General features: G+C 62.2%; 39 protein-coding genes and 1 tRNA gene (1 of these 40 only partly in view). 10 read left to right on the forward strand and 30 right to left on the reverse strand.

From position 1 onward, the window contains the following. The 14 genes from mutM to murA form a co-directional block, all read right to left on the reverse strand. On the reverse strand, positions 1 to 1,001 hold the 5' portion of the coding sequence (mutM, locus tag HMPREF2765_RS08770; RefSeq protein ID WP_049344151.1) for a bifunctional DNA-formamidopyrimidine glycosylase/DNA-(apurinic or apyrimidinic site) lyase. It extends 58 nt beyond the left edge of the window; the window shows 1,001 of its 1,059 coding nt (coding positions 1-1,001); its start codon is at positions 999 to 1,001; its stop codon lies beyond the left edge, outside the window. A gap of 90 nt (positions 1,002 to 1,091) precedes the next feature. Next, positions 1,092 to 1,781 (reverse strand): ribonuclease III, encoded by a 690-nt coding sequence (gene rnc / locus HMPREF2765_RS08775; RefSeq protein ID WP_049344149.1) that lies wholly within the window; start codon positions 1,779 to 1,781, stop codon positions 1,092 to 1,094. 16 nt (positions 1,782 to 1,797) lie between these two features. Further along, positions 1,798 to 2,001: a 50S ribosomal protein L32 gene (gene rpmF, locus HMPREF2765_RS08780; RefSeq protein ID WP_005505656.1), complete on the reverse strand. Its 204-nt coding sequence runs from the start codon at positions 1,999 to 2,001 to the stop codon at positions 1,798 to 1,800. Positions 2,002 to 2,031: 30 nt separating this feature from the next. Beyond that, positions 2,032 to 2,622, reverse strand: coding sequence for a YceD family protein (locus HMPREF2765_RS08785; RefSeq protein ID WP_080975237.1), 591 nt, complete (start codon positions 2,620 to 2,622; stop codon positions 2,032 to 2,034). Between the two features lie 204 nt (positions 2,623 to 2,826). After that, positions 2,827 to 3,303 carry a pantetheine-phosphate adenylyltransferase gene (gene coaD / locus HMPREF2765_RS08790; protein ID WP_070605415.1) on the reverse strand — a complete coding sequence of 159 codons (477 nt, stop codon included), beginning with the start codon at positions 3,301 to 3,303 and terminating at the stop codon, positions 2,827 to 2,829. A 110-nt stretch (positions 3,304 to 3,413) separates the two neighbouring features. After that, positions 3,414 to 4,061, reverse strand: coding sequence for a 16S rRNA (guanine(966)-N(2))-methyltransferase RsmD (gene rsmD / locus HMPREF2765_RS08795; protein WP_070605418.1), 648 nt, complete (start codon positions 4,059 to 4,061; stop codon positions 3,414 to 3,416). Between the two features lie 109 nt (positions 4,062 to 4,170). Further along, complete coding sequence (locus HMPREF2765_RS08800; RefSeq protein ID WP_083303641.1) at positions 4,171 to 7,644, reverse strand: ATP-dependent DNA helicase RecG; 3,474 nt, start codon at positions 7,642 to 7,644, stop codon at positions 4,171 to 4,173. Then, positions 7,641 to 8,918, reverse strand: a complete 1,278-nt coding sequence (locus HMPREF2765_RS08805; RefSeq protein WP_070605421.1) for a DAK2 domain-containing protein — start codon at positions 8,916 to 8,918, stop codon at positions 7,641 to 7,643. The genes HMPREF2765_RS08800 and HMPREF2765_RS08805 overlap by 4 nt, the downstream gene beginning before the upstream one ends. Before the next feature lie 254 nt (positions 8,919 to 9,172). Beyond that, a complete protein-coding gene (locus HMPREF2765_RS08810; RefSeq protein ID WP_070605424.1) occupies positions 9,173 to 10,513 on the reverse strand; it encodes a thiamine-phosphate kinase in 1,341 nt (446 codons plus the stop codon). 78 nt (positions 10,514 to 10,591) lie between these two features. Continuing rightward, positions 10,592 to 12,217, reverse strand: a complete 1,626-nt coding sequence (locus HMPREF2765_RS08815; protein WP_246824952.1) for a hypothetical protein — start codon at positions 12,215 to 12,217, stop codon at positions 10,592 to 10,594. Positions 12,218 to 12,822: 605 nt separating this feature from the next. After that, entirely contained in the window at positions 12,823 to 13,941 is a 1,119-nt protein-coding gene (locus tag HMPREF2765_RS08820; protein ID WP_049363013.1) for a D-alanine--D-alanine ligase family protein, read from the reverse strand. Positions 13,942 to 14,167: 226 nt separating this feature from the next. Beyond that, positions 14,168 to 15,286: an NAD(P)H-dependent glycerol-3-phosphate dehydrogenase gene (locus HMPREF2765_RS08825; RefSeq protein ID WP_049363011.1), complete on the reverse strand. Its 1,119-nt coding sequence runs from the start codon at positions 15,284 to 15,286 to the stop codon at positions 14,168 to 14,170. Between the two features lie 102 nt (positions 15,287 to 15,388). Continuing rightward, on the reverse strand, positions 15,389 to 16,246 hold the full coding sequence (locus HMPREF2765_RS08830) for a lysophospholipid acyltransferase family protein (protein WP_070605430.1): 858 nt from the start codon (positions 16,244 to 16,246) through the stop codon (positions 15,389 to 15,391). Then, entirely contained in the window at positions 16,246 to 17,679 is a 1,434-nt protein-coding gene (gene murA / locus HMPREF2765_RS08835; protein WP_049349036.1) for a UDP-N-acetylglucosamine 1-carboxyvinyltransferase, read from the reverse strand. The genes HMPREF2765_RS08830 and murA overlap by 1 nt, the downstream gene beginning before the upstream one ends. Before the next feature lie 691 nt (positions 17,680 to 18,370). On the opposite strand from murA, the gene HMPREF2765_RS08840 reads away from it, so the two are divergent. Further along, positions 18,371 to 19,819 (forward strand): hypothetical protein, encoded by a 1,449-nt coding sequence (locus HMPREF2765_RS08840; protein WP_049349034.1) that lies wholly within the window; start codon positions 18,371 to 18,373, stop codon positions 19,817 to 19,819. A 154-nt stretch (positions 19,820 to 19,973) separates the two neighbouring features. On the opposite strand, the gene leuD is transcribed toward HMPREF2765_RS08840, so the two are convergent. Continuing rightward, positions 19,974 to 20,567, reverse strand: coding sequence for a 3-isopropylmalate dehydratase small subunit (gene leuD / locus HMPREF2765_RS08845; protein WP_005505627.1), 594 nt, complete (start codon positions 20,565 to 20,567; stop codon positions 19,974 to 19,976). Positions 20,568 to 20,593: 26 nt separating this feature from the next. Continuing rightward, the gene (leuC, locus tag HMPREF2765_RS08850; RefSeq protein WP_049349033.1) at positions 20,594 to 22,036 is read right to left on the reverse strand and encodes a 3-isopropylmalate dehydratase large subunit; all 1,443 of its coding nucleotides are present in this window, start codon (positions 22,034 to 22,036) and stop codon (positions 20,594 to 20,596) included. Positions 22,037 to 22,447: 411 nt separating this feature from the next. Here leuC and HMPREF2765_RS08855 point away from each other — a divergent pair, with 411 nt between their 5' ends. Continuing rightward, positions 22,448 to 23,344, forward strand: a complete 897-nt coding sequence (locus HMPREF2765_RS08855) for an IclR family transcriptional regulator (protein WP_371325931.1) — start codon at positions 22,448 to 22,450, stop codon at positions 23,342 to 23,344. Positions 23,345 to 23,456: 112 nt separating this feature from the next. On the opposite strand, the gene HMPREF2765_RS08860 is transcribed toward HMPREF2765_RS08855, so the two are convergent. Further along, on the reverse strand, positions 23,457 to 25,325 hold the full coding sequence (locus HMPREF2765_RS08860; protein WP_070605433.1) for a GTPase: 1,869 nt from the start codon (positions 25,323 to 25,325) through the stop codon (positions 23,457 to 23,459). Between the two features lie 47 nt (positions 25,326 to 25,372). Next, entirely contained in the window at positions 25,373 to 27,307 is a 1,935-nt protein-coding gene (locus tag HMPREF2765_RS08865; protein WP_070605435.1) for a dynamin family protein, read from the reverse strand. 646 nt (positions 27,308 to 27,953) lie between these two features. Here HMPREF2765_RS08865 and HMPREF2765_RS08870 point away from each other — a divergent pair. From HMPREF2765_RS08870 to epsC, 7 genes are all read left to right on the forward strand, one after another. Further along, the gene (locus HMPREF2765_RS08870) at positions 27,954 to 28,775 is read left to right on the forward strand and encodes a DUF6318 family protein (RefSeq protein ID WP_239664211.1); all 822 of its coding nucleotides are present in this window, start codon (positions 27,954 to 27,956) and stop codon (positions 28,773 to 28,775) included. Between the two features lie 269 nt (positions 28,776 to 29,044). Continuing rightward, on the forward strand, positions 29,045 to 30,241 hold the full coding sequence (locus tag HMPREF2765_RS08875) for a DUF6318 family protein (protein ID WP_070605438.1): 1,197 nt from the start codon (positions 29,045 to 29,047) through the stop codon (positions 30,239 to 30,241). A gap of 271 nt (positions 30,242 to 30,512) precedes the next feature. Then, a complete protein-coding gene (locus tag HMPREF2765_RS08880) occupies positions 30,513 to 31,370 on the forward strand; it encodes a DUF6318 family protein (protein ID WP_070605441.1) in 858 nt (285 codons plus the stop codon). Positions 31,371 to 31,470: 100 nt separating this feature from the next. After that, complete coding sequence (locus HMPREF2765_RS08885) at positions 31,471 to 32,430, forward strand: DUF6318 family protein (RefSeq protein ID WP_070605444.1); 960 nt, start codon at positions 31,471 to 31,473, stop codon at positions 32,428 to 32,430. A 117-nt stretch (positions 32,431 to 32,547) separates the two neighbouring features. Continuing rightward, entirely contained in the window at positions 32,548 to 33,324 is a 777-nt protein-coding gene (locus HMPREF2765_RS08890) for a DUF6318 family protein (protein WP_049342122.1), read from the forward strand. Between the two features lie 400 nt (positions 33,325 to 33,724). Next, the gene (gene cysK / locus HMPREF2765_RS08895) at positions 33,725 to 34,660 is read left to right on the forward strand and encodes a cysteine synthase A (protein WP_005505601.1); all 936 of its coding nucleotides are present in this window, start codon (positions 33,725 to 33,727) and stop codon (positions 34,658 to 34,660) included. Positions 34,661 to 34,958: 298 nt separating this feature from the next. Beyond that, the gene (epsC, locus tag HMPREF2765_RS08900) at positions 34,959 to 35,543 is read left to right on the forward strand and encodes a serine O-acetyltransferase EpsC (protein WP_005505599.1); all 585 of its coding nucleotides are present in this window, start codon (positions 34,959 to 34,961) and stop codon (positions 35,541 to 35,543) included. A 234-nt stretch (positions 35,544 to 35,777) separates the two neighbouring features. Here the strand turns inward: epsC and gndA are convergent, their stop codons facing one another. After that, entirely contained in the window at positions 35,778 to 37,250 is a 1,473-nt protein-coding gene (gndA, locus tag HMPREF2765_RS08905; RefSeq protein ID WP_049356642.1) for an NADP-dependent phosphogluconate dehydrogenase, read from the reverse strand. A gap of 196 nt (positions 37,251 to 37,446) precedes the next feature. Beyond that, positions 37,447 to 37,519 (reverse strand) — tRNA-Val (locus tag HMPREF2765_RS08910). A 479-nt stretch (positions 37,520 to 37,998) separates the two neighbouring features. On the opposite strand from HMPREF2765_RS08910, the gene aceE reads away from it, so the two are divergent. Continuing rightward, on the forward strand, positions 37,999 to 40,731 hold the full coding sequence (gene aceE, locus HMPREF2765_RS08915; protein WP_070605447.1) for a pyruvate dehydrogenase (acetyl-transferring), homodimeric type: 2,733 nt from the start codon (positions 37,999 to 38,001) through the stop codon (positions 40,729 to 40,731). A 200-nt stretch (positions 40,732 to 40,931) separates the two neighbouring features. On the opposite strand, the gene HMPREF2765_RS08920 is transcribed toward aceE, so the two are convergent. The 10 genes from HMPREF2765_RS08920 to HMPREF2765_RS08965 form a co-directional block, all read right to left on the reverse strand. Continuing rightward, complete coding sequence (locus HMPREF2765_RS08920) at positions 40,932 to 45,254, reverse strand: non-ribosomal peptide synthetase (RefSeq protein WP_210390901.1); 4,323 nt, start codon at positions 45,252 to 45,254, stop codon at positions 40,932 to 40,934. A 242-nt stretch (positions 45,255 to 45,496) separates the two neighbouring features. Beyond that, a complete protein-coding gene (locus HMPREF2765_RS08925; protein WP_005507422.1) occupies positions 45,497 to 45,724 on the reverse strand; it encodes a phosphopantetheine-binding protein in 228 nt (75 codons plus the stop codon). A 66-nt stretch (positions 45,725 to 45,790) separates the two neighbouring features. After that, positions 45,791 to 47,491, reverse strand: coding sequence for a (2,3-dihydroxybenzoyl)adenylate synthase (locus HMPREF2765_RS08930; RefSeq protein ID WP_070605450.1), 1,701 nt, complete (start codon positions 47,489 to 47,491; stop codon positions 45,791 to 45,793). Positions 47,492 to 47,740: 249 nt separating this feature from the next. Further along, positions 47,741 to 49,159: an enterochelin esterase domain-containing protein gene (locus HMPREF2765_RS08935; protein ID WP_070605453.1), complete on the reverse strand. Its 1,419-nt coding sequence runs from the start codon at positions 49,157 to 49,159 to the stop codon at positions 47,741 to 47,743. A 523-nt stretch (positions 49,160 to 49,682) separates the two neighbouring features. Then, positions 49,683 to 50,525 carry an ABC transporter ATP-binding protein gene (locus HMPREF2765_RS08940; protein WP_049347404.1) on the reverse strand — a complete coding sequence of 281 codons (843 nt, stop codon included), beginning with the start codon at positions 50,523 to 50,525 and terminating at the stop codon, positions 49,683 to 49,685. Continuing rightward, the gene (locus tag HMPREF2765_RS08945; protein WP_070605456.1) at positions 50,525 to 51,631 is read right to left on the reverse strand and encodes a FecCD family ABC transporter permease; all 1,107 of its coding nucleotides are present in this window, start codon (positions 51,629 to 51,631) and stop codon (positions 50,525 to 50,527) included. The genes HMPREF2765_RS08940 and HMPREF2765_RS08945 overlap by 1 nt, the downstream gene beginning before the upstream one ends. Next, positions 51,631 to 52,698 carry a FecCD family ABC transporter permease gene (locus HMPREF2765_RS08950; protein WP_005505569.1) on the reverse strand — a complete coding sequence of 356 codons (1,068 nt, stop codon included), beginning with the start codon at positions 52,696 to 52,698 and terminating at the stop codon, positions 51,631 to 51,633. The genes HMPREF2765_RS08945 and HMPREF2765_RS08950 overlap by 1 nt, the downstream gene beginning before the upstream one ends. A 145-nt stretch (positions 52,699 to 52,843) precedes the next feature. Beyond that, positions 52,844 to 53,890 carry a plasmid partitioning protein gene (locus HMPREF2765_RS08955; protein WP_070605459.1) on the reverse strand — a complete coding sequence of 349 codons (1,047 nt, stop codon included), beginning with the start codon at positions 53,888 to 53,890 and terminating at the stop codon, positions 52,844 to 52,846. A 196-nt stretch (positions 53,891 to 54,086) separates the two neighbouring features. Further along, positions 54,087 to 56,129, reverse strand: coding sequence for a peptidase (locus tag HMPREF2765_RS08960; RefSeq protein WP_070605463.1), 2,043 nt, complete (start codon positions 56,127 to 56,129; stop codon positions 54,087 to 54,089). 126 nt (positions 56,130 to 56,255) lie between these two features. Then, on the reverse strand, positions 56,256 to 57,329 hold the full coding sequence (locus HMPREF2765_RS08965) for an ABC transporter substrate-binding protein (protein ID WP_012903302.1): 1,074 nt from the start codon (positions 57,327 to 57,329) through the stop codon (positions 56,256 to 56,258). Positions 57,330 to 57,671 lie beyond the last annotated feature (342 nt).

The raw sequence follows: 57,671 nt of genomic DNA on the forward strand, positions 1-57,671 counted from the left end.
AACGGCTCGCGCACGATCAGGGAGGTGCGGCCCGCCTCCGCGCAACGGTGGCAGGGCTCCCCGGCACGCCCGTAGGCGTTCAGCGAGCGCTCGAAGTACCCCGACTCGCCCAGCACGTTCACGTACAGGGCGTCGAAGCTTGTGCCGCCGGCCGCCAGGGACTCGCGCAGTACCTGGGTGACCGCCTCCAGCAGTTCGCGGGTCTGCGCGGCGCTCAGGGTGCGCGCGGGCTTCGCGTAGTGCAGCCGCGCACGCCATAGCGCTTCGTCGGCGTAGATATTGCCCACCCCGGAGATCACGGACTGGTCCAGCAGAACCTTCTTAATGCCGCTGGAGGTACGCAAAAACTTGCGGCGCACCGCCGCGGGGTCGAAGAATTCGTCCAGCGGGTCGCGGGCAATGTGTTTGACCGCCTGCGGCACGAGAAAGTGCTCAGCTACCAGAAAATGCTCGGGCACGGCGCTTTCATCAGAGGCTACTTCACCCGCAACCGCCGCGGGGACATCCGGCACGAGCGGGCTGAGGAACATGCCGCCGAAGATGCGCTGATCCACGAAGAGCAAGCGCTGCCCGGTGCGTCCCTCCCCCTCGGAGGTTTCTTCGGGCCTGGCTTCCGCGGGCCCCAGTTCCAGTGCCACGCGCAGGTGCCGCGGCTGCTCATCAAAGGCCGCGCGAGCCTCCGAATCATTACCCGAGTCGCTACCGGAATCATCGCCCGGCTCATCGCGCACGAGCAGCTGACCGCTCATGCCCAGATGCACCACGAGCGCCTCATCGGCGAGCGCCCCGTCCGGCTCGCTCAGGGTCAGCCACAGGTACTTGCCGCGGCGGTAGGCGCCGCGCAACGCCCTGCCGGTGAGCGCCGCCTCGAAGTGGGCGGGACCGGGCAGGTGTCTACGTAGCGAACGCGCATCCAGCACTCGCACCGCCTGCACGGGGCGGCCCAGCGAATGGTCGGCTAGACCTGCGCGAACGGTTTCTACCTCGGGCAGTTCGGGCATGATTCCCTCCAATCAGCACAGGCTCAACAGGGGCAGGCTCAGCTGAGATAACTCAACGAGAAGCCTAGACAGGGTACTTAGACGAGCACCCTATACCAGAACCCGGTAGGCCTGCTCGGCGGCCAGGCGTTCCGCTTCCTTCTTGCTCGGGCCCACGCCGGTGCCCGTCTTCTGGTTCGCCACGATTGCGACCGCGGTGTACACGCGCGCGTGGTCGGGACCCTCACCGGTGACTTCATAGCTGACGTCCCCCCAGCCGCGAGCGGTGGCGAGGTTCAGCAGGTCGGTCTTCCAATCGCGGCCGGAGTTCAGCACATTCTCGTCGTCGAGCAGCGGCGCGATTAGGCGCAGAACCAGCTCGCGGGCTGCCTCGCGACCGCACTGCAGGTAGGTCAGGCCAAAAATCGCTTCCATGGTGTCGGCAAGAATCGAGTCCTTATCGGCGCCGCCGGTATGAATCTCACCCTTGCCGAGCCGAATGTACCTGCCCAGGTCCAGGTCGCGCGCTACCTTCGCCAGCGCCACGGTGGACACCACCACGTGGTGCAGCTTCACGAGTTCACCCTCGGGTAGCTCGGGGTAGCGTCGGTACACTTCTTCAGCAATCGCCAGGGAGAGCACGGAGTCGCCCAGGAACTCCAGGCGTTCGTTGTGCTCCACCCCGGGGTTCTCGAAGGCGTAGGAGCGGTGGGTTAGGGATAGCAAAAACGTCTCGGCGTCGATATCGACCCCGAGACGTTTACGCAACTCCCTAGTATCAACACTAGGAAATTCAGTCATAAGGATTCACCGCTTCTTAGGCGTCTGCAACCTTACGGCCCTTGTACTCCAGGAACAGGGCGTTGCCTGCAGCGTCGGTTACAACCTTTGCCTGGTGGGGCAGGCTGTAGGTCACGCGACCGTTCTCAACGGTCTTAACCAGCTGGGGCACGGATGCCTTCCACTGGGAACGGCGTGCGCGGGTGTTAGCGCGGGACATCTTGCGCTTGGGAACAGCCACAGCTATCTCACAATCTCTAGTAACAACAATTTAGTTTTCGGTATCTGCGCCGAGCAGGCCCTGCAGGGCCGACCAGCGCGGATCCAACACCTCGTGATGATGCCCGGGGTCATCCTCCAGGCGCGCACCGCAATCGGCGCACAGACCCTGGCAGGTGTCCCTACAAACAGGCTGGAACGGCAGTTGAAGGATTACTGCGTCCCGCAGTGCCGGTTCAAGGTCGATCGAATCATCCTCAACGGCGTACTGCTCATCTACTTCGTCTTCGGGGCCGCCAGCCGGGGCCTTCTCAAAGACGAAAAGCTCTTGAATATTGGCCGACATCTCGTAATCAATCGGATCCAAGCAGAGGCTACACTCGCCGTGTACATCCACGACAACGGAGCCGGTAACTAGGATACCATCAACAACAGACTCCATACGAATATCGAGGTCAATATCCGAACCCTCTTCCACGCCGATGAGCGCGTTACCTAGGTCTGCCGGTGCGGGCACGACCTCGGTGAGGGTTTCCATGGTGCCGGGACGGTGCATCAGGTTAGTAACCGATACCACCAGCGGCGATGCGTCTGTACGTGAAATGGCGTTTCTCCTTACGAAATGTATAAGCCAAAGTCCCATTTTAGGGGTGGTTCGCGCGGTTAATCAAGATTAAGGCTCTTTTAAATCCAATTAAGTGGCGCTCACCTCTTAAATATCTCCTCAAGGAGGCGCCGTGCGGCACTTAACAGCCGGTCGGGGCTACTACAGGGGCGGTAAGCTCCCTGTCGGCGGTGCGGGTGCACCGGGCGGGCAGGCTCTCTAACGCCCCAAGACCCGGCTTAACTAGGCGTTTTTCAGAGCGCGGGCGACCGCCTCCGGCACGAAGGGAGTCACGTCACCACCCAGCGAAGCCACCTCACGAATAATCGTGGACGACACCGCACCGTAGCGGTCCTCACCCGCCAAAAACACCGTCTCAACCTGCGCCAGGTGGCGGTTCATGCTCGCCATTGGCGCCTCATAGCTGTAGTCCGTCGCCGAACGCAGACCCTTCACCAGCACCTTCGCGCCACGCTCCGCCGCGTACTCGGCAAGCAGCACGCCCGGCGGAATCGGCTCTACGCTCACACCCTCAATGCCGAGCTCCTGCAGGGACTCACGCACCAGCTGCACGCGCTCATCCAGCGAGAAGCGGTACTTCTTGGCGCTATTGTGCGCCACGCCCACAATCACCTCGTCAAAGAGCTGAGCGGCGCGGGCAATAATCTCCAGGTGGCCGTGGTGCACGGGGTCAAAAGATCCGGGGCAGAGGGCAATCATGGCGGTCCCTTCACGAATAAATATCGGACGTTGGAATGACTAGATGCGGGAGGGTTAGAGGGGTTGAGTTCGCGGGGGTTACGCGAGCGCAGGGTTACGCGAGCTCGGGCTTAGGCTGCGAGCTCTTCAGCGTCCTCGCCGGGCTCAAGGTTCGCGCCGGGCTCGTCGCCCGCCTGTTCCTCCGCTTCGTCAGGCTCCACGTAGTAGAGCACCGTCTCGCCGTGCTGGCGGGTCGAAAAACAGTACAGCCCCTCGCCCCACACCGGCTCGGGGTCGCGCGAAGAACGCTCCACCACGACCACGGCACCCTCGGCAAGCTTGGGGGTCAGCGCCTCCAGCAGCTCGCTGACCTGCTCGTTCGGCATGGCGTAGGGCGGGTCAACAAACACCAGGTCCCACGGGCCGGAGGCGGACTTCACGTAGGTCAGCGCCTGAGACTGCTGCACGCGCGCCGCAGAGCCGGTGCCGGTGCGACCCATTGCTTTCTCCACCGCGGCAACGTTCTTGCGAATCACCGCAACAGCCTTCGGGTACGTGTCCAGTAGCGTCACGGAGGCGGCACCGCGCGAGAGCGCCTCGCAGCCCAGCGCGCCCGAGCCGCCAAAGGCGTCCAGCACGCGGGCGCCACGAATAATGTCGTAGCTCTCCAGCTTCGAGAAGAGGGATTCCTTCACCCGGTCGGTGGTGGGGCGAGTATTATCCCCCGGAACCGAGGCAAGGCGAACGCCTCCGGCGGCACCGGAAATAATACGGCTCATAGGTCTCTCCTCTTAACTAGTGCGGTGTGTTGACGTCACGGTTTCAGCGAGTGGTGGGCAAGGCAGATTGGTGGGCGGGGCGGGCAGGGCGTTCTGCCCCGTTGGGCGTTTATCCCCTGCCGAGGAACGCCTCACGGTCAGCGTCCAGGGCGCGGTCAATCGTACGCGCCAACGACGGATGCTTAGCCAGCGTCGGGTCCTTCTCCACCACCGAGCGGGCATCCTCACGGGCACGCTCAATAATGTCGGCATCGGCGAGCGCCCGCAAGAACCGCAGGGTGCTCTTCGAGCCCGATTGTGCAGCACCCAGAATATCACCCTCACGGCGCTGCGCCAGGTCGATGCGGGAGAGCTCAAAGCCGTCCGTGGTGGAGGCGACCGCATCCAGGCGCTCGCGGGACACGCCGCCCTCCTCCTGGCGGGTCACCAGCAGGCAGGTGCCCGCGTAGCCGCCGCGGCCCACACGACCGCGTAGCTGGTGCAGGCCCGAGATGCCGAAGCGGTCGGCGTCCATGATAATCATGAGCGTGGCGTTCGGGACGTTCACGCCCACCTCAATGACGGTGGTGCTGATGAGCAGGTCAATCTCACCGCGCTCGAAAGCAGTCATGACAGCGGTCTTCTCCGCCGGGTCCATGCGGCCGTGCAGGGTGCCGATACGCACGCCGACGAGGGCATCCTCAGCGCTCAGATAGGAGTACATTGAGGCGACCGAGGTCAGCTGAACCTTGCCGTCGCTGCTGGCGCTACCGCCCTGACCGAAATAGCCCTGGGCTGAGTTACCCGCGCCGGCACCGTTCAGGCTGGATGCGCCAAAGAACGCCGCGCCCTCCTCCAGGCCGTCGCCGTCCTCCCCAATTTTGGGTACGACAACATACACCTGGTGGCCCGCGTCGATTTCTTCGCGGGCGCGCCGCCACAGGCGGGACGCCCAGGCGGGCTTCTCAGCGAGGGGCACCACGTGCGTCGAGATTTTCTGTCGACCGGCGGGCAGGGTGTCGAGCACGGACACGTCCAGGTCGCCAAACACCGTCATGGCGACGGTACGCGGAATGGGCGTTGCGGTCATGACCAGGCGGTGAGGCAGGGCGCCGTCGGTGCCGCGCAGGCCATCGCGCTGCTCCACGCCGAAGCGGTGCTGCTCATCCACGACGACCAGGCCCAGGTCGTGGAAGCTCACATCGTCAGAGAGCAGGGCGTGCGTGCCAATCACGATCTGGGCGGTGCCGTCGGCGAGTTCCTGCAGGACCTGGCGCTTAGCGCGGGTACCCATGGAGGCGGTCAACAGGCGCACGCGCACGCGTCCGGGTTCTTCCCCGCCGCCAGTTGAGCCGTCAGCGTCAGCATCTTCGGGCGCCGCCATATCCCCCAGGATGTCCAGCACCGAACGCAAATGCTGCTCGGCAAGCACCTCGGTCGGGGCGAGCATCGCGGACTGGCCGCCCGCATCGGCAACCTGCAGCATCGCGCGCAAAGCCACCACGGTCTTACCGGAACCCACATCACCCTGCAACAGGCGGTTCATGGGCGACTCGCTCGACAGGTCGGCGGCAATCTCAGCGCCCACCTTCTGCTGCCCCTCGGTCAGCTCGTAGGGCAGAACTTCCAGAAGCTGATCGGCGAGGCCGCCCTCCACGGCGGGGCGCGGCTGGGTCAGGTGCGCGGCACGCACCGAATGCAGGCGGGCGAGCGCGCTCTGTAGCACGAATGCCTCGCGGTAACGCATCTGCGCCTGCGCGGCACGCCACGTGTCCTCCGAGTCGGGGGTGTGCAGGGCGCGGTACGTCCACTCCAGCGACGGCACCTTGCGGGCGCGACGAATCGTGTACGGCACCGGGTCTTCAAGCTCTTTGAGCGGCACCTTTTCGAGTAGTTGCGCCATGTAGCCGCTGATGCGGTCGGTGGGTAGCTTCACGGGCGCACGGTAGACGGGTACGGGGGCGGTGGCTGCGTCGGTCACGTCCGCGCCGGAGGCATCTTTCGAGAGCAGGGCGTAGTGCGGGTTGGTGAGGGTGTATTCGCCGCGGTAGATGCCGACCCTGCCGGAGAACATCATGGTTTCGCCCTCGTGGATTTCGCGGGCGGCGGTCCAGGCGTTGAAGAAGGAGAGCTTCATCTGCGAGCCAATGAGCGCACCCACACCGGGGTTCGTGCTCGGGCTGGGTGCGGGCACGCCAAAGAGGCCTCCCTGCACGAAGCTATCCTGTGCAAAACTATCCTGGCCGTAGCTATCTGCGTAGCCGCTATAGGAGGCGGGCTGGGCTCCCCTGCCTTGGGCGGTGTTAGCGAGCGCGTTAATGCGCGGGTTGTGCATCCCGGTCGCCTGCCAATTCTGCGCGGGCACACCGGATACGCTGGATGCACTGGATGAACCGGGTCGGTTAGCTCGTCCGGGCACCACGGATACGGGACCGCCAGCCCCGTAACCAGCAGCACCAAAACCGGCAGGTGCGTCCTGCCCGGTTGCGTCGGAGAGCCGGTCGGTGATGGTCACTTCCGTGATTTTGCCTCGGCGTGCCGCCATGGTTCGGGTGCTCACGTGCACCACGCGGGCAATGATGGTGACGTCCTGACCTTCGACGAGTTCGGCGAAGGAGCTGAGCTCACCGCGCGGCAGGTATTTGCGCGGGAAGTATTCGAGCATCTCCCCGACGGTGTGCAGATCCAGATGCGTGGCGATTGCCTTGGCGCTGGGTGCGGGCAGGTACTTTTTGAGCGGCGCATTTTCGATGCGGTCTTCGGAGGCGTAGCGCGCCAGGGCACGGCTTTTAGCCTCCGCGGCGGCTGATGCGGGTTTATCAGCCGCGACTTTCTCAGCGGTTGCCTTCTTCGCGGAAGCTTTCTGGGCGGGCGCTTTCTTTGCGGGAGTTACCTTCTTCGCTACGACCTTTTTAGGTGCAGTCTTTTTGGGTGCGGGCTTTTCAGCTTCTGCATGAGGCGCGCTCTTCTGCTCGCCCCCTTCGCTTGCCTTCGTTACCTTCTGTAGGCGCGCCGAAGTAGCCCGCACGGGAGTCTCATTCTCCTGCGGGCTCGGTTCGTTCTGAACTAGTTCTTTCTGGGCAGGTGCTTTCCGGGCAGGTTCCCCCGGCAGATGTGCTTCCGGCTGAGTAGCCTGCCGTGCCGCCAACGCAATATCGACCAGCTCGTAGAGAGCGTCGTCGGTCATGGTGTGCGCGGCGGGACCCAGCGAATGTTTGAGCGTCTTGAGCGCCTTACGGTAGGGTGCGCTGGCGCGCTGTGCCGCGCGTTCGCTCAGCTCGGCGCGGCTCGCCTTGCCCCGGGCGTAGGCGGCAAGATCGCGCACGGTCAGCTCGGCGGTGGTGCGGAGCTGTTCATCGCTCAGTAGCGGCGCATCCTTTTTCCGTTGCCGAGCTCGGGTCGCGGAATCAGCACGGGTCGCAGAACCGGCACGGGCAGGCTCCACAACCGTTGAATCTACGGACTCAGAATCTACGGGCTCACTCTGCGCTGCCTCAGCTTTCGCGGGCTTATTTGTCGGCTTAGTTTTGACCGGAGCAGGCTCAGGAAGACCCAAGTCCAGGGCTTCCTGCTGCGGGTTCACGGAACGTCGGGCGGGGCTCATGCGCCGCCCTCCGCACCGCACGCGTGGTCGGCGTGACGACCATCCGCCAGGGAGGAAATACGCTCATCCGACCACTGACCGTAGCCCATAATCAGCTCGCGGGCGGGGTCGATGTCGGGCACGTGCACGTGCAGTGCCCAGAGCCCCGCCGCCATGTCCAGGGGCGTAATGAGCAGGCTGTCGCCCATGGCTTCAAGTTCGGGGCGCAACTGCGCCAGGGCGAGGGGCTCGCAGGTCAGCGTACCCATGAGCTCCCAGCCACTCTGCCCCTCACCTTCTGCGTGCTCGGCAGGTTCAGAACCTACCGCAGAAGCCACACCGGCAGAGGGCGCACGCAGCATGGACTCCACCTGCGCCTCGTTCAGGGTCGCCCCCTCCCAACGCGGGTTGGAGTGCACCACGGCAAGGTAGAAGCCGAGCGCACCGGCATCCACGAAACCGGCAAGCTCGGGCGAGGGCGGGAACTGCGCGGTACGTTCCAGAGCGGCACGCATCAGCGCACGTCGACGCTCTTTCAGCACCTCGTCAGCGGCTTCTGCGTCCTGTGATGCATCATAGTGTGCGTCCAGGCGGGCGAGCTCCACCATGACCGACAGCATCGTGGAGGGCACCATCTGCTCCCCCACGCTGGCACGAATACGCTCAGCCGCGAACGCCATCGCGCGCGCCTCCGCGTGGGCGTACTCCAGCTTCACTTCGCGGTGCTTCGGCAGGGAACCGCCAGCCAGCACACGCTCGTAGTCTGCTTCCAGGGCGCGCACGAGCGGCAACTCGGCAGCCGCATCGCCAAGCTCCTGGGCGAGGTTTCCGGGCAGGAACCAGTAGCTGCGCACCGCCTCAAGCGCCCAAGCGCAAAGCAGAGTACCAGAGTTGCCGCGCGCCACGCGGGATGCGCGCATAATCGCGTGCTCGTAGATGCCGCCCAGCTGAATCCACAGGTGGGCGAAGGTTTCTTCTTCGGAGGTGCCCGCCGCCTCGGGCACGCACGCGCCCTCCCCGCCGGGGATTTCGCCAGCGGGCAGAGCCTCACTGGGCAGAACCTGTTCCATGCCACGCTCAAACTCTTCGGTCAGGGTCAGCAGGGTATGGGCGATATTGGAGCCGGTGTCCTTATCGGGCACGGGGAACCCATTGAGCTCGTTGAGCGCCTCGCGGTAGCGTTCGATGGTGGTGCGGGCGGCGGTGGACCACGCTACGCCGAAGCGGTAGGCGCGCACGCAGGCGCGGCGGTAAATCTCGCGTTCTTCGGTGCGCTGGTTCTGTTCTGCGTTCACGCTACCCTCCTCGTCGGTTTCGTCAGTTTCGCTCGGTTCTCGGCTGAGTTCTCCACTAGTTCTCGGCTGAGTTTGTGGCTAGTTCCCGACTGATTTCTCAGCGCCCGCGGCACGGGCGGGATTCAGCCTATTTCGTACTTCTATTCTAGGCAATTTCGGTTAAATGTACGGTATTGTCCGTCGTCTATCCCGCGGGCTGAAAGCACGGACTAAACATATAAACCGCACGCACCTCGCGGCACTCGGTGAAGCTCCTACGCGGAAGCCCCGTAGTGTTCCCAGCCCATGCCGTCCAGGGAGCGGCCGTCCATCACGACCGCCGCGCCGGTCACCGCATTGTGGCGGCGCTCGGCACCGTAGAGTTCAGCGCTCAGACCGCGCTCCGGGGCGTCCGCCACGCAGGTGCCCAGGGGCACGAACTCTTCGGGTACCTCACCGGGGAAGGTCGCCAGCAGGCCGTGGTCTTCTCCACCGACCAGCACGAAGGTGCGTGCCAGGGATGCGGGGCTCTCCCCCGCCTCGTTGCGCTCACCAATCGCCAGCAGCAGGCGCGCCAACGGTAGCAGCGGCTCGGCGAACGCATCCACGGCGGCGCGGTCGAGGCGCATCTGCATCCCGGAGGCGGCGGCAACTCGCCCGGCGTCCTTGACGAGTCCGTCAGAAAGATCCAGCATGGAGCTTGCCTGATGCTGGCGCGCCACATCACCGGCGGGGATGGGGCTGACCGGGTGGTGCTGTGATTCGACGGCGCGCTCGCAGACCGCAATCATGTGCGCGGCATCTTCGGGGGTGAGGGTGCGGACAAGCTCGATGAGCCCCTCGGGAAGAGCGCTAGAGCCTTCAGCTTGCTTCTTTTCCCACGCCTGAGCTACCGCCCCCAGCGCCGCTTCGACTTCCTGGCCTGCGGCGATGGCACGCAGCAGTGCCGTAGCGGGCAGGGAGAGCGGGTTGAGTAGCAGGCGCAGACCGGCATCGGACCAGGCGGTACGCCCCGCCAGGGCGATAGTGTCACCGGGGCGCGCGCCGGAGCGTAGCACGGCGCGGTCCGTGTAGCCGAGGGCGGTAACGGTCACCGACATTTCGGTGGAGTCGCCAATATCGCCGCCGCCAATCACGCATTCGGTGGCTCCGCAGGCGTTGATTCCGTCCACAATGCCGTGGGCGAAGCCGTCAATCCAGCCGTAAGGAGTGCTACCGGGCAGGCTCAAAGAGATGAAGAGGCTCGCCGGGCGTGCCCCCATGGCGGCAACGTCAGCGAGGTTCTGGGTCGCAGCTTTGCGCCCCACATCGTAGCCGCTACTGCGGGCGGGTTCCAGGATGAAATCACCGGCCTCACCTGCCCGTGCGATACCGCCGGGCCACAGGTTCATGAAGTCCTGGTCCTCAACGAGAGTGTCGGTGGTGACCACGGTACGCTGACCGGGCGCGGGCTCGGCGAGGACGGCACAGTCGTCACCGGGGCCCACCTCGAGGGGTTCGCTGCGCCCCGCCTGGCGTGCCGCAGCGGCAACCTGCTCGTTGTGGGCGTTGATAATCGGCATGAAAGCGCGCAGAACGCGGGACTCCCCCAGCTTTGAGAGAGGTGTCTCTCGCATGGGGTTGTCCCGCGTTTCGCTAAAAGTCTGAGGATTCACATCCTCTATTATCGCGTATTCTTACGCGTTATGTTCGCCTTATGCTCCGCGGCTGAAGTAGCGGATTGCCAGAGCAATCAACACCAGACCGATGAGTGAGAAGAGGATCAGCGGTGCAATGCCGGAAAGTCCGGAATCGTCCGCGTCCGCATTCTTCACGGCCTGCTCCTGGGCGGCGTTCGCGCCGTCAGCCTTTGCCACGCTCTTTGCGGAGCGGCTGGCGCTAGCCGAGGTGGAGGAGCTAGGCGATTTCGAAGCCGATACCAAGCTTGAGGAGCTCGAGGGGCTTGCCTCGTGGGAGTGGTCCTCTTCGGTCTTATTGCGCGAGAGGTATCCGGCAACCCAGTCTGCCGCACCCGGAATGGAGTCATTCGAGCCGTTATTGGCTGCGATTCGTCCGAGGGTGGTGCCGCCAGAACGCAAGGGATCATCATCATCGTCAAGTCTGTCATTCGGTGCCTTGGTGCTCGGTGAAGAGCTTGAAGATCCCGAAGAGGAGCTTGAAGAGTCCGAGGAGCCACCGGGTCGCGGAAGCTCGATGGAGATGACGACGTCTTCCCCCGAGGTTTCCTGACGGTTTCCAGGGACGGTCACCGGGTTGTTCGCCGGAGGAATCGGAGCAACAGGTTCGGTCTCGATCGGGGTAACCGATTTGGAGTCCGAGCTGTCCTTGTTATCCTCTACCGGAGCTACCGGAATCACGGGGATGACCGCGTCCTTGGTCGGCTCGTTAGTCGGCTCCTGCTTAGCTTCCTTGGAGGGCTCCTGAGTCGGATCCTGAACCGGGGCCGGAACAACTGGAACCTGAGAGGGCTCCGGGTTCGGCTCGGGAGTTACATCCTTGGTTGGTTCAGGAGCGGGCACCGGATTCGGCTCCGGAGCGGGGTCCTGGGTCGGCTCCGGGGTCGGTTCGGGAGTTACGTCCTTCGTCGGCTCGGGAGTAGGTTCAGGGGTAGGCTCCGGATTCGGTTCGGGGGTCGGTTCGGGAGTAGGTTCCGGAGTCGGATCCTGAGTAGGCTCCGGGGTCGGCTCGGGAGTTACATCCTTCGTCGGCTCGGGAGTAGGTTCAGGGGTGGGCTCTACCGTAGGCTCAGGAATCGGATCCTTGGTGGGTTCCGCGGTGGGCTCCACAGTAGGCGCAACGGTCGGTTCCGGAGTGGGAGCAACAGTAGGTTCTGCCGTCGGCTGGACCGTAGGCTCCGCAGTCGGAGCTACAGTCGGCTCAGCCGTCGGAGTTGCAGTAGGAGCAACACTCGGTTCGGCACTTGCGCTAGGAGCTACGGTCGGCGTAGCAGTAGGTTCAGCGGTCGCCTCCTTAGAGGGCTCTGCGCTAGGACTCGCCGTAGCACTCGGGGTTGCGGTAGCACTCGCAGAAGCGGTGGGCTCGGCAGTAGGCTGCGCGGTAGCGTTCGGGCTGGGCGTAGCACTCGCGGAGGGCTCGGCGCTAGCGGTGGGCTGAGCACTCGAAGAAGCGCTAGGCTGAGCGGTGGGCTCTGCCTGCGCTTTGTCAGTCTTATTGTCCCCCTGAGCGGTGGGCCATGCGCTCACGGTTGCGAGCGTGGGTACTGCCGCCTGAGAGGAAGATGCCGCGGCCGCGGCGGGGTCCAGGGTTTGGCTTGCGGTGCCGACAGGGTTCGGCGGAAGCTGTGACGCTGCCTCCTGCACATCTTGAGCAAATGAGGCTACGTATGGACTTCCGGAAGCAACCAGTGCTGTCGCCAGACTCGCAGAGACCACCTTACGGTTTCGTTTTCCCAAAGGTTGTCCTTGACTTTCTAATACGTTGTGAGTGAATAGATACCCAATCGCTAGGGCAGATTGGATATGCCTTCATCTATTCTACCGAATCGACTTTTTCTTCATTACTCATTTTAGCGCTTTCATACCAATCTTTGAGCTTCAAGATGTGCAACGACCATCAACAACATCTTTTCGTTACCTAGAAGCATCATTTCATGCACTTATGAGCAGAATTACGTTTTGCCTTATCAATACCACTTTAAAACTTGCACTCCACTATCCAAGCAGCCTCGAGGCGAGTGTGAGTGATTTTTCTCATGGGTGAAATTCGAGCGATTCTCATCAAGATGTAGAGGCTAATACGTACCAATTACCCTTCCCACAAAGGCAGTAACTTGCCCACCGCGCAAAAAGCGCCCCGGCGCGAATCCCTCAAGAATCCGTACCGAGGCGCCTTACAACAGGGGCTACTCCCCCGCCGTTACGTATTCAATAACTGAGCGCAGTCAAAACGACGGCGCGCCCAAGAACTAGCGCAGACCCAGGGGGCGTTCCATCGCCAGGGTCAGCAGTTCGCTAATCAGATCAGTGTAGGAAATACCGGTGTTCTCCCACATGGTCTTGTACATCGAAATCGGGGTGAAGCCGGGCATGGTATTCACCTCGTTAATGACCAGGCGGCCATCCTCGGTGTAGAAGAAGTCCGCACGCGACAGACCCTCGCCATCCAACGCCAGGAACGCCTTCACAGCCAGCTCACGCAGACGATCCTGCACATCCTGCGGCAGGTTCGCCGGGCACACGGTCACAGCGGAAGACTCAGAAACGTACTTCGCCTCAAAGTCGTAGAAGCCGTGATCCTCGTCCACAACCTCGATCTCGCCGGGGTAGGATGCGCGGGGCATCTCGCCGTGGTGGCCGTCGAGCACAGCGCACTCAATTTCGCGGCCCACAATACCCGCCTCAATAATGATCTTCGGGTCGTGGCGGCGCGCCTCTTCAATCGCGGGCACGAGCTCCTCCACCGAATCCACCTTGGTAATACCGAAGGAAGAACCTGCACGAGTCGGCTTCACAAACATGGGGAAGCCCAGCTTCAGCACGCGCTCCAGAATCTGCTCGCGGTCCTCGTGCTCCCACTGGCGGTTAGTGACAACCTCGTAGGGGCCGACCTCCAGGCCAGCAGACTCGAAAGCAACCTTCATGAAGTGCTTATCCATACCCACAGCGGATGCGGTCACACCGCAACCCACATAGTGCAGGTCAGCCATTTCCAGCAGACCCTGCACGGTGCCGTCCTCACCGAAGGGGCCGTGCAGCAGCGGGAACACAACGTCCACCGGTGCGGTGCGGGTAACGTTACCCTCAGCATCCACCAGGGTCAGGCGGGAATCGCCGGCACCCATCGGCAGGAACACCTGCTGGGTACCCTCGGGGAACTCTGCGGTACCGCGAGTACCAGCGGTCAGCTCGGCGAGCTCCTGCTCGTCAGTCAGATACCAGCGGCCGTCACGGGTAATGCCGATAGTGATGACCTCGTAGGCGGTGCGGTCAATGGCGCTCAGCACGCCAGCGGCGGTAATGAGCGAAATGGGGTGCTCGGAGGAGCGGCCACCGCACAGCAGGGCGACGGTCTTCTTCTCGGTCATATATTTCTCCTAGTCAATGTTCCCCTACCCTTAGGTCCGGAAGGTGGAACGGCAATGCGTCAATAATCCTAACGCACGAATACCGTCGCGGTCACTGATGCGTTTCTCACGCACCGGTCTTCCGCAACGGTATCCGTCCTCGGATGTTTACATTCAATCTTCTTCTAGTATGTCCTGGCACACACCACTAATCAGGGGTTACCAGCACACCAGAAAGCTTCAAAACCTAGTGGCTCTCATGCTTGAGGCGGCGACCCAGTAGCTGAGGCGCCAACTCCTCAATGCCAATACGGCCCGAAAGCACAGCCACCACAGCCTCAACAATGGGCATCTCCACGCCGTGACGACGAGCCAACTCAGCCACCACCGGAGCCGACTTAATCGACTCAGCGGTCTGGCTCATGTGCTCATGCAGGCGGTCAGGGGTAATGCCCTGGGCCAGCAGGCGGCCCGCCGTGTGGTTACGAGACAGCGGCGAAGAGCAGGTCGCAATCAAGTCACCCATACCGGCAAGACCACTCATCGTCGCAGCCTCGCCACCCAACGTCACCGCCAGGCGGGTAATCTCCGCCAGACCGCGAGTCATAATGGACGCCTTCGAGTTATCGCCGTAATTGCGGCCCTCGCAAATACCCACGCAAAGGGCAATCACGTTCTTCACCAGGCCGCCAATTTCGGTACCCACCACATCCGTGTTGGTGTACGGGCGGAAGTACGCGCACGCAATCGCGTGAGCAACAGACTCAGCCACCGGCAGGGTACGAGCCGCAACCACGGAGGCGGTAGGCTCCTCCCCCATGATTTCCTTCGCCAGGTTCGGGCCCGAGAGCACGCACACGCGGTGCGGAATATGGCCGATCGCGCGCACATCAGCGCCGCGCAGAGCCATAGCCTCTTCCAGCTCCTCGGTAATGACCTGCGACATGCGCAGACCCGTACCGGTCTCCAGGCCCTTCGCCAAAGAAACCAGCATGGCGTTCGGCTCAATATAGCGGGCGAAGCTCTGCAACTGCGAACGCAGAACCTGCGCGGGCAAGGCAAGCACCACAATATCCGCGCCGGCCAGCGCCGCGGGAGCATCCGCCGTGAAGTGCATGTTATCCGGCAACTTCATTCCCGGAAAATAGCGGGCGTTCTCGCGGGTGCGCTCGCACTCAGCCATCACCTGCTCATCACGGCCGATGAGGGTCACGCGAGTGTCATCGCCGCGCTCGCGGGCAGCATCCGCCGCGATCTTAGCGAAAGCGGTGCCCCAGCTACCGGCGCCGAGCACCGCAATAGACTGTACGGTTGCCGGAGGGGTAAATTCAGGGCTTGCTGCGGGGGTGCGTCCAAAGAAAGTCACGAAAACACCAGCCTCTCTTCCTTGTGAGGTCCTTGGGTGAGCCACCGAAGGCGCCCGGTCGGGCACCTATCGGTGGCTCTCATATGATTCCCAGCGGGAATACTACTTTTCGTCCGGTTCGCCGAGTGCGCCGCCGACCGGACCGGAGGGGGTGCCGGGGGCTTCACGACGCTTAGTGCGCGGATTCCAACGCCCCTCAGGAGCCTTCTCGCCGCGGATTTGCTCCAGCTCGGCGGTAATAGCATCCAGCATGGCGTCGGTGACCACGCCCAGTTCGGTGCGGGTGTGCTTAGCATCGGGGCTGGCATCCTCAACGAGGGAGGCAATATCCAGTGCCTTGCCAACCTTCACGCGGACGGTCTTGCGCGGGAACAGCGAAATCTTACGCTTCTCCTTGATGCGGCCGTCCTCGCCAGCCTCATCCACGTAACCGAGAATCTGTTCATCACCCCAGTGCGCCACCGGGTAGACGGGCGCACCGGTCGCAAGAGCCAGACGAGCCGCGCCGGTACGCGCCTGCATGGGCCACAGCTGCGGATCATGGGTGGTGGTGCCCTCCGGGAAAATCACGACGGCACCGCCAGCCTCAACAATCTTGCGGGCAGTAATCAGGGACTTACGCGCATCCACCGAACCGCGAACCACAGGAATATGCGCGAGCTTGCGCATAATGTAGCCGAGCACGGGGGCGCGGAACAGCGAATCCTTCGCCAAGAAGCGCGGCAGGGCGCCCTCAACGAAAGCAGGGAAAGCCACAGTCACCGGGTCAAGCTCGGTGGTGTGGTTAGCCACGATAATGTACCCGCCGCTCTTAGGCAGGTTCTCACGGCCGGTAATCTCAACGCGCGCGATGAGCTTGTACAGCCCGCGCGCAGCGTTACCGAGCACCTTGTACAGAGCATCACCGGAGGCGGTGGGCTCAATCTCAGGCAGAGCCTGCTTTCCCTGCTGTCCGCTCACTAGTCCTGAACCTCAACTTCCTCGGGCTCAACAACGACGATTGCTGCATCGGGCTTGGGAGCCTTCGACGCCTTGCGTGCCAGCACCTCAAAGTTGGCACCCAGGCCCTTGAGCTTCTCCTCGAAGTTCTCGTAGCCGCGAGCAATCAGCTCAACACCGCTCACGTGAGAGGTGCCCTTAGCAGTCAGAGCAGCAATAATGTGGGAGAAGCCGCCGCGCAGGTCCGGAACCTCAATGTCGGCACCGGTCAGCGGGGTGGGGCCAGAAATAATAGCGGAGTGACCGTAGCCCTTACCCTCGAAACGGCAGGGCGTGCCGCCCACGCAGTCACGCATGACGACAATATCTGCGCCCATCTGCTTCAGCGCGTTGGTGAAGCCGAAACGCTCCTCGTACACGGTCTCGTGCACGATGGACGCGCCCTTAGCCTGAGTCAGCGCCACGACGAGGGGCTGCTGCCAGTCGGTCATGAAGCCGGGGTGCACGTTGGTCTCAAAGACGATGGGCTTCAGCTGAGCTCCGGGGGTGCGCTGAGCCGGGTGGGTAAAGCGGATGCCCTCGGCGGTCACCTCGTACAGGCCGCCCATCTTGCGGAACTGGTTCAGGAACGCGGTCATGTCCTTCTGGGCTGCACCGCGCACGAAAATGTCGCCGCCGGTAGCCAGCGCCGCAGAAGCCCAAGAAGCAGACTCGTTACGGTCGGGCAGGGACGCGTGATCGTAGCCGGTCAGCTCGTCCACGCCCTCAATGACGATGGTGCGGTCCTCGTTAATGAAGATGATGGCGCCCATCTTCTGCAGAACAGCAATCAGGTCAATAATTTCGGGCTCAATCGCTGCATTGCGCAGGATGGTCTTACCCTTAGCGCGCACACCGGTAAGCAGAACCTGCTCGGTAGCACCCACGGAGGGGTAGTTCAGCACAATCTCTGCGCCCTTCAGACCCTCTTCGGGAACAATCAGAGTGGTGCCGGTTTCATCATCCTTTTCAACGACTGCACCGAACTTGCGCAGAGCCGCCATATGGTAGTCGATGGGGCGGTCACCAATCTTGCAACCACCCAGGTTGGGGATGCGTGCGGTACCGAGGGTGTGTAGCAGCGGGCCCACCATCAGAATCGGGATGCGGGAGTTACCACCGAAGAGCTGAATCTCCTCTGCGTTCTTTGCAGCGGTGGTTGCATCCTGTGCGGGGTTGAGAGTCAGAACACCAGCGTCGCGGTCATAGTCGACCTTTGCACCGTGCAGCTCCACGAGGGTGGTAACGATTTCGACATCGCTCAGGTCAGGGACGTTACGCAGGGTCGAGGGGGTCGAACCATGCAGTGCTGCGACCATCGCCTTGGGCACCAGGTTCTTGGCGCCTCGAACGTGAACCTCACCAACGAGCGGAGTGCCACCTTCAATGCGAAGCTTGCTGATGTTCTCAGTCATTAAAAATCCTTTGTGGAGTCGGCTGGTTTAGGCCGAACTTTAACAGTGTGCCGATGCGCCGCGTTCTGTCGTGCCGCGCCCCTGCCGGTAGCAGGGCGAAACGGGCGCATATATTCATCATTATTCTAAGCCCTGCGTAAAGGTGCTCCAAACACTGAAGAACCTTTGGAACTCGTGACTGAGATTTTGCTCTGTTGTGTATGTGAAAAACCGCTCTGGCCCCCTCAGATTCAGAGCCAGAAAAACAAAAAGATACACAAACATTCACACTAATGCAAACATTTTCTGTTTCTTCGCCGAAATTTGACGTTAGTTTCGTCTTTTTAACGTCCGAATTTGAACTTGAGAGCAACCTCACCCCTACAATAACGTGCACACTCGTGCCCACTGAACGGCGCCTCCGCTCTCACGGAGGAGCCAATCAGCTCTACACTGCGGCATAGGCGCCGGCACCGACCTTGCACCCGCGCAGTACAGAGCCTCACGGGAGGGCGCGTGGCGTGCATTCACTGCATAAACCTTTGCGATGGTACCCAACCAAAACGGTTCGGCTTCCTGATTCACTTTAACTTCAAAAATTCACTTCAACATCACCGTAAATATTCGAAAGTCAACTAAAAACCAGGGCCCATCGCAACCAACCACAGGTCGCTTCGCGGCTGCATCCGCGAACTACCGGAGGACCCCAAATATGACACATCACAACACTGCATCACGCATTTCGCGCCGTCGCCTCGTACAGGGTGCGGCGTGGAGTGCTCCCGTTATCCTCGCCAGCGCAACCGTCCCTGCATGGGCGGCAAGCGGCGAGCCCACCTGCTCCCCCGCTCTGACCCTCAAGCCGACCGCAACCGGCTTCGACGACAAGGCTGGCGCATACACCGAATGGCTCGTCCCTGAAGGCGTTGGACGAGTACGCTTCGACCTCGTGGGAGGTGCCGGCGGTGCCGCATCTTCCTTCACTCCCCGATACCTGACCGACGTCACGAACGCGGCCCTGGCTGGCGGCGGTGCCGGTGCACAGCTCAGCGGTGTTCTTGCGGTCAAGTCCGGCGACATCCTGCGCGTCTGGGCGGGTAACGGCGGCGTCGGCTCCGCAGCCGGCGCACAGCCCGCACTCGGAGGCGAAGGCTACGCAGCAGGCGGCGACTCCACCGGCTCCAGCACCGCAACCGGCGCAGCGCAGGTAGTAGGCACCGATAGCGGCTACGTGTACGGCGCGTCCGGCGGCGGCTCCTCCGCGGTCGAGCTCGTCCGCGACGGCGCAGTCACCGTCGTAGCCGTTGCCGGTGCTGGCGGCGGCGGCGCGCAGCTGGGCACCCTCACCACCCACCAGAGCCTCTTCAACGCCCAGCCCAAGGATCAGCTGAACCCGGCACTGCGCGTGGCGCTGGACGGTCGCGATGCATCCACCACCGCAGGCGGCAGCGCGGGCGGCGACCTGGGCACCGACAACACCGGTCAGGGCGGCATGCTCATGGCAAGCCCCTACCAGGAGTTCAAGCCCCTCGACGAGGACGATAAGACCCTCGACATGCGTTTCATGGTCACCGGCGGTACCGCTGGTCGCTCCGGCGTAGCTGGCACCCTCGGTGAGGCACTGGCAGGCGTCCTCGACGAGAACAACGAGCTAAAGCTCATGCCCATGTCCGAATCCTGGTTCGACTCCTACGATTTCCCGCGCTACTACCGCTACGAGGGCGACTCCGTGAGTGATAAGGAAAAGGGAACCGGCGGTGCGGACGCTACCGGCTCTTACCGCGGTAAGGGCGGCTCGGGCGCGCTGCTCTCCCACACCTACGGCAAGCTCTCCCTCACTTCCGTAGCATCCGGTGGTGGCGCCGGCTACGGCGGCGGCGGCGCAGGCCTGAACATCTGGACCGTTGGCTCATACTACGAGGCCGTTTTCGGCCGTCAGGTGCAGTTCGAGGGCGAAGGCAACATCTACTCGCTCAGCGCCCTGAGCAGCGGCGGCGGCGCAGGCGGCAGCTACATTAACCACGAGGTGGTTTCTGACTTCGCTCTTGCCACCGCACAGAACGCGAACCCGACCGCGGGTGTGCGCTCCCCCGGTTCGGCGGCGCTGTACAGCTGCACCGAGAACGCAACCTTGAACACCCCCATCACTGAGGGTGCCTAAGCTCTAGGTATTGAATAAATACGCCTCCCCGGAAGTTCCGGGGAGGCACATTCATATGTGTGCCAGGTTTTTGGGTACAGAAAAGCTCGAAGGCGGCGACTGAATCAGTCGCCGCCTTCGAGCTTTATATATCTACGGCTTAGAGTTCCCCTACTTAGAGCTCCTGAGTGCGGGGCATCCAGGAGGGGCGCTTCGCCTCGTACGCTTCAATAGCTTCGAGGTTCTGCAGGGTCAGACCGATATCGTCCAGGCCCTCCATGAGGCGCCAGCGCACGTAGTCGTCAATCTCGAAGGGAACAACCAGCGCGCCCACGGTTACGGTCTTGGACTCCAGGTCAACGGTGATTTCGGTGCCGGGCTCGTGCTCCAGCGCCTTCCAAATCAGCTCGATATCGTCCTGTGCAACCTGTGCGGTGACCAGGCCCTGCTTACCGGAGTTGCCGCGGAAAATATCGGCAAAACGAGCAGAGATAACGACCTTGAAACCGTAGTCGCGCAGCGCCCACACGGCGTGCTCACGCGAGGAACCGGTACCGAAGTCCGGGCCCGCAACCAGCACGCTACCGTGCTTGTAGGGCTCCTGGTTCAGGATGAACTCGGGGTCCTTACGCCAGTTAGCGAAGAGGGCATCATCAAAGCCAGTCTTGGTCACTCGCTTGAGGTAGACGGCGGGGATGATCTGGTCGGTGTCAACATTCGAAGAACGCAGCGGCACGCCAATGCCGGTGTGCTTAATAATGGGTTCCATAATGGCTCCTTAGCTATAGCGGCGTGCTAGGCCACGACGTCGGACGGGGCGGACAGGGTACCGCGCACAGCGGTTGCGGCGGCGACCACCGGGGAGACCAGGTGGGTGCGGCCACCCTTGCCCTGGCGGCCCTCAAAGTTACGGTTCGAGGTGGAGGCGCAACGCTCACCGGGTGCCAGCTGGTCGGGGTTCATGCCCAGGCACATGGAGCAGCCGGCAAAGCGCCAGTCGGCACCGAAGTCCTTGAAGACCTTGTCCAGGCCTTCTGCTTCTGCCTGCGCGCGGACCTTCTGGGATCCGGGCACGACCATCATGCGCACGTTCTCGGCGATGGTGCGGCCACGCACGATGTCTGCGGCGGCGCGCAGGTCCTCAATGCGGGAGTTGGTGCAGGAGCCCAGGAAGACGACGTCCACGGGAATTTCCTTCATGGGGGTGCCCGCCTTCAGATCCATGTATTCGAGGGCGCGTTCTGCTGCGACCTTGTCGTTCTCGTCCTCGAAGTCGTCCGGGGAGGGAACGGCGTGGCTCAGCGGAATACCCTGACCGGGGTTGGTGCCCCAGGTGACGAAGGGTTCGAGCTCGTCAGCGTTAATGAAGATTTCCTTGTCGAAGACGGCGCCTTCGTCGGTGGGCAGGCTCTTCCAGTACTCGACTGCCTTGTCCCACTCTTCACCCTTGGGTGCGTGCTGGCGACCCTTGATGTACTCGAAGGTGATCTCGTCGGGGGCGACCATGCCGGCGCGTGCGCCCGCCTCGATGGACATGTTGCACATGGTCATGCGGCCCTCCATGGAGAGGGAGCGGATTGCGGAGCCGCGGTATTCGAGCACGTAGCCCTGACCGCCGCCGGTGCCAATCTGCGCGATGACAGCGAGGATGATGTCCTTTGCGGTCACGCCGGGCTTGAGGGTGCCTTCAACGTTGATTGCCATGGTCTTGAAGCGTGCCAGGGGCAGGGTCTGGGTCGCCATGACGTGTTCCACCTCGGAGGTGCCGATGCCGAACGCGAGAGCGCCGAACGCACCGTGGGTGGAGGTGTGGGAATCACCGCAGACGATGGTCATGCCGGGCATGGTCAGACCCAGCTGCGGGCCGACCACGTGCACGATGCCCTGTTCCTCGTCGCCGAGGGAGTGGATGCGCACGCCGAACTCTGCAGCGTTGCGGCGCAGGGTCTCGATCTGGGTGCGGCTGGTCAGGTCGGCGATGGTGCCGAAGATGTTGTCGGTGGGGGTGTTGTGGTCCTCGGTGGCGATGGTCAGGTCGAGGCGGCGCAGGGGGCGGTTCTCGATGCGCAGGCCTTCGAATGCCTGGGGGGAGGTCACTTCGTGCAGTAGCTGCAGGTCGATATAGAGCAGGTCGGGCTTGCCGTTTTCGCCGGGGACGACGACGTGTGCGTCCCAGACTTTTTCTGCCAGGGTGCGCGGACGGGTGCCCGCGGTGGTTGCGTTCTGTTCGCTAGTCATGCTTTCTCCTGCTTGATGCGTTCCTACGGTGGATGCGTTCGGTGTGGTGCGTGCCGCAAGTTTGCGGAGTTAAGGGGCGGATTATGTACCCGATGGGACCCTCAAATCGGTATTTCCCTGCGGCGTGTCGCATATTTTTTCACGGATTCTTAGCCTGTGAGACGGCCTAGAAACACCCCGAACTAGCGAGTGTTTTTATGTGGGTTTACTCTATGACTCCAGGGTAATTTTGCGGGATTGCGCGCATTTTCCTGCGGCTTTTTCACACATTTTCACCCATAAACACACATAAACACTTATTATGAAAAACTCATAATTTATCCCGTAGGGGGTGATTCCATCTTCAGCTGTGCACCCGAAAGAGTCCACGAAGTCCGGGGTATCTTTCATATTCTGAGATAGAATATAAGAATGACTCCTTCCGCTTCACGTTTTAACGCACACGGAATGCGTCACCCCAACGCATCCACATACCACAACGCACCGATTGTCGACCCCGTCAAGCCGCCCGAACACATGGCCGCCGACGAGCAGATGGTAGAGGTAAACTCCCACGGCTCCTCCGGCGTTGGCGTGCTCGACAAGGCGACCCTCATTCTTGATTGCCTCGAGGCAGGACCCGTATCTCTGGGTGACCTCGTCAAGGCAACCGGTCTGGCGCGCCCCACCGCACACCGCCTCGCCGTGGCGTTGGCACACCACCGCCTCGTAGCCCGCGACGTGCAGGGACGCTTCATGCTCGGACCCCGCCTGACCGAACTCGCATCCGCAACCATTGCTGACGAGCTCATCACCGTGGCAGACCCGATCCTGCAGAAGCTCAGCCTCGAAGCTGACGAGTCCACCCAGCTGTACCGCCGCCAGGGTGACTGGCGCGTGTGCGCAGCCACCTCCCCCCGCCCCTCCGGCATGCACGAATCTATTCCGGTCGGCACCCAGCTGTCCATGCAGGCTGGTTCCGCCGCCCAGGTTCTGCTGGCTTGGGAAGACCAGAACCGCATCGTCGAGGGCCTGCGCGACGCCCACTTCAGCGCCGCCATGCTCGCGGCCGTGCGCCGCATCGGCTGGGCACAGTCCGTGGGCGAACGCGAACGCGGAACCGCCTCGGTCTCTGCTCCGGTGCGTGCGCCCGGCGGCAAGGTGATTGCGGCAGTGTCCATCTCGGGTCCGATTGACCGCATGACCCGCCAGCCGAACCGCAACTACCCTGAGCTGGTCGTTATGGCTGCTCAGGCGATTACGGACGGTCTGCGTGAGCTTGCGGCGTCTCAGCAGGCTCCCTGCGGTGAGAGTACTGAAGAGGACTAAGCTTCAGTAGCGTGTAGATTTAACGAAAAGAATCCCTCCCCGCCTCGATTGAGGTGGGGAGGGATTCTTTTGTGCGCTCTTAGTTTGATGCGGTTTCTCGGATGATACGCCGCTAAATGTCCAGCGCCTTGCGGTAGGCGTTGAGGCGCTTTGCTTCCTGCTGTACCGGGGCGACCACGCAGGACTGCACTGCCTTCTCCACGCCGGTCTGCAGGCGACCCCGCAACTTACGTGCGTAGTAGCGTGAACCCATGGCGGTAAGTAGCCTGCCCACACCCGCCGAGGCGATACCAAGCAGGATACCCAGCAGCAGAAGCAGGGTCGGCAGGGGCACCGGGGAGCCTTCGGGGGTCGGGGCGGGCGGCAGTTGAATCTGCAGGTACGCCATGCCGGAGATGAGGGTCAGCCAGCCGACGCCTACCAGGGCACTCAGTAGCGCGATCCACTGCAGGGCGTTGAAGATGACCCAGGGGGCGCGGGTGCGGCCCAGACCGTAGTCGATGCGCACCATGTCGCGTTCGAGCAGTTCGGGTAGCTCCGCCTCGCGGGAGAGGGCGGCTTCCTTCATGCTGCGCTTCCACGGCTCGTCGACGCGGGCCGCCATCTGCTTGCTGTACTGGCGCACGGCGTTTGCCATGCCTGCCTTCTGCGCGGCGCTCAGCGGGGGTAGCGAGGATGCCACCAGCTCGGGTGCGTTCTCGCTATCGGAGCCGAGCATGCCCGAGGACTTCTCGGCCTTAGATGCACTCTTCGTTTCGTCCTGCTGCCCCAGGTGCAGGCGGCGCAGGGGGTCAGCTTTCAGACGGCTCATCCAGCGGGTGAGGATCCAGCCGGTGTGCTGACCTGCGGCGCGGCGGTAGGAGGCGGTTGCCGCCTGCAAAACCTGCTCTGCCTGGCTGGAGGTGTAGCACGCCTTCGCGAGCTTCTGTTCCGCTTCGAGGGCGTAGGCTCCAGCGAGAACGGCGCCCTCTCCCCCGGCGTAGGTGCGCAGCTGGGAGGCGGTGGCGTGTAGCTGCGCGTCGGTTCGTTGCAGGGACAGGCTCTTGGCGGCGGCTACCTGCGCGAGCAGGTCGCGGAGCGCGTCCACGCCCTCACCGGTTCGGGCGGAAACGGCGATGGGTGCGGCGAGCAGGTGCGCCTCGGTACCCTCAGCCTGGAGCAGGCGGGTGAGGGATGCGAGCACGGCGGGCACCTCGGCGGGTGCGAGTTTGTCCGCCTGGTTGAGCACGCAGAGCGCCTGCGCGCCGGAGGCGGCAAGCGGCACCATGAAGTCGCGGTGGATGACGGCGTCGGCGTACTTTTGGGGGTCGACAACCCAGACGAGTACGTCCACGTAGCGCATCATGCGGGCGGCGAGGTCGCGGTTGGTGGTGGTGACCGAGTCGAAGTCGGGCATGTCCAGCAGGATGAGGCCGCCGGTGCGGGTGCGCATTTCGCCGCGTCCGCCTACTGCGCGGCGGATGCGGTTGAAGAGTCCGGGCGCCGGTTCGGTGACGGTATTGGGTGCCGCTACTCCCCCGGTTGCCTTATTACCCTCGGTTGTCTCTCCTTCGGCGGCGAGCGCCTGAGTTTGCGGGTAGACGCGCTTGTCGATGCCGAGCCAGTCAAGTAGCTCTTCGCTGCCTTCGGCTTCCCAGATTGCCGCCTGCACGGTGGAGGTGGTCGGGCGTGTGGGAGCGGAGAGGGCAATGTTCTGCCCGGCGATGGCATTGAAGAGGGTGGATTTGCCGCTGCCGGTCGCGCCGAAGAAGCCGATGACGGTGTGCTCGGTGGAGAGCTCGCGGCGCTGGCTGAGGCGTTCGAGGGTTTCGGCGGCGTCGAGCAGCACGGTTTCGGGGACTCGTCCTTCGCCGTAGCTGATGGCATCCTTGAGGGATGCAACGGAGCGCGCGAAGGGCGAGGTCGCCACGGCGGGGGTGGCGCCTCGCTCGGCGTTGCGCTCTGCGCTGGCGTTCTCGAGTTTGTTCTCGGGGGTAGTCATAGTGCGTTTTTCTTCGTCTGTGGTGCGGGGTGCCTGCCCGGAGTGGTTTAGCGGGCAACCGTGCCGTTAGTGTGGGCTGCGGCTTGGCGCTGTGTGGTTTGGCGCTGTGTGGTTTGACTCTGGGTGCTCATTTCTGCGGCGATTGCCTGTACCTGTTCGGCGGCGCGGTGAATGTCCTCGGCATCAGCCTGCGGGTCGGTTTCTTCCAGCACGGCGGTGAAGGGCTGGGCGTGCTCGGTGAGCAGATCCGCCATGCGTTCGAGCAGGTCGGTGCGGGCGCGGGTTGCCATGCGGCGCACCGCGTCTTCACCGAAGATGGACTCGAGCAGCTTGGTGCCGACCACGCCGCTACCGCCCGCAATACCCGCTTCAATACCGGTAATGCCGCCGGTGAGGCTGAACGCGGCGACCATGAGCATCACGGCGGTAGCGTTCACGCCCAGGGAAAGGAAGCGAGCACGTTTGCGCTTGTCGGCGCCTTCTTCACGGATCATTTCGAGGACGGAACCCTGCCAGAGGCGAATCTGCTCGGCAACGGCTGCGGAGAAGATGTCCTCGGCGGATTGCACTTCGCCCTTAGCTTCTGCATTCTGTTCGGGTGCGGCAGAGACAGTCTGCGGCGCAACAGAAACAGCCTGCGGCGCATCAAGGCGCGCCAGCAGGGAGCGTCCGGCGCGGCTGGCACGCCAGCGGGTGCGGGTGTTTTCGGAGGCGCGGGCGGCGGCATCCAGCACGACGGCGTGGATGCCGCTTTCGAGGGCGTCTTCTACCTTCTGGGCGGCGGCGGGCTGACCGCGCAGTGCGGAGCCGACGCGGTCGCGCAGGCGACCGATGGTGCTGTCGAGGGAGCGGAAGAAGTCGCCGGTTCCCACGAAGTCGTGCCAGCGCGAGAGCACTTCGCCGCGCAGCAGGGAGCCGTCGGAGAGGGCGCCGTCGATGGTGGTCAGCGCGTCCTCGTATTCTTCGGCGACGATGGTGGCAAGCGACTGGTGCGCCGCCTGCTGGCGTGCCTGTTCGGCGGCGAGCACCTGCAGGTTTCCGGCGAGGGTTTCGACGGCACCGGCGAGGGTCTGCCGGGCGATGGCGGCGCGGGCGGGTGCGTCGGCGCCAAGTTCGCGGATCCACAGGGTCAGCGGGGCGAGGCTGACGGGGGCGAGCATGCCGCTTGCGTCGCGGGGCTGTTCGGTGACGGTGTGAATCAGTACGGCGTGGATTCCCGCCTCGTCGAGCATGCGTCGCAGGTCGTTTTCGATGGCTTCTTCGTCGCCTTCGGGCACGCGGTTGAGCACCACGGCGATGGCGATGGAGCGTGCGGCTGCTTCGTGGAGCAGTTCCCAGGGCACGGCGTCGGCGTAGCGGTTGGCGGTGGTGACAAAGAGCCACAGGTCAGCGGCGGAGAGCAGTTCCTTGGCGAGGGTGCGGTTTTCCTCGGAGACGGAGTCGATATCGGGTGCGTCGATGAGCGCGATGCCCTGCGGTAGCGCCGAGGTAGTAATAGGAATGAGGGCGCGCGCGATCTTCGGGTCGAGGCCGGGTAGTGCCTGCGATCCGGCGTTCATGCCGGAGGTGCGGGTGCGCGGCAGGGTGGGCAGGAAGCGTTCGGGTGATAGCGCCGCTTCGTCTTCTGCGCGGTGCAGGAGTACGGGGTGGCGGGTGGTGGGTCGAATCGCGCCGGACTGGGTGAGCGGTTCGCCGAGCAGGGTGTTGACGAGGGTGGATTTGCCGGCGCCAGTGGAGCCTCCGACCACGATGGTGAGGGGGTTATCGACGCTGGCGCTGCGCGGCAGGATGTAGTCGTCGAGTTGGCGTGCCATGGCGGCGAGCAGGGTGCGCGCGGTGGCGGTGCCGTGCTCGGCGGTACCGTCGTGGGTGACGGTGTAGGGGGTGCCGGGGGTTTCGCCGGCTTCTACGTCGAGCGGGAGGGGGATTCGAGTGAGCAGTTCGCGAGCTGCTTTGAGCTGCGCATAGTCGGTGGTAGTCACAGCGCTATTGTCCCATAGGGTGCACCTGCTTCATGCCATGTGTAGGCGTTGCGGTGGGCGCGTTGCGGTTGCGGGTTGTTTGGGGGCTCATATTGAGGTGTTTTTGATAGGTGTTTGGACAACCTGAAGAGGTTGAGATACTACTTGCACACAGGGTGCAACAACTCCAATTTATGATTTATTCATAAGAAGAGCAGGTGAGAAAATCCTTGATTTTCCGCAGGAAATCAGTACATTTCAATGCGGTTACCCGGAACACATTGGTACGTTTTATAACCCGCATAAAACGGGCAAATATTAAGATTTGATAACTTTTTACGCTCAAGCGCAGATATGGTCATTTTGAACCTGAAAGTACGCTTAGAATCGTTGAGCACGACAACCAGGCAGGTCATAATCCACACCGAATCCCCAGGAGGTTTCTGACCTGCCCTTCGTATCGCATCCGTACTCACCGCGGTATGCGATACCCACCGGGAATGCTCACCGAACCCTCACGCAACTACATTCACAATTTACTGCCGTTGAGGTTCACTGCATCCGAGCTACCCGCATACTGTCTGCCCATCTTTACTCTTGCGAAAGGTTGCGTATGTTCGGTTCGCTGTCACGGCGCCATCTTCTTGCTCTTTCTTCCGGAGCAGCATTGAGCGCACTCGCAAGCGCTTGCAGCCCCAGCGCAGTTTCTCGCCCTCAACCACTCGCTAACCCTTCCCCTACTAAGGCTGCTCCTCAGAGCTCCCAGACCAAATCTGCGACCACCACGCGCAGCATTACGTACGCCGAGCCCCTGCCCGCATCCGCCCTGGACGGTCGCGGACCGGCTCTTCTGCCGGATCAGTTCTTTGAGCGTTCCGGAAATTTCTCAAACGGCACCCTGAGCCATCGAGCCGTCAATGTCCCCCGCCCCACCATGCCCCCGGAGGCTAAAGAGCGCACCGTCGAGGGCCTGCACGCCTTTCTGCAGTACTGGGGTGCGGCGCAGAACTACATGCTCCTCACCGGCGATACCGACCCTTTCATGGGTCTGCCCGGCCAGGAGCACTTTAGCAACATGGCGCAGATGTACCGCGATATCTACCGCTACAACATTGGCTGGCTGGTCTCTAAGAACAACCACCCCATGTGCATTAACCTGAGCTCCCCGCAGCCGGTGCCCGCTACCGAGCAGGACGTCTACTGCTGGAAGGCGACCCTGAAGGTGGACGAGAACGCGTTCTTGTTCAACCATGAGACCCGTCAGCGTGAGCAGCTCACCGGTATCTACGGCAGCAATCAGAAGGCGGATGCGTACGTCTACTTTGGCAAAGAGGGCTGGCAGATGCTGGAGGATCCGAAGTCTTCCCCGAGCGCTACCGCAACCCCGGCGGCTACCGCTGAACCGTCCGCGAATATTCCGAGTGCGCACCCGACCCCGAATGAGAGCACCCCTTCTAAGGCGGCTCGTTATATTCGAGGCTCAGCCTAAAGCTTCTTTACATCCGTGCCTCAAAGAACCCGTCATATTGGGTGATATGAGGCACGGATGAGGGCTTTTATTTGTGTGCCACGCGTGAAATCTATAGGCTAGGGGCTAGATGAGGTCCGCCCATTTTCGCCTCAATACGCGTCTACTCGCCCTGCGGGTGACTGCTTCGCGCCCTCCTGTAGGGGCGTGATGTTAGGCTGAGAATTGGAGCGTGAGCTCTTCACTTATCACCGATACTTCCGCATCACAGCACATTCAAGGGGATCACTATGATTCACAGCCGCCGCCACTTTATTGCGCTTACGGGCACCGCCGCCCTGGGTGCGATGCTTGCCGCTTGCGGTTCCAAAAAGACTGCGGAGGCGACTGCCTCCCCCACTGCTTCCGCTTCGATTGCGGGTGCCTACGACAATCTGTCGGGCGAGCTGAAGTGGACTAAGTACATTGCGGGTAACGGTGCAGCCCCGATGAGTAGCACCGACCCGGAAACCGGTCAGGTGTACACGATTGAGCCGACTGCCGGCCCGGCAAGCGTTGATTCTAAGGCGAGTGCCGTGCCCATCCCGATTGAGGATGAGAGTATGTACGACAAGAACGCCCGCGGTCTGCGCGCCACTTTCGCGTATTTTGCGGCGGCGGTGAACTATGCCCGCATGACCGGTGACCCCGGTCCTGCTCTGCAGGTGGTTCAGGCTCAGAACTCTACCGACCGTGCGGCGCTGGAGAAGCTGCGCGCCTTCTATGCGCCCGGCACGAACTGGCTGGTGGGCGGCGAGTGGACTTTCCGCCTGACCGATAAGCAGCCGACGACCCGCGGCACTAAGTATGCGTGGGCGTGCACCGTAACTCAGGCGCACGGTATGCAGGTTGAGAAGGCGACCAATACGACCAAGCCTCTGGAAGACACTGAGGCACAGGAGATTAAGGCTCTCTACGCTGAGTACGATGAGGAGGCGAAGCGCTGGTTGGTGATTGCGCCTCAGCAGTACGATCCCGCATTGACCCCGAAGCCGACGCAGACTCCGCGTGCGCATCCTTCCTCGACCTATACCCCGACGGTGACTGATGACAGCACCGTGGCGGCTAATGCTGGCGCACACACCGGCGCGAATACTTCGGGTAACGGCGCGGCTCAGGGCACTGCTCAGAACGGTGGTGCGCAGGCTCCTTCCGCCCAGAACGGTTCCCGTCAGTACACTGGCTCCCAGAACGGTGGTGCGCAGAATGGTAGCGCGCAGACCGGCACCGGTCAGGGTGGCGCGGCTCAGGCTCCTCAGCCTGCCGCTACCCAGGCGCCTGCGGCTACCGCGCAGCCTGTGGCAACTCAGCCTGCCGCTGCGACGGTTCAGCCGAGCGCAGCGCCCGGTGCTCCTGATCCCGGTGCCGCTCAGCCCGGTGCCGCTGGTGGAGATGCTGCTCCCGGCGCTGAGGCGCCCGGCGGTATTCCTGGTGAAGGCGCACAGTAGCCCCTCCTCTAACAGACGATGAACGCGTCCCCTCCTTCGCTACCCTCATCTGGTGCGATGCTCCCGCTGGTTCCACTGAGTTCACTGGCTACGGTAAGTTCGCTGATGGGCGGCATATCACGCTCATTTGAGCGCTGGTACGCACGGGTGTGAAGGCGGGGGCGCGTTATACTTAGGACTGTCTCTAGAGGGATGTCCGCGTGTGATATCCACTCGTCGAGGCGTTCTCTCACTCGTCTCTCACCTGAGATTCTCACTCGAAAGGTATTCCGTGGCGCTTTTCCCCATGACCTCCGGGCTTCCCAGTTCCACTACCGGTATCAGCCGCCGTTCTGCTCTGCGTTACGCGGGTGCGGGCGTTGCGGGCGTGTCTTTGAGCGCCCTGCTGGTTGCGTGCGGCGGTGGTTCTTCTAGCAATGAGACTGTTGATGCGGATACCCCTCAGATTTCCCCTTCGGCGTCTGCGCGCACCGATTTTAGCGGCGAGGTTACCTTCGACAACTATGAGAAGAAGGGTAATTTCGTTCCGGCGACCGAGTCTGCGCCCGCGCAGAACGTGCCGTTCCCCAAGCGCCCGGCGAGCGCCTCGGAGAACTCGGTGCAGGGTCTGTACGATTCGATTGCGTTCGTGTATGCGGCGATTAATTACCTGGTGCTGACCGGTGACGCGGCTCCGCTGCGTGAGTCGAAGGCTGATGAGAAGTTCGTTGCGTCGTTCTCGTCGTTTATGGATGAGTCGAATGAGAGCTCGCAGAATCGTGACTGGTTTGTGTCGCCGAAGGTGACCATGTCGGCGTTTACTGCTGTTCCCGCGCTGGTGAAGAAGAGCGTTCAGTGGACCTTTGACCTGGTGATTGATTTGGGCCCGACCGTGGTGATTGACGGTGCCCCTGCGGAGATGTCCGAGAAGGTGCGCCGCACTGAGCGTGGCCTGGTGATTACCGGTGTGCGCCACGATAATGATTGGACTTTGACTATTCAGGATGAGTATGAGGCGCAGGCTTCGGCTCAGCCTAAGAATGGTGGCACTAACGGTGGCGGCGCTAACGGCGGTGGCGCTAACGGCGGTAATGCTGGCGATTCCGGTAACTCCGGCAATGGCGGCAATTCTAATGGTGACAACCTTTAAGCCCTCAGATGGATGAGGCATCATGCCCTAACTCGCACTCGGGTTAGGGCATGATCTGTTTTACTCTGGTAGTACCGGTCTTTCGATTCAAGGTTTTTGTATGTCTTCTTTTTCTCAGTCTTTCTCGCGCCGTTCTCTGCTGCGTTTGGGCTTGGGCGCATCCGCTGTTGCGGGTTCTGCGGCGCTGTTGAGCGCTTGCGGTTCGGGTGGCTCTAGCCAGCAGTCTGGTTCTCAGGGCGGTAGCCTGAACGGTTCGAAGTCGAGCGCTAACCCGAATGGGTACAGCGATGATGGTCAGAACTATTCGGGTCTGGTGGAGTACACCCACTATGAGGGCACGCTGAATTATGAGCAGGGCACGGTGGAGCATCCGCCGCGTAACGCTCCGAAGCCGAAGGTGACTGATGCTCTGTCGGCGAATACGGTGACGGGTTTTCATGAGGCGATTGCCTATTTTGCGGCGGCTATGGATTATCTGGTGAAGACCGGTAGCACGGATGCGTTCTCGACCGGTATTCAGCTGTCGTCGAAGACTCGCTCTGAGGTGGATGCTCTGTCGGCTTCTATTCTTGCGGGTGTGGAGAAGGGTTCCTGGTATGTGAATCCGTCGGCTTCCTATGCGCTTTCGAGTGCGCAACCGTCCATTATGAGCGATGGCAACCTGCTGTTTAAGGGCAAGTACACTCTGGACTTCGGTGCGGAGGCGGTGGCTGAGGGCAAGATCCAGCCGGTGGTTGCCTCGGCGAGCGCTTCGGCGTCTGCTGAGCCTACTGAGCCGTCCGAGGATGCGCTGGTGTCTGACGCGGCATCCCCCACTGCTTCTGCCACGGCTTCTGCGGCAGGTCCGGCTTCTCGGGTGACGGTTCAGGAGTGTGATTTCCGCGGCCGCTACCACGCTGATTCTAAGATGTGGGAGCTGAGTGTGGCGTACGGTGCGACGCTCCAGGGCGGCGCTTCCACCGCGAGCGCGGCGGCATCCGGTGCAGCATCTGCTTCCGAGTCTGTTTCGGCTTCTGCTGAAGCTTCTACTGAGGCGTCCGCCACCTCTGCGGCGTCATAGTTCGTCATAACGCTTTTATCTGCGAGGCGCTTCTCACGCTTCGTCCACTCAACTCTGTATCCTGTTGGGTTTGCGGCTAAACTGGTTGCAATCACCGACTGACTGAAAGGTATCACTATGTCCGAGAACCTGACCCGCCGCGCGGCGCTGGGTGTACTGGGCGTCAGCTCCATGGCTTTGCTGGCGGCTTGTGGCTCTAAGGCTACTTCTGAGGCGTCTGCTTCCGCTTCTGGCTCTGAGAGCGCTTCTGCCGCTGCTTCTGAGTCTGCTACCGCCTCGCCGAGCGCTTCTGCGTCGGCTTCGGCGTCTGCTTCCCCTTCTGCTTCTGCGTCGGCTACTGCGACGAGCTCTCCGCTGCCTAACGACAATAAGGATTACAGTGGCGTAGCGAAGCTGGAGAAGATGGAGGATCACGGCGAGTACCAGCCGGGTAACGCTGAGCACCCGCCGCAGAATGTTCCTTCCCCGATTGTTCCGGAGGCTATGCACCAGAATTCGGTGGCTGGCTTCGCGGCGGCTCTGGCGTACTTCGGTGCGGCGTTTGAGTACCTGCTGCGTACCGGCGATATGCACTACATGAACGAGGTCAGCACCGACCAGGAGACCCTGGCGGCGATGAAGAAGTACGCGGATTCCACTAAGGCAGGTATTGACGAGAAGAAGACCTGGTACGTGAACCCGACCGCTACCTTGACTATTGGTACTAAGCAGCCGGTTCTGGCGCAGGGCGCGTACAACTGGACCGTGACTCTGAATGTTGATCTAGGTGAGAAGCTGTTCAAGGACGGCAAGGAGCAGACTGTGGCGGCTGATAAGCGTCACGTGAAGATGTTTGGTGAGGCTGTTGGTCGCTACTTGAACAACAAGTGGGATCTTCACATGGACATCAACTAGTCCTCTGAGGCTGGTTTTCTCCCCCGCTTTTAGCGTTGTGCCGTCTCAGGATGCGGTTTTTACTGTTTTTTCCATTGATGGCAATAAAATTTGTGGCTCCAGCTTGCGGTGAACGGAGTTCACCACTACTCTTATATACAGAGGTTGTCTTTTGGGCTACATAATGTTTCTAGAGAGCGCCGCACATTCATCGTCCTTTGTCGAGAAAGGGTTTGTGCGGCGCTTTTCTGTACCCTCTTTCTGAACCTCGTTCCTTGAGGTTTTTCTCTGGCATTATTACGAACTGTGACCGCAGGTTTAAACCTACTGCCGGTGAGTAGTAGAGTTGCCACGTAACCGATTATTCATTGCGGAGACCCCGTCGCGGCTGGCCTCCCCCAAGCTCATGAAGGAGCACCCCATGGCAAAGATTCTCAACAGCATTGTTGAAGCAACCGGCCAGACCCCCCTGGTTAAGCTGAACCGACTGGACGAAGGTCTTCCCGGTAACGTAGCGGTCAAGCTTGAGTTCTACAACCCCGCTGGTTCGGTTAAGGACCGCATCGGCCGCGCCATCATTGACGCTGCTGAGAAGTCGGGTGCGCTGAAGCCCGGCGGCACCATTGTTGAGGGCACTTCCGGTAACACCGGTATTGCGCTGGCTATGGTGGGTGCTGCTCGCGGTTACCGCGTCATCCTGACCATGCCGGAGACCATGTCCGCTGAGCGTCGCGTGCTGCTGCGCGCTTACGGTGCTCAGATTGTGCTGACCCCCGGTACCGAGGGTATGCGCGGCGCTGTGGAGAAGGCTAAGGAAATCGTTGCGACCACCGAGAACGCTATCCTGGCGTCCCAGTTCTCCAACGAGGCGAACCCCACCATTCACTACAACACCACCGGCCCCGAGATTTGGGAAGCAACCGACGGTAAGGTCGACATTTTTGTGGCGGGTATTGGCACCGGCGGCACCATCTCCGGTACCGGTAAGTACCTGAAGGAGCAGAACCCGAACGTGAAGGTTGTTGCGGTTGAGCCGAAGGACTCCCCGCTGCTCTCCGAGGGTCGCGTTGGCCCCCACAAGATTCAGGGCCTGGGCGCTAACTTCGTTCCCGACACCCTGGACCGCGGCATCTACGATTCGGTAACTCCGGTCAGCGCTGAGGACGCTATGCGCACCTCCCGCCTGCTGGCTACCCAGGAAGGTATTCTGGGCGGTATTTCTTCCGGTGCGGCTGTGTGGGCTGCCCTGGAGGAGGCTAAGAAGTCTGAGAACAAGGACAAGCTGATCGTGGCTATCGTTCCCGACTTCGGTGAGCGTTACATCTCTACCGCTCTCTACGAGGATATCCGCGGCTAATAGACCCCAGTCTTCGGCACCCCTCCCCGTGAGGCCGCCATCTAGAACAGTACGCAGTGTTCGACGCTCCGTCCCGGTTGCATGCCGGGGCGGAGCGTTTGCGTTTTCCCGCGATACTCCCCCGCTGAGACCCGCCCGAGCCCGAATATTACGTTCCGCACGCAATTGTGACCGAGATGTTAAAGAGAGCACTCACTATGACGACGACAGAGTTCGGGAATAGGTGAATGAGCACCGTTGTTGGTACCTTTGGAAAGGTCGCATACACAGAGCACGACCGATGAGGGAAAGGGAACCCATGAGTTTTATTGCGCGTCTGCGTGAAGATATTGAGAACGTCCGCCAGCACGACCCTGCTGCGCGCGGCGCTGTCGAGATTGCGCTGAACTATTCGGGTATGCACGCGATTTGGGTTCACCGTCTGACCCATAAGCTCTGGCAGAAGGATGAGACGAAGGCTCTGGCTCGTACTCTCTCGCAGTTTGCTCGTTTTCTGACCGGTGTGGAGATTCACCCCGGTGCGACCATTGGCCGCCGTTTCTTCATTGATCACGGCATGGGCATTGTCATTGGTGAGACCGCTGAGGTTGGTGACGACGTGATGCTGTACCACGGCGTGACCTTGGGCGGTCGCTCCCTGGAGAAGGTGAAGCGTCACCCCACCATTGGTGACCGTGTGACCATTGGTGCAGGTGCTAAGGTGCTGGGCCCGGTGGAGATTGGTGCCGATAGCGCTATTGGTGCGAACGCCGTGGTCGTCAACGATCACCCCGCCGATTCGATTATTACCGGCATTCCGGCGAAGCACCGCCCGCGTACCCCGGAGAAGAAGAAGCCGCTGGTGGACGCTGTGGAGTACATTGACCCCGCCATGTGGATTTAGCGCTTGGCAAGCGTTTTGACCCCGTAGAGGCGCACCTGGCGGCTCCTCATGAGGCTCCAAGCTCCTCACCGGGCTCCGCAGGTCTTCTCCCCTGCTATACGCCCCTCAAGATACCCCTGAGGCATCTCGGGGGCGCCCCGTCAAGACATAACGAACAAGACATAACGAAAGCCCGCCTTCGACCGGATTCTCATCCAGCCGAAGGCGGGCTTTTACGTATTCAGCTACGGGAGCTTAGTGAACGTGAATGTCCGCTGCGTTCACCTCGGAGCGGTCACCGCTCCACATGGTGTGGAAGGCGCCCTCTTCGTCAATACGACCGTAGGTGTGTGCACCGAAGAAGTCACGCTGACCCTGAATCAGGGATGCGGGCAGGCGGTCGCGGCGCAGACCGTCGTAGTAGGACAGTGCGGAAGCGAACACCGGCACGGGGATGCCCAGTGCGGTTGCCTTAGCCACCACGCGACGCCAGGAAGGAACGAGCTCCTCCATGAGGTTCTTGAAGGCGGGTGCCAGCAGCATGTTCGCGGGAGCCTCATCAGCGTAAGCAGCCATGATGTCGCCCAGCAGCTCGGCGCGGATGATGCAGCCTGCACGCCACAGCGATGCGATGGTGTCCAGCTTCAGGTCCCAGCCGTATTCCTTGCCTGCGCGGGTGAGCAGGTCCATGCCCTGTGCGTACGCAACGAGCTTGGAGGCGAAGAGTGCGCGGCGCACGTCCTCAACGAACTCGGGGTCGCCTGCACCGATACCGGTGGTTGCGATTAGGCCTGCGGGCAGTTCGCGCTGTGCCTGCTCGCGCTGTTCACGCTCGGAGGAGGAGAGGGCGCGTGCGAACACGGACTCTGCGATAGCGGAGACGGGGGAACCGAGGTCCAGGCCAGCCTTAGCGGTCCACAGACCGGTACCCTTCTGGCCCGCTGCGTCAACGATAACGTCGACCAGGGGCTTGCCGGTCTTTGCGTCTACCTGTGCGAGCACCTCTGCGGTGATTTCGATCAGGTAGGAGCTCAGGTCGCCTTCGTTCCAGGTCTTGAAGATTTCTGCCTGCTGTGCCGGCTCAATGCCTGCAATGGAGCGCAGAATGTCGTAAGCTTCGCCGATCACCTGCATGTCGGCGTACTCGATGCCGTTGTGGACCATCTTCACGAAGTGACCCGCACCGTCGGTGGAGATCCATGCGCAGCAGGGTGCGCCGTCCTGCGGTGCCTTCGCTGCAATCTTTTCAAGCAGCGGGCCCAGGTGCTTGTAGGACTCTGCGGAGCCGCCGGGCATCATGGAGGGGCCCCAGAGAGCGCCCTCTTCACCGCCGGAGACGCCAACGCCTACGAAGTGCAGGCCCTTTTCAGCCAGGGCGTGCTCGCGACGGATGGTGTCGGGGAAGTGGGAGTTACCGCCGTCGATGATGATGTCGCCCTCATCGAGCATGGGGATGAGCTGCTCGATCACTGCGTCGACGGGTGCGCCCGCCTTGACCATAATCAGGATGCGGCGGGGAGACTCGAGGGAGTCAACGAGTTCCTGCAGGGACTCGGTGCGGATGAAGTCGCCGTCTGCGCCGTGCTCAGCCAGCAGTGCGTCGGTCTTCTCTACGGAACGGTTGTGCAGTGCCACGGTGTAGCCGTTACGTGCCAGGTTGCGGGCGAGGTTTGCGCCCATGACAGCAAGGCCGGTGACACCAATCTGTGCCTTCTTGTTTTCAGTCATGTATATAAGGATACGCGCTGAGGACAGGCTATATACAGGTAGAGTGTACTTTTATACCCTGATGGACTGTTCTTCTCACTCTTGGAGAAATGCACCGGGACACGCATCGGGATACTCGCGGGGGAATACGGCCCGGGTGGGTAAACCGCTGAGGGTAAACAAAAACCCCGGTACCGTGCGGTACCGGGGTAATCGGTGGGTCCTACCGGGATCGAACCGATGACATCCACGGTGTAAACGTGGCGCTCTACCAGCTGAGCTAAAGACCCGTAGTTCTCACTGTTTCGTTTCCATTCCAGTGACGAACACAAGAAACAACTATACGGGCTTTTGAGGTGCCACGCAAATCCAGAACACGTGTTCTATGTCTCAATATTTTTTTCATTTTCCCACCGCACCCAACATCAAGCCACACCAAGCCACAGCTACCCTCCCCCTCAGAAACAAGCCACACCCTCTCATTCCGCGCCATTCCGCCAACCCCGCCATTCCGCGCCATTTAGGTGCAAAAAGACCCTAACTAGTACTTTTGATGCGCATTTTTTCCACTCAGATAGTCACAATGCGAAACCCACATCACAAAAACCCCCATTTGAGACCAAGAGAGGCACCTTTAGGTCTAAGATAGTAGAGATAAGAAGCGAAGTGGGTCTTACAGACCTATGGCGCTTAAACACAAAGATTGTTCGACAACGCAACATCGCGGGCGGGCGATCTCACAACCGCACAGAAGAGAGGTTGGATTAGTTTGGCTAACGTACCGAACGAGCACTCCCTGAGCACCCTTCTTGATGGCCTGAAGGACATCGACGTAGAAGAGACCCAGGAATGGGCTGAGTCCCTCGAGGACCTTATCAAGACTCACGGCACCGAGCGTGCAGAGTACATCCTTCGCGCACTGCTCAAGGAGGCTGGCGAGAAGGGCGTTAAGGTCCCGACTCTGGTCAAGACCGACTACATCAACACCATCCCCGTCGACCAGCAGCCCGAGTACCCCGGTGATGAGGAACTCGAGCGCCAGTACCGCGCATGGATTCGTTGGAACGCAGCAATTATGGTTCAGCGTGCCCAGAAGAAGGGCATCGGCGTTGGCGGTCACATCTCCACCTTCGCAGGTGTGGCTGACCTCTACGAAATGGGCCAGAACCACTTCTTCCGCGGCCGTAACCACCCCGGTGGCGGTGACCAGGTCTTCTTCCAGGGTCACTCCTCCCCCGGTGTCTACTCCCGCGCATTCGTTGAAGGCGTCCTGACCGAAGAGCAGATGGACGGCTTCCGCCAGGAGAAGACCAAGGGCGCAAACGGTATTCCTTCGTACCCGCACCCCCGTTGCATGCCCGAGTTCTGGCAGTTCCCGACCGTTTCCATGGGTCTGGGTCCCCTGAACGCTATCCACCAGGCATCCTTCAACAAGTACCTGCACAACCACAAGATCAAGGACACCTCCGAGCAGCACGTCTGGGCATTCCTGGGCGACGGCGAGATGGACGAGCCCGAGTCGCGTGGTGCACTGCAGCTGGCTGCAAACGAGCACCTGGACAACCTGACCTTCGTCGTCAACTGCAACCTGCAGCGTCTGGACGGCCCCGTTCGTGGTAACGGCAAGATCGTTCAGGAGCTCGAGGCATTCTTCCGCGGCGCAGGCTGGCACGTCATCAAGGTCCTGTGGGGCTCCGACTACGACGAGCTGCTCAAGAAGGACAAGAGCGGCAAGCTCATCCAGCTGATGAACGAGACCCTCGACGGTGACTACCAGACCTTCCGTGGCGAAGACGGTGGCTACATCCGCGAGCACTTCTTCGGCAAGTACCCCGAGACCAAGGAACTCGTTGCAGACCTGACCGACGAGCAGATCTTCAACCTGCGCCTGGGTGGCCACGACGACAAGAAGCTCTACGCAGCCTACAAGGAAGCTATGGAGACCAAGGGCAAGCCCACCGTCATCCTGGCACAGTCCATTAAGGGTGCAGAGCTCGGCCCCTACTTCGAGGCACGTAACTCCACCCACCAGATCAAGAAGTTCACCATGGAAGCACTGAAGGGTTTCCGTGACCACCTGAACATCCCCATCTCCGACGAGGAGCTGGAGAAGGATCTGTACAACCCGCCGTATTACCTGCCCGAGGCAAACCACCCGGCACTGCAGTACATGCAGGCACGCCGCAAGGAACTCGGCGGTTACATCCCCGGCCGTGCAAACACCCAGCCTGAGATTATCCTGCCCGAGTCCAAGGTCTACGCACAGACCAAGAAGGGCTCCGGCAAGCAGACCGCTGCTACCACCATGGCGTTCGTCCGCCTGATGAAGGACCTCATGCGTGTGAAGGGCTTCGGTCACCGTATCGCTCCCATCACCCCCGATGAGGCACGTACCTTCGGTATGGACTCCTTCTTCCCCTCGGCTAAGCTGTACAACCCCAACGGCCAGAACTACGTGCCCGTTGACCACCAGCTCATGCTCACCTACACCGAGTCCCCCGAGGGCCAGATCGTTCACGTGGGTATTAACGAGGCAGGCGCAACCGCTGCGTTCATCGCACTGGGCTCCTCCTACGACACCCACGGCGAGCCGATGATCCCGATTTACATCTTCTACTCGATGTTCGGCTTCCAGCGCACTGGCGACGGCTTCTGGGCTGCTGCCGACCAGCTGTGCCGCGGCTTCGTCATCGGTGCAACCGCAGGTCGTACCACCCTGTCCGGTGAGGGTCTGCAGCACAACGATGGCCACTCCCCGATTCTGGCGTCCACCAACCCGGCGTTCAAGATCTACGACCCGGCTTACGGCTACGAGATCGCTCACATCGTGGAGCGCGGTATCGAGCAGATGTACGGTACCAAGGACGAAGACCACAACGTCATGTACTACCTGACCGTGTACAACGAGCCGATTCACCAGCCTGCTGAGCCGGCAAACGTTGACGTTGAGGGCATCATCAAGGGTATCCACAAGATCAGCGAGTCCCCGCTGACCTCCGGCCCCAAGGCACAGCTGCTGGCATCCGGCGTTGCTGTTCCGTGGGCTGAGAAGGCTCAGCAGCTGCTGGCTGAGGACTGGGGCGTCTCCGCAGACGTCTGGTCTGTCACCTCGTGGACCGAGCTGCGCCGCGACGGCATTGCCGCTGAGGAAGAGGCTCTGCTGAACCCGAACCAGCCCGCTCGCGTTCCTTACGTGACCCAGAAGCTGGCTGGCGCTGCTGGCCCGATCGTCGCGACCACCGACTTCGCTTCGGATGTTCCCGACCAGATCCGCCAGTTCGTTCCGAACGACTTCGCAACCCTGGGTGCTGACGGCTTCGGCTTCGCAGACACCCGCCCGGGCGCACGTCGCTTCTTCCACATCGATGCAGAGTCGGTTGTTGTCCGTACCCTGCAGATGCTGGCAAAGCGCGGCGAGGTTGCAGCAGACGTTCCCGCGAAGGCATTCGCTAAGTACGACCTGCTCAACGTGAACGCTAACTCCGAGCTGGAGCAGCACTAAGCATTTAGCTGTAGAACCCCGGTTCTGCGTTAGAAGCTAAACGAATGCCCCCGGTTGATGATTCATCAACCGGGGGCATTCGTGTTTTAACTGTGAAGGGGTGCAGGATACCCGAGCTGATTCCTGTCGATATGCTCGTTGACTATGCGTTTCTCATGTAATAAATCAGACGTGACCGGAGTTTTGGTTGCCTGGTGCGTCTAGCCGGCGAAGTGGCCGGTCACCTCCGCCAAACGCGCCGGATTCACCAAATCAGGGTGCGTACCCTCCAGCAGCACCGAACGGAACGACGACGCATGCGCCGCCCAACCCGCCGCATCCAGGTACGGCTGATCCTCATGCGGCACACCCACCAGCAACACGTCACCATCAAAGAACGCCTGCTCAGCACCACGCATCAACGCCGCCGAAGCACGCATACTACCCAAGCACACGCCCAACTTCTCCTCCGGTAGGTAACCCATCGCCGAGCCTGCCCTCTGCAGGCGTTCCAGGGTACCCGGCAGGTCAAGCTGCTCACCAGCCGCAGGCTCCGGCAAACCGCCCATACGCAGCAGCGCACGGAAGCTCTCCTGCTCATCCGGCGCAGGCACGCCCTGCCACTGCTCCGAAGGATACGCATCCAACAGGATGACACGCTCAACCTGCGCACCCGCAGCCTGCGCCAACGCCGCAACCTGCACCGCGGCAGTACCGCCCACAGACCAGCCCATCAGGGCAAAACGACGCGGCAGCGAACGCTCCGCCAGGGTCTTCTCAATCTGTGCCAGGTAGCCCTCAGCCAACTCCTGCAGGCTCGACGCAAACCCAGCCTGCGGGTCAGAGAACGCCTCAGCCTGCACAGCATACACACCCTGCTGAGCCGGAAGATGCGAAAGGTACCCCGCATAGCACCAGCCCAAACCACCCGCAGGCGGCAGGATAAACAGCGGCGCGGGGGCATCGGTAGCGTCATGCGCGGTAGGTTGTTCTCGCAGCGGCAGAACCGGCGCGAACTCCGCACCCTCGCCACGCTCGCCCGCAATAGACGCCGCCAAAGCCTGCACGGTCGGATGCGCAAAAAGCGCACCGATGCTCACGCTCAGACCCAGCTGCTCTTCAACCGCGGCAATCACCTCAAGAGCCGCCAGCGAATGACCGCCCGAAGCGAAGAAATCCTCATCCACGCCGAAACGCTCACGACCCAGCACGCCCGCAATAATCGAGCACAGCTGCTGCTCCAGCAGGCCGTGCGGGCCCTCAGCATCAGAAGTCTGAGGGGTCAGGTCGAGGGACGCCAACAGCTTGCGATCCGCCTTACCGGAGGGGCTCACCGGCAGAGCAGGCAGGGTGTGCCACAGGGTCGGAACCATGTAGTCCGGCAGAACCTGCGCACAATGCTCGCGCGCCGCCTCCACCAGCTGCTCGGCGCGCTCAGCGGGCACGTCGCCGACCTCCAGCACCGCCGCCAAGGCAGGCTCACGCAGACCGCGGTACAGCAGAGCCACCGAAGCGCTCACGCCCTCAACCGCGGCAAGAGCCATCTCAATATCGCCCAGCTCCAGGCGCTGACCGCGCACCTTAATCTGGTAGTCCGTGCGGCCGCGGTAGCCAATGACGGCGCGGCCATCGGGAAGAATCTCCCAGCACGCCAAATCGCCCGTACGGTACAGGCGCTGACTCTCACCGTTCAGCAGTGCGAGCGCACCGGCAGGAGCCTGCTCCACGAAAGCCGCCGCGGTCGCCTGCGGGTTGTTCTTGTAGCCGCGCGCCAGCTGCACGCCCGACAGGTGCAGTTCACCCGTCACACCCACCGGCACGGGGTGGCCGGTCGGGTCAAGAATCAGGGTGCCGGTGTTCCAGACCGGCTCGCCAATGGGCACGCTCTCGCGGTGCGGATCGGTGGAAGTCTCCCAGAAGGTCACGTCCACCGCCGCCTCGGTCGGGCCGTACAGGTTCAGCGGGTACACGCCCAGAACCTCGCCCGCAGCCTGCACCTGGTCCTTCTGCAGAGCCTCACCCGAGCAGACCACGTAGCGCAGGGGCTGCTCTCGTTCCCTGCCGAAGCCAGCCTCCGCCAGGATGCGGCGCGCCGCCGGCGAAGAGGTCAGCGCCGACAGCATGGTCGGAACAAAGTGCACCGCCGTGACGGACTGCTCGGCAATTACGCGCGCCAGGTAGGCGGGGTCGCGGTGCCCATCCGGGGCGGCAATGACCACGGCGGCACCCTCGGCGAGCGGCCAGTACAGCTCCCACACGTGCACGTCAAAGGAGATGGGGGTCTTGTGCAGAACGCGGTCGCCCTCCCCCACCGGAATCTGGTGCTGCTGCCAGCGCAGGCGGTTATCAATCGCGCGGTGGCTGATGGCAACGCCCTTAGGCCTGCCCGTGGAGCCGGAGGTGAAGAGCACGTAAGCGTCCTCGTCCAGACCGGTTTTCGCGCCCGGAAGCTCCTCTGCGGCGGGTGCTGAGGAGTGTTCCCCGTTGGGTTCCTCGGCGCTCAGTAGGGGCAGAGTATGCTGCGGCAGGTTCGCGTGACGCTGCGGTTCCTGCGGGTTCAGCTCTTCCGCGTTCAGCGGGTGCAGGCCGGGGCCGTGCAGAAGCAGGGAGCACTCGGCGTCCTCCATCATCACGCCCACACGCTCAGCGGGCAGATCCGGAAGCACCGGCACATAGGTGGCGCCAGCGTACAGCAGGGCGTACAGCGCCACGTACTGCTCGGCGCCGCGGTGCACACGCAGACCCACCGCGTCGGAAGGGCGAACGCCCCAGTCCAGCAGCTGCGCGGCAAGGGCTCGAGCTCGCTCGTCCAGTTCGGCGTAGGTGAGGGCGCGGTCAAAAGCGTAGGCGCGCTCCGACTCGGGGGTGAGTACCTCACCGGGTGCGGGGGCAGAATCCAGCACGGCGAGCGCCTGCGGATGCGCCGCCACCGCGTCACGGAAGCGACCCAGCAGGGTCTTGTACTCCATCGGGTGCTCGGTAAGCGCCGGGGCGGTCAGCTCGCGCAGGGTCGCAAGCTCCGCCTCGGTCGCCAAGCCGAGGTTGTTCAGGGAGGCGCCCTCGCGCTGCGCCTCCGCCGCGTAGACGGGCAGCCACTCGCTCAGGCGGGCGGCGTGACGTTCCAGCTCCTCAGCGGTGTAGAGCGCCGGGTTCATGTCAATCTCGCAGGAGATGCTGTTGCCGCGGCCGGGCATGCCGCGCAGGGTGAAGGTCGCGTCAGCAACGGGACCGGCAGAGATATTGTGAATGCGCGCAGTCGGTACCGCGGATCCGGACTCGTCCTTGGAGGGTGCCGCCAGCGGCAGCACCGCGTCAAAGGGCACCACGTTAATCTGCGCACCAAACAGCCTGGACTGGGCGTTACGTGCGGTACGCTCGAGGTCTTCCTGACGAGCCAGCGGATGCTCCGCGTTGCGGGCGTACTGTTCCTTCACCGAGTGCAGGGACTCCGCGATGGGGCCGGTCGCCGCAACCTGCACCGGCAGAACGTTCACCGCGGTACAGCCGGTCTGAGCGCTCGCCGTACCCAGGGCGCGGGTCGCCTCCGGCAGAGTGCGGGCGAACATGCGGTTCATCTGCGGCACGCCGAACGAAGCCTGCGGGTAGCCGCCCACACGCGCCAGGTACGAGCCGACGGCGGCGGTCGCCAACACGGGCCAGGAGACGGCGTGTTGCTTTGCCGCATCCAGCAGAGCCTGCTGGGTGGGCACGTCAATGCTGAACGCCAGGCGCACAGACTGAGCCGACGGGGAGGCGGTACGACCCGCCAGGGAGGTATCTTCCTGTTCCAGGGCGCCGCTCGCCTCCCAGAAGGCAACGTCTTCGTCACGGGCGGTGGAGGCGGCATCGTCGGCATCGAGCAGCTGCTGCAGGCTCATGCGGCGGGTTGCCGGAACCGGCTGACCGGCGGACAGGGCGCGGTATATCGCCGCCACGCGGGAGAGGCCGTTGAACGCGGCGAATCCGTCGGCAACCACGTGGGAGAAGGAATGGTACACCCAGAGGAACCCGCCGTAACGCGCCACGGCGCTGCGCACGGTCACGCCCTCATCGGTGGTAAGGGGCTGGGCGAGCAGGCACTGTGCCCAGGCGCGCACCGGCGCGGGCAAATCAGAGTCAGGCAGGGCTGAGTCAGGCAGGTCAGAGGCGTTCTCCTCCCCCGCCTCTGCGGTGCCGTTCAGCTCGTCCTCATCCACGAGCAGGTCAATACCCTCAAGGAACACCTCAAGCGGCAGAATCTGCTGGGATGCGGAACCATCGGCAATGCGGGTGCGCACGCGGAAGCCCTCGTTCTCGCGGTAGAGCTGTTCAAAAGCCTCGCGCAGCAGAGCGAGGTCGGTGTCTGCGGGGCATTGCAGAACCTCCGCGGTGTTGTAGCAGGGGTTCGTGGGGTCAATCGCGGCGGCAAAGTAGATACCGCGTGCGTTAGTGGTTAGCGGCAGCCAGGGGCTGTCAGCGCTGTGCTGTGCGGAGGGGTTCGCGGCGGTGCGAAGGTCGGAAGCAGTCCCGAAGCTAGCGGGTGCGGTAGTATCAGCTACGCCCATGGTGGCCTCTCTCAAGGTCTGGATCAGGGATCTGGATTAGGGATGAGGTGTGTGTGAAGGGTCGGGCTACTCCCCCGCCGTTTCGCGCTGGCAGAAGTGCACTAACAGAAGTGCGCTGACAAGTGCAAACGCAGCTACACAACACGGCGTAAAACCGGCGCACAGAAAAACGAGGCGAGTAGCAAACACCCCGGGCGCCCGTCTGCATTCGCGGCAGGCGGGCACTCGGGGTGCGGTAACGCTTAGCCCAGGCGGGAGGCGATGAACTCCACGGTCGGGTTCTCCACCAGCTCGGTAAACTCAATCACGGCGCCCTCAGCGGCAAGGTCGTCGAGCAGGGCGAATGCGCCCATAGAGTCCATGCCTAGGGAGAACAGGTCGGTGGTCGGCTCGTCAAAAGCGGTCTGCAGGGAGTCGGGCTCGACGATGTACTTCTCCATGATGGGGCGCAGGGTCTCAAATGCGGACATTTTTCTCCTCAATAGGGGTAGGAATAAGGGCGTACGGTTTAGCCGAAAATGGTCAGCTCAAAGGGTTTAGCCGAAAATTTCGGCAAGCTTGGCGCGCAGCTCGCGGCGGGAAATCTTACCCACGTTCGTGGTGGGCAGCTCCTGCAGAACCTGCACGCGCTCGGGGATCTTGAAGTCGGCGAGCTTCTTCGAGGTGAAGAACTCGTGCATCGTGCGGCGCGGGTTTTCGCCCAGGTCGGCGCCTTCCTTTGGCACAATGACCAGGCCCACGCGCTCGCCCACGGTTTCGTCCGGGATACCCAGAACCACGGCGTCAAAAACGTCGGGGTGGGTCAGCGCCAGCTCTTCGATTTCGTCCACGGCAATCTTCTCGCCGTTGCGGTTAATCTGGTCCTTCGCGCGGCCGGTCACCTCAAGGTACTTGCCTGCGACCAGTCGCACAATGTCGCCGGTGCGGTAGAAGCCGTCCTCGGTGAATCCGTAACGGTTTGCGTTCTCCTCCAGGTAGTAGCCGCGAATCGTGTACGGGCCGCGGGTGAGCAGGTGGCCGCTCTCGCCGCGCTTGACCGGCTGATCCTGATCATCAACAATCAGGATTTCGTCGTCGGGGCTGATCGGGTAGCCCTGAGTCCTCAGACGCATCTCAATCGGGTCGGTCGAGCGGGTGTAGTTCACCAGACCCTCAGCCATGCCGAACACCTGCTGAACGGTGCAACCGAGCACCGACTCAATCTTGCCCGCAACCGCCGGGGCCAGCTTCGAACCGCCCACCTGCAGGGTCTGCAGGGACGGCAGGGACACGCCGCGCTTCTCCGCGGAGGCGACCCACGCCTGAGCCAGCGGCGGCACCAGCGCGGAAGTGGTCACACCCTCCATCTCAATGAGGTGGAACGCGGTCTGCGGGGACGGATCCGCCGCAAACACGAGCTTGCCGGAGGCGCACATGACGCCCAGAATACCGGGCGAGCTCATCGTGAAGTTGTGCGCGGCGGGCAGCACCACGAGCATGGTCGTGTTGTTGTTCAGCTTGCAGATATCGACCGAGCCGCGCACCGAGTACAGGTAGGCGGCGTGGGTGCGAGGAATCAGCTTCGAAATGCCGGTCGTACCGCCGGAGAGCTGCAGGAACGCCACCTGCTCGCTCGCACGCAGGTTCTCGGTGTTCTGAATGACGCCGGGCACGAACTCTTCAGCGAGCTCTTCTTCGGTCAGCGGGGTCAGCGGCTCCGCAACATCAATAGCAACCGGCGGCTCCTGGGAGTTCTTGCGCAGCTCGGCGGCAACGTCCTCGTGCAGGGCGGCGAAATCTGCGCCCGGGGTCAGCGAAGAGAACACGTGCGCCGCAGCGTCGGTGCGGGTCGCAAAGTGCACGAGCTCGGTGGTGCGGTGCTGCGGCAGGCAGAACACCGGCAGCGCCGCCGCCCAGAAAATACCCAGCAGGTACACCAGGTACTCGGCGGTGTTGCCCAGCTGCAGCAGCACGCGGTCACCGGGCTGCACACCAGCCTTCACGAGGCGCGCCGCAGCAGCACGGCCTGCCGCCTCCAGCTCACCGTAGGAGAGGCGAATCTGCTGAGGCTTGCCGTCCTCATCGAGCTGCGCGTGCGAGAGCGCCACCAGCGCCGGGAAGTGCGGCTTTGCGCGGCAGGTATCCAGCAGGAACTCGGGGATGGTCTGGTCAATCCAGTAGCCGGCTTCGCGGTACTTCGCGGCAAAAGACTCGGGGATGAGCGGCGTGGGGGCCAGGGGGCTACGTTCTACGGTCATCTTCTCTCGATTTCTGTGTCGTTTGCGGTTTCTATAGCGCTCACGTGCTGCGTGCGTTCGCAGCGTGATGCCATCTCGTCAATGAGGGCGGGTGCGCAACCTGCGCCGGGTACCCTTCGGCACCCCTCGCGGCGCGGTAGCGTTGCACTTCTCTTAGGCTGCACTTCTCTAGGATACGGGCGCGGCGGTGTTTACCCTAACGGGAACCCCGCACGCCCACCATGCGGGGCGGACTCTACCCGTGGGGCGCTAGGCGGCATCTCGTAGATCCTCAGCGGATCCCGGCTCAGCGCCAGTCTCCTGACGGCAAGAAGCGATCATACGTTCCAACGCCGGCACAATCGCACCGCGCCAGCACGCATAATCGTGACCGCCGTTGAAGGTCGTGCAACGCACATTCTTCAGGCCCAGCTTTTCCAGGCGCTCCTTCAGCTCGCGGTGAGGAGGCACCAGAACCCACTCCTGCTCCCCCACCTCAATCTCAAGGTGCAGGTGACGCAGGCGGTCAATCTCACCCGCCGCTTCCAGCTCGTCCAGGCGGTCCATGACCTGCGGCTGCCACAGCGACGAAGACTGCGCAATCGCGCCGCCAAACGCCTCCGGGCGGCTCAGCACCGCCAGCAGGGAGGACAGCCCGCCCAGCGACTGACCGTTAATCACAATGTTCTGCGGCGCGGTCTTAATGCAGTGCACTGCCTCCAGGTGCGGGAACGCGATCTCTACCAGGTAGTCGGCAATCGGGTTGTCGCCGTTCAGCTCCTTCCAGCGGTTCTCGCGACCGCCAGAGTGCAGGAAGAACACGTGCATCGCCGGAATACGGCCCGCCTCGTGGGCGCGGTTGAGGGTGTGCTCCATACCCTGGCTGAACCACATCTCACCGTCGAACTGGATGAACAGCGGCGCGTCCGGGGCGGGGTCACCCACACGGCCGAGCACATACTGGTGACCGTCAGAGGTCTGCATCCACTCGGGGGCGGGCAGCGCATCAATCTCTTCCTGAGTCAGGATGAACTCCTGCACCGGCGCATGCTCAAGCTGCACCACACCCATACAACGACCAATACGGTTGCACACGGTCTCGGGGTTCAGCGGGTCACCCTCGCCGGAATCCAGGGCGGCGCGCAGGCGCACCTGGTCGTCATCACCCAGCCAAGCGGGGCGCTCGCCGGGCAGCGCCGGCAAGAAGTTGTAGGAGGCACGCCAGGTGGTTTCCATCTGCATGCTCAGCTGCCACCAGCCAGTGCCCTCGATGCGGGCCATGAGGGAACGGTCGAGGTTCTTCTCATCGGTCAGGCGGTTGATGAACATGAGCACCTGCTCCGCCTGCTCGTTGTGGTACAGGAAGGTGACGATTCGCTCGTTCTCACTGATGCTGCCGTCTTCGCGGTGCACCGGCTCGATAATGGGGGTGCCTTCGGAGACGACCTCAAGGATGCGGGCGTTCAGCTCTTCGGGGCTGACTGCCTCGGCAATGAGGGCGCTGATAAGGGGGCTGTCCACGCGCGGTGCCGGTACGGGGCGCGGGATCTTGGGAGGGGCCGGGCGCACGGTCGGCGCAACGGTACGCGGCTGCGCCGAAGTAGCCTGTTCAGAAGTGTTCTGGGCAGAAGTATTCTGTGCAGAAATACTCTGCGCGGGAACGGTCGCGGTGGGTTCGTGCTCGCCCAACGGTTCCTCCTTGGTCTGTGGAAACACTCAATCGGTGAGAATCGGTGAGGAGGCGCATTATCGTTAGTTAGCCTCTACTACCTCACTCTATGGTATCCCTTACCCAAACTCCAGCCAAAGGGAAAAGCGAAAGAACCACAACATGACATTCATGACAGTGAGCACACGCTAATAAAGCCCAAGCACAAAGCCGCCACAACCCCGCCCAGCCCCATCTAAGACCAGCCCGGCCCCAGCCCAGAAGTTAAAAGAGATGAGGCACCGAGACCGTGCATCAAACCTTCAAACAGTGAAGGTCTCATGCGGCAGTCTCGGTGCCTCATCTACGGGTTCCCAAAATGGAACCTACCCAGTGCTCGGAGCCGTTCATGCGTCAAAGACGGGCGAGCACCGGGTAGGCGCCCTACGCGCAGGGGATCCTGGGTCCCTCAGATCCTAACGTTCGCTACTCAGCGCAATGCCGAGCTTTTCCACCCGTACTGAGACGGTTGGTGCTAACTCCCACGCGGCTTAGGGGCGAAAACTATTCGCTTTCGCGGGCCGCCGAAATAGCGTCAGCGGCAATATGAATTGTTTGGTTCTCCTTCGGAATAACCAAAGGGGTGCCAGTGCATGGATCAGGAATAATGACCGATTGCAGGTCAAAAACTTCCTGGATAAGTTCCGGTGTAATTATCGCACGCGGATCGCCCTGAGCGATAATCCGGCCCTGCTTCATTAACACAACATGAGTAGCATACCTGAAAGCGAGGTTCAGGTCATGCAAAACCACGGCTACCGTTCGCCCTTCGGAATGCAATTTCTTCGTCAGGTTCAGCACCTCAATCTGGTGCGTGATATCCAGGTAAGTGGTCGGCTCATCCAGCAGAATCAGCGGGGTCTGCTGCGCCAGGGTCATGGCAATCCACACGCGCTGACGCTGACCGCCCGAAAGCGCCTCAATGGGACGCTCAGCAAGCTCCAGCACATTCGCCGCCTGCATCGCCTCCACGCAGGCGCGCTCGTCCTCATCAGACCAGGAACGCAGCAGCGACTGGTGCGGGTAGCGGCCGCGCGCCACCACATCCGCCACGGTCACGCCGCTAGGCGCCTCCGGGGTCTGCGGCAGCATCGCCAAGATCTTCGCGATGGCGCGGGACTTCATCTGCGGCAGCGGGGTGCCGTCCAGGCGAACCTCACCCTGCTTAAGCGGGTTCACGCGGGCAAGAGCCTTCAAGGTGGTCGACTTACCGCAGGCGTTCGGGCCCAGGATAACGGTCAGCTCCCCCTCCGGCACCTGAAAATCTACCCCGTTGAGCACCGTATGCTCACCGTAGGCAACCACCATGTTCTCGCCTTCAAGGCGGGTCGTCACACTAGCGTTCACTAGCTCTTCTTCCTTTCGAGGTAAATCAGGTAAATCAGGTACAGGCCGCCAATCGCGCCGGTCACCACACCCACCTGAATGATGCGTCCGGGAACAGCGAATCGGCCAATCAGGTCAGAGCCGAGCACCATAAGCGCACCCATAAGTGCCGCGGAGGTGAAACCCACCCCGCCACTACGAGACAGGGTCTTCGCGATGTGCGGTGCCGCCAGGGCGACAAAGGCAATCGGGCCGGTCGTCGCGGTCGCCAGCGAAACCAGAAGCACACCGATAAACAGAGCCGCCACACGGTACGCGTTCACGCTCACACCCAAACCGGATGCCACCTGGTCACCAAAACGAATCGCGCCCAGCGGGCGGACCAGCATCAGCAGCAGCGGAGTCACCACGAGCAGCAGACCCATCAGCGCGTAGGTGCGCTCCCACGTGATGTCATTGAGCGAACCGGCAAGCCAGGACGCCGCGGTCTGCGCCTGAGTCAGCGAAGCACGCACCACCAGCAGCGCATTGAACGCCGCCAGGGTCGACCCCACACCAATACCGACCAGCACCAGGCGGAAGCCATGCAGGCCCGTGCGGCGCGTCAACAGCCACACCAGCACCGAAGTCGCCAAGCCACCAATCACAGCACCCAGAGCAACCTCAACGGGGCCGGAATTGAAGACAATAATCTGTAACAGCGCACCGGTCGCGGCACCATTCGTGAAGCCGATAATATCCGGCGAACCCAGGGCATTACCCGAAATCACCTGGAAAATCGCACCCGAGAGACCAAGCGCCGCACCCACCAGAAGCGCCGCCACAATACGCGCCGCACGCTGCTGAGCGAAAGTCACCGTAATCTGCTTGCCCTCACCCAGCAGCGCCGGGATCAGCTTCTCCGGGGCGATCTTATAATCACCCTGCAACATGCCCCAAAACGCCAGCGCCGCAATCAGCACCACCAACGCCACATTCAAAATCAGCACACGCCACGGCACCTGAGCACTCAGCGGACCGCGCACAGTCAACACCGGGCGGCCACCCAAATCGCGGCCGCTACGACGCGCAGAACGATTAGCTGCAGTGGTGACGGTCGCCGTCGAAACAGCGGAAGAATTCGACATTAGAGAGCCTCCACCTTACGACGAGTCATCAAGAACAAGAACACCGGGGCACCGGCAAGAGTCGCCACAATACCCACCTGAGTCTCCTGCGGAGCCACCAGCACACGCGCCAACACGTCAGCACACAGCAGCCACACCGGACCCAACAACGCCGAACCATAATTCACCCAGCGCACATCATTACCGAGCAAAGCACGCACCACAAACGGCACCGCCAAACCCACAAAACCAATCGGACCCACCGCAGCAGTCGCCGCACCGGCAAGCACCGTCACCGCCAGCAACGTCAGATTCTGGGTCGTACGCACACTCACGCCGAGGCTGGTCGCCGCCTCCTCGCCCATACTCAGAGCATTAATCGCAGGAGCCACAAAGAACGCCACCAGCATACCCAGCACAATCACCGGACCCACCGTCGAAGCGATATCCATACCGCGGCCCTCCAGCGAACCGGCAACCCACACACGGAACTCGTTATACGCATCCTGATCAGCCAAAATCAGGCCCTGCGCAATCGCCGACAGCGCCGCAGAAATCGCCACACCCGCCAGAGCGAGCTTCACAATCGACCCGTCACGGCCACGACCCAGCGTGTACACCAGCACCGCAGCCAACGCGCCACCAATCGTCGCAGCAACCATGTACTGCCAAATACCCATCACGCCAAAAACCACCACGGAGCCAATCACAGCCACCGCAGCACCAGCGTTCACACCCATCAGGCCAGGCTCAGCCAGCGGGTTACGAGTCAACGACTGCATCAGAGAACCAGCAACCGCCAACGCGGCACCCGCCGCAAGACCCACCAGGGTACGCGGAATGCGCTGCTCCATCACAATCGTCTGCGCCTGCTCAGAAGCAGTGCCATTGAAAACAGCCAGAACCTGATCCGGCGGAAGATTATTCGACCCGAACAGCAAAGAAGCAGCCACAGCCCCCACCAAAAGCACCGCAAACAAGAACAGAAAAGCCAGGCGCTTACCCAACTTCTGCCCCTGAATCACAGAACCCTGACGGGACGTACTCTCCTGCTGAACATCTCGGGACAATGAGCTCGTGCGGGCCACTATGCTCCTTATGTTCGATACAAGAAAACAGGGAGGCGCACCCGGCGCACCCACACCACGCGAGGGGCACCCGGCACACCGGTAGATAATGAGAGAAACGCCGGAGCGGGCGGGTTACTCCCCCACCCGCATCCGACGTTAAGTCTTAGCGCTTACGGGTCAGCAGCAGCGCAGCGGCACCCACAATGCTTACGCCCAGAACCACCACGCCAATCCACGGGAACGCAGCACCGTAAGTCACGGTCTGAACGGTGGATGCGGTGTTAGCCGCGCCCGAAGCCGAAGCGCTCGGGTTCGACGCAGTACCACGCGCAGCAGCCGAAGAAGATGCGCTCGCCGAAGCGGTCGCCTTCTTCTGGGCATTTGCAGAAGCCGAAGCAGCAGGCGCAGCGGAAGAGCCAGAGGTACCGGAGGTACCGGAAGAGTCAGCTTCCGCGTTCAGGCGGTCGTACTCCTCCTTAGTGATGGTGTTGCCGTCAGCGTCGGTGTACACGGTCTCAGCCTCAGCCGCGCCACCTGCAGAACCATTAGAGGAGCCGTTCGAGCCACCATTGGATGAGGACTCGTTGGAATCGTTAGAGCCCTGAGCCTCGTCTGCAGAGTCCGAGTTGTTAGAGTTCGAGCCGCCATTCGAGGAACCACCGTTGCTCTTCGAGCTGGAAGAGCCGCGGTTCGAGGAAGAACCCGAAGAGTTCGAGGAGGAATTATCCGAACCGCCCTCACCCACCACGGTGAACTCGGGGCTGCGGTTGCTGTACGCCTCGGTGCCCAGGTACTTGCCGTCCTTGTCACGCTTCTCACCGGTTGCAAGGAAACGCAGGGTGTGGGTGCCAGCGCCAACATCCGGCAGAACGAAGGAACCGGAGACATTACCGTTACCATCGGTCTTCTGCTGGTGCACCACGCAAGCGCCCTGTGCCGCGTCGGAGGGGCACAGGTTACCGTCGTCCACCTTCACGGACACCACAGTGTTCGCGGGGAAACCGCTCACGCTAAAGGAAATCACGCCGTGTTCGCTCACAGAAGAGGAAACGGTCGAAGAGGTGCCGGGGGTCGATGCCTTTGCACCGCCCGGAGGCAGAGCGGATGCGGTGCCAACACCCAAGCCAAGCGCCAGGGTCGCGGCGGCGCAGGCGGTCAGCGCCTTAGAGGTCAGGGATGCCTTCGGGGCTCCCGAAAAAGGTGCACGCATGGTGGTCCTTTCAAAATTACCGGGGTCGAAGCTGAACGCTACCGGGTTCGTGTAGGTGAAGTTCAGTAGGTCGGTGCAGTTCAGCGGGTCGTGACCCGAATGGTTGGAGGCACCCGATCCACGCCCCTGTTCAAGGGTGCAGGGTCAAAAGTGTGGAGCGTGGACCGGTGCCGATGTGAATATGTGGTCAGAGAGCTTACTTCTTGGAGGTGCGCAGCAGCAGAGCCGCGGCCAAAACCACCAGGCCAGCCGCCGAGAGCAGCAGGTTATTGGCGTTGTTGACCAGCCACTTGGTCAGACCGGTCAGCTCAGTACCCTCAATGGTCGGGCCCTGTGCCTTGGTGCCAGCGGCGGAGTTCTGAGAGTTCTGCGAGCCCTGTGCGTTCTGCGAGTTCTTCGAACCGGCGGCGGCCTTCACAGCCTTCTTTGCGTTAGCTTCGGTCTTCTGCAGGTTAGATGCCAGGGTCTTCTGCGCGCTCTGAACCTTCGCCTTAGCCTGCACGCGGTTCACGACCGGAGCGGTGCTCTGCGAGAGCGCGGCGAGGGATGCATCCACGTCGGTGGCGCGGGTGCTGATGCGGCCGCCCGCGTTACGCATGGGCACAGGTGCCGTGGAGGTTGCGGTTGCGGGGTTTTCGTTCAACTCTTCGACCAGCTGGTCGGTGGCGTCCTGCTCATCGCGGGAAACGTCCTGACGAGGGGTAACAGCACGTTCCACGGTCATGTCAGCAAAACCGAGCACCGCATTTTCAGCGCCCTGGTTGCCGTTGTGCACAACCACGCGGTAGGTTGCGGCGGGCATGCTCACGCTGGTTTCGTAGCTGAAGCTGCGGTTGCCATCCAGACGCTTCCAGCCGGAGCCGTAGAGGGTCTGCGGGGAGTTACCGAGGTAGGTTGCGGCGTACACCCAGGTGCCCGGTTCAGCGTTCGGCACGGTCACGGTCACGGTGGAGCCGTCACGGCTCACCTGCACGCCATTACCAGCGGTCAGTTCGGAGGCGTTGACCGGCTCGGGTGCGTCACCGGGGGCGTACTCACCGATGGTGAAGGTGGTGTTGATGCCGCCCTGGCTGTTGGCGCCGCCGTAGGTTCCGGATCGGTCGCCCTCACGCAGGCTACCGGTCAGCAGGCGCAGGGTGTGCTCACCGGAGGCGTACTTTGCCGCGTCTTCGTCATTCTTGAAAGCTGCGTTGTCGCGGGTGGGCAGGTCAATCCAGGCGTCGATGTGGCCGTTTTCGTCGGGGGTGACGATAGCCCAGATGGTGCGGTTGTCGTTGACCGCGGTGGCGTCGTTACGGGATACCTTGCCGTCGTCAATCTTCAGACCGATAACGGATGCCTTCTTGTCTTCGGGGTTGCACCAGCCGTCACCGGTCAGGTGCAGCTTGCCACCCTGAACCGCCTTGGGGTTCTCGATGGTCAGGCGCGGGGTGAAGGAGTCATCGGCGGGGGCGCAGGTTTTCGAGTCTTCGCTGGGTGCGGGGGTCGGCTCTGCGGTAGGTGCCGGGGTGGGTTCTGCGGTAGGTGCCGGGGTGGGTTCTGCAGTTGCGCTAGGGTCAGCGGTAGCAGAGGGGTCCGCGGTAGGCTCGGCAGTCACAGAAGGCTCTGCAGTTGCAAAAGGCTCTGCAGTTGCACTGGGCTCAGCGGTGGGCTCTGCGGTCGGTGCCGGGCTCGGAGCCGGGTCGCTCAGCGTAATATTCTGCGACACAGATGCACGACGGTCGTAGGTGTTACCGTCCGCATCCGTACCACCCAGGGAACCGGAAAGCACCTGAATACGGTGGCTGGTACCCTCCACGGTCCAGCCCTTGTTCTTCAGCTGCTCAGCGGTCAGACCGGTGTTTTCGGGGGTCGGCAGGGACACCTCAACCTCGAAGGTGCCGTCCTCTTTGGCGGTTGCCATGAAGTTCGCGGGCGAGTTGCCGCCCTTCTTGGTGATCGGGTTAATCGCCTGGTGCGCTTCATCCGGCAGGGCGTCGAGGAACTTCACTGCGAACACTGCGCCGCGACCGGGTGCGGTGCTGGTAAAGCCGGTGCCGCGCAGCACGAGCTTACCTTCGCGCCACTTCTCGGTGGAGATGGTCACGGCAGCCTTAGCTTCCTGCTGGGTGGCGGCGGGAGTATCCGCGAATGCGAGAGTGGAGCCGGTCAGCGCTGCACCGGGGGTGATGAGCGCGCCGGCGAGAGCCACGACGGCACCATAGCGGGCTGCGGTGCGCACGGGTCGAGTTTCGGTCATGGTGGTCCTTGAGGATGGTGTGGTGGGTCGTGCATCCCCTTCCCGCCGCGGTTTTTAGGTCGCGGCGGGAAGGGTGGCGGAAGCTTCAGCGGGTGATTGCTTCACAGGGTATTTAGAGCGGGGCGTTTAGAGCGGAAGCGCCTTCTTGACGTCTTCGATAATGCCCTCGAGCAGTAGCGGGCCGCCGGTGGAGGTCCACTTGGAGCCGTCCACGAGAATCACGTGGTCGTCCTTGACTGCCTTCAGGTTGGTGAAGCCGGAGGTTTCCTTCGCCTTATTCAGTGCTTCTTCGGCGCCCTGCAGACCTGCGGTACCCTGTGCGTTCGGGTTCTTCTGGCTTGCGCCGCCGAGGGTACCGAGGAACATGTAGTCCGCGTCGATGGTTGCCAGGTTCTCCAGAGAGACCGGTTCGGAGTGGCCCTGGCCGTTGCGGTCCTGCGCCTCGGGGCGCTTGAGGCCCAGGTCGTTGAGTACCTGGCCGGCAGGCAGTTCCTTGAGGATCAGGGCGGGGCCGTTGCCTGCCCAGCGGACGATGGAGAAGGTCTTGTCGCCGTACTTGGGGGCGAGCTGATCCTTCAACGTTGCGGCGTTTGACTCGTATGCCTTGATGACTTCTTCGCCCTTGTCGACCATGTTCATAGCGTTGGCGACGTTGCGGAAGTTGATGCGCCAGTCGCCGCCCGCGTAGCCGCAGTAGACGACGGGAGCGATCTTCTTGAGGGTTTCGAAGGCCTCGGAGCGCTTGTCCACGCCGGTGGAGTCGACCAGAATCAGGTCGGGATCAAGGTTGCCAATCTGCTCGTAGTTGACCTGGGCGACGGTGCCGATAATCTGCACGCCCTTGGCGCGGTCGGCAAGGTAGTTGGGCACGCCGGACTGGCCGCGACCGGAGACAGAACCGACGGGGGTCACGCCGAGGGCGAGCAGGCCGTCGAGGGTGGGCTCAGAGAGGACGATAACCTTCTGCGGGTTGGCGGGAACTTCTACGTTCTCCTCATCAATGTCCTTGATGGTGCGGGTACCGCTGTTGCCGCCGGAGGTGGAACCGCCGGAAGTGGTGGTCGTGGTGGTCTCGCTGCTGCATGCCGCGAGGGCGAGAGCAGCCGAGGAGGCGAGCGCCAGGCCGAAGAATGCGCGGCGGTTAACGCCCGATGCGCCGTGGTTTTCGGCGTCGGTCAGCTCGGTTCGGTTGAAAGACATAGTTCCCCCTAGATTTGACTAAACTATACCTAACCTTACAGATATCTGAGTGTTACATCAAGATGTGTTCTGTTTGCCTTCTCTGACCGCCAGGATACCCGGTTTTGCCGCGGAATTGCGCGGGGTAACATATATCACCCTTTGTCATAGTCTTGCTGACACTATGTCGCTTAAACAGGTATCTCTCCCCTGCTGATACCTCGCTATAAATCTGCGGCGGTTGAGAAAGCATGGCACGCAAAACGCCCCGCCGCGAAGAGCCGCGACGGGGCGCAATCTTCGCAACGGGGCGTTGAAGTTTTATAGATGCGGGGGTGTCATCGATACGGGGCGCCGTTACCG

Origin of the sequence: Rothia sp. HMSC062H08 (assembly GCF_001810775.1) — a bacterium.
Classification (GTDB): domain Bacteria; phylum Actinomycetota; class Actinomycetes; order Actinomycetales; family Micrococcaceae; genus Rothia.

Bases quoted from the DNA above. Each gene is read 5' to 3' on its own strand.
- HMPREF2765_RS08800 (WP_083303641.1), bottom strand. From the start codon at position 7,644: ATGAGCCCCGCCCGACGTTCCGTGAACCCGCAGCAGGAAGCCCTGGAC.
- rsmD (WP_070605418.1), bottom strand. From the start codon at position 4,061: ATGAGCCGTATTATTTCCGGTGCCGCCGGAGGCGTTCGCCTTGCCTCG.
- HMPREF2765_RS08840 (WP_049349034.1), top strand. From the start codon at position 18,371: ATGACACATCACAACACTGCATCACGCATTTCGCGCCGTCGCCTCGTA.
- HMPREF2765_RS08785 (WP_080975237.1), bottom strand. From the start codon at position 2,622: ATGGGACTTTGGCTTATACATTTCGTAAGGAGAAACGCCATTTCACGT.
- HMPREF2765_RS08860 (WP_070605433.1), bottom strand. From the start codon at position 25,325: ATGACTACCCCCGAGAACAAACTCGAGAACGCCAGCGCAGAGCGCAAC.
- leuD (WP_005505627.1), bottom strand. From the start codon at position 20,567: ATGGAACCCATTATTAAGCACACCGGCATTGGCGTGCCGCTGCGTTCT.
- rnc (WP_049344149.1), bottom strand. From the start codon at position 1,781: ATGACTGAATTTCCTAGTGTTGATACTAGGGAGTTGCGTAAACGTCTC.
- gndA (WP_049356642.1), bottom strand. From the start codon at position 37,250: ATGACTGAAAACAAGAAGGCACAGATTGGTGTCACCGGCCTTGCTGTC.
- HMPREF2765_RS08855 (WP_371325931.1), top strand. From the start codon at position 22,448: ATGACTCCTTCCGCTTCACGTTTTAACGCACACGGAATGCGTCACCCC.
- HMPREF2765_RS08945 (WP_070605456.1), bottom strand. From the start codon at position 51,631: ATGTCGAATTCTTCCGCTGTTTCGACGGCGACCGTCACCACTGCAGCT.
- HMPREF2765_RS08920 (WP_210390901.1), bottom strand. From the start codon at position 45,254: ATGGGCGTAGCTGATACTACCGCACCCGCTAGCTTCGGGACTGCTTCC.
- murA (WP_049349036.1), bottom strand. From the start codon at position 17,679: ATGACTGAGAACATCAGCAAGCTTCGCATTGAAGGTGGCACTCCGCTC.
- HMPREF2765_RS08925 (WP_005507422.1), bottom strand. From the start codon at position 45,724: ATGTCCGCATTTGAGACCCTGCGCCCCATCATGGAGAAGTACATCGTC.
- coaD (WP_070605415.1), bottom strand. From the start codon at position 3,303: ATGATTGCCCTCTGCCCCGGATCTTTTGACCCCGTGCACCACGGCCAC.
- HMPREF2765_RS08930 (WP_070605450.1), bottom strand. From the start codon at position 47,491: ATGACCGTAGAACGTAGCCCCCTGGCCCCCACGCCGCTCATCCCCGAG.
- cysK (WP_005505601.1), top strand. From the start codon at position 33,725: ATGGCAAAGATTCTCAACAGCATTGTTGAAGCAACCGGCCAGACCCCC.
- HMPREF2765_RS08955 (WP_070605459.1), bottom strand. From the start codon at position 53,890: ATGCGTGCACCTTTTTCGGGAGCCCCGAAGGCATCCCTGACCTCTAAG.
- HMPREF2765_RS08965 (WP_012903302.1), bottom strand. From the start codon at position 57,329: ATGTCTTTCAACCGAACCGAGCTGACCGACGCCGAAAACCACGGCGCA.
- HMPREF2765_RS08890 (WP_049342122.1), top strand. From the start codon at position 32,548: ATGTCCGAGAACCTGACCCGCCGCGCGGCGCTGGGTGTACTGGGCGTC.
- HMPREF2765_RS08875 (WP_070605438.1), top strand. From the start codon at position 29,045: ATGATTCACAGCCGCCGCCACTTTATTGCGCTTACGGGCACCGCCGCC.
- HMPREF2765_RS08810 (WP_070605424.1), bottom strand. From the start codon at position 10,513: ATGCGAGAGACACCTCTCTCAAAGCTGGGGGAGTCCCGCGTTCTGCGC.
- epsC (WP_005505599.1), top strand. From the start codon at position 34,959: ATGAGTTTTATTGCGCGTCTGCGTGAAGATATTGAGAACGTCCGCCAG.
- HMPREF2765_RS08885 (WP_070605444.1), top strand. From the start codon at position 31,471: ATGTCTTCTTTTTCTCAGTCTTTCTCGCGCCGTTCTCTGCTGCGTTTG.
- HMPREF2765_RS08820 (WP_049363013.1), bottom strand. From the start codon at position 13,941: ATGACCGAGAAGAAGACCGTCGCCCTGCTGTGCGGTGGCCGCTCCTCC.
- leuC (WP_049349033.1), bottom strand. From the start codon at position 22,036: ATGACTAGCGAACAGAACGCAACCACCGCGGGCACCCGTCCGCGCACC.
- HMPREF2765_RS08960 (WP_070605463.1), bottom strand. From the start codon at position 56,129: ATGACCGAAACTCGACCCGTGCGCACCGCAGCCCGCTATGGTGCCGTC.